The organism is Streptomyces sp. NPDC050145 (genome assembly GCF_044460245.1).
In the GTDB taxonomy this organism is placed as follows: domain Bacteria; phylum Actinomycetota; class Actinomycetes; order Streptomycetales; family Streptomycetaceae; genus Streptomyces.
Genome location: NZ_JBITJS010000006.1, coordinates 282,946 through 340,616, shown reverse-complemented (window position 1 = coordinate 340,616; position 57,671 = coordinate 282,946). Strand labels below are relative to the sequence as shown.

At 72.0% G+C, this 57,671-nt stretch carries 40 protein-coding genes and 1 tRNA gene (2 of these 41 only partly in view); 12 read left to right on the top strand and 29 right to left on the bottom strand.

What is annotated here, in order from left to right; all coding sequences use genetic code 11:
* A protein-coding gene (locus ACIBTU_RS14965) for an ABC transporter substrate-binding protein (protein ID WP_399126507.1) crosses the window boundary here: on the top strand, positions 1–1,309 show its 3' portion. The gene continues 227 nt to the left of window position 1, outside the view; only the last 1,309 of its 1,536 coding nucleotides appear in the window; its start codon lies beyond the left edge, outside the window; the stop codon is at positions 1,307–1,309.
* A 3-nt stretch (positions 1,310–1,312) separates the two neighbouring features.
* Here ACIBTU_RS14965 and ACIBTU_RS14960 read toward each other — a convergent pair whose 3' ends face one another.
* A complete protein-coding gene (locus ACIBTU_RS14960; RefSeq protein WP_399126506.1) occupies positions 1,313–2,050 on the bottom strand; it encodes a Mut7-C RNAse domain-containing protein in 738 nt (245 codons plus the stop codon).
* A gap of 129 nt (positions 2,051–2,179) precedes the next feature.
* Here ACIBTU_RS14960 and prcB point away from each other — a divergent pair, with 129 nt between their 5' ends.
* From prcB to ACIBTU_RS14945, 3 genes are all read left to right on the top strand, one after another.
* Entirely contained in the window at positions 2,180–3,007 is an 828-nt protein-coding gene (prcB, locus tag ACIBTU_RS14955) for a proteasome subunit beta (RefSeq protein ID WP_399126505.1), read from the top strand.
* A 347-nt stretch (positions 3,008–3,354) separates the two neighbouring features.
* Positions 3,355–4,185, top strand: a complete 831-nt coding sequence (locus ACIBTU_RS14950; RefSeq protein WP_399126504.1) for an SIS domain-containing protein — start codon at positions 3,355–3,357, stop codon at positions 4,183–4,185.
* Positions 4,182–5,921, top strand: coding sequence for a hypothetical protein (locus ACIBTU_RS14945; protein ID WP_399126503.1), 1,740 nt, complete (start codon positions 4,182–4,184; stop codon positions 5,919–5,921). Before ACIBTU_RS14950 ends, ACIBTU_RS14945 begins: the two co-directional genes overlap by 4 nt.
* Here the strand turns inward: ACIBTU_RS14945 and ACIBTU_RS14940 are convergent.
* From ACIBTU_RS14940 to ACIBTU_RS14910, 7 genes are all read right to left on the bottom strand, one after another.
* Positions 5,908–8,010, bottom strand: a complete 2,103-nt coding sequence (locus ACIBTU_RS14940; protein WP_399126502.1) for a tetratricopeptide repeat protein — start codon at positions 8,008–8,010, stop codon at positions 5,908–5,910. The two genes, ACIBTU_RS14945 and ACIBTU_RS14940, sit on opposite strands and share 14 nt — an antisense overlap.
* A gap of 94 nt (positions 8,011–8,104) precedes the next feature.
* Positions 8,105–9,166: a PucR family transcriptional regulator gene (locus ACIBTU_RS14935; RefSeq protein ID WP_399126501.1), complete on the bottom strand. Its 1,062-nt coding sequence runs from the start codon at positions 9,164–9,166 to the stop codon at positions 8,105–8,107.
* Between the two features lie 80 nt (positions 9,167–9,246).
* Entirely contained in the window at positions 9,247–14,067 is a 4,821-nt protein-coding gene (locus ACIBTU_RS14930; RefSeq protein ID WP_399126500.1) for a DNA repair ATPase, read from the bottom strand.
* Positions 14,068–14,155: 88 nt separating this feature from the next.
* Positions 14,156–16,201 carry a flotillin family protein gene (locus ACIBTU_RS14925; protein ID WP_399126499.1) on the bottom strand — a complete coding sequence of 682 codons (2,046 nt, stop codon included), beginning with the start codon at positions 16,199–16,201 and terminating at the stop codon, positions 14,156–14,158.
* Positions 16,202–16,765: 564 nt separating this feature from the next.
* Positions 16,766–17,380, bottom strand: a complete 615-nt coding sequence (locus ACIBTU_RS14920) for a hypothetical protein (protein ID WP_399126498.1) — start codon at positions 17,378–17,380, stop codon at positions 16,766–16,768.
* Positions 17,381–17,471: 91 nt separating this feature from the next.
* Complete coding sequence (locus tag ACIBTU_RS14915) at positions 17,472–19,406, bottom strand: serine/threonine protein kinase (protein ID WP_399126497.1); 1,935 nt, start codon at positions 19,404–19,406, stop codon at positions 17,472–17,474.
* Positions 19,407–19,583: 177 nt separating this feature from the next.
* Positions 19,584–19,671: transfer RNA gene (locus ACIBTU_RS14910), tRNA-Leu, on the bottom strand.
* A gap of 122 nt (positions 19,672–19,793) precedes the next feature.
* Between ACIBTU_RS14910 and ACIBTU_RS14905 the strand changes: the two genes are divergently transcribed.
* Complete coding sequence (locus ACIBTU_RS14905; protein WP_399126496.1) at positions 19,794–21,173, top strand: DUF2254 domain-containing protein; 1,380 nt, start codon at positions 19,794–19,796, stop codon at positions 21,171–21,173.
* A gap of 168 nt (positions 21,174–21,341) precedes the next feature.
* Here ACIBTU_RS14905 and ACIBTU_RS14900 read toward each other — a convergent pair whose 3' ends face one another.
* The 3 genes from ACIBTU_RS14900 to sucC form a co-directional block, all read right to left on the bottom strand.
* Positions 21,342–22,907: an aldehyde dehydrogenase family protein gene (locus tag ACIBTU_RS14900; protein ID WP_399126495.1), complete on the bottom strand. Its 1,566-nt coding sequence runs from the start codon at positions 22,905–22,907 to the stop codon at positions 21,342–21,344.
* 153 nt (positions 22,908–23,060) lie between these two features.
* Complete coding sequence (gene sucD / locus ACIBTU_RS14895; protein WP_399126494.1) at positions 23,061–23,945, bottom strand: succinate--CoA ligase subunit alpha; 885 nt, start codon at positions 23,943–23,945, stop codon at positions 23,061–23,063.
* Positions 23,946–23,956: 11 nt separating this feature from the next.
* Positions 23,957–25,090: an ADP-forming succinate--CoA ligase subunit beta gene (sucC, locus tag ACIBTU_RS14890; RefSeq protein WP_399126493.1), complete on the bottom strand. Its 1,134-nt coding sequence runs from the start codon at positions 25,088–25,090 to the stop codon at positions 23,957–23,959.
* Between the two features lie 189 nt (positions 25,091–25,279).
* On the opposite strand from sucC, the gene ACIBTU_RS14885 reads away from it, so the two are divergent.
* From ACIBTU_RS14885 to ACIBTU_RS14865, 5 genes are all read left to right on the top strand, one after another.
* Positions 25,280–26,974, top strand: coding sequence for a thiamine pyrophosphate-binding protein (locus tag ACIBTU_RS14885; protein ID WP_399126492.1), 1,695 nt, complete (start codon positions 25,280–25,282; stop codon positions 26,972–26,974).
* A gap of 15 nt (positions 26,975–26,989) precedes the next feature.
* Positions 26,990–28,228 (top strand): formyl-CoA transferase, encoded by a 1,239-nt coding sequence (gene frc, locus ACIBTU_RS14880; protein WP_399126491.1) that lies wholly within the window; start codon positions 26,990–26,992, stop codon positions 28,226–28,228.
* A 3-nt stretch (positions 28,229–28,231) separates the two neighbouring features.
* Positions 28,232–30,385 (top strand): acetate--CoA ligase family protein, encoded by a 2,154-nt coding sequence (locus ACIBTU_RS14875; protein ID WP_399126490.1) that lies wholly within the window; start codon positions 28,232–28,234, stop codon positions 30,383–30,385.
* Between the two features lie 122 nt (positions 30,386–30,507).
* The gene (locus ACIBTU_RS14870) at positions 30,508–31,893 is read left to right on the top strand and encodes an OFA family MFS transporter (RefSeq protein WP_399126489.1); all 1,386 of its coding nucleotides are present in this window, start codon (positions 30,508–30,510) and stop codon (positions 31,891–31,893) included.
* 1 nt (position 31,894) lies between these two features.
* Positions 31,895–33,262, top strand: coding sequence for an OFA family MFS transporter (locus ACIBTU_RS14865; protein ID WP_399126488.1), 1,368 nt, complete (start codon positions 31,895–31,897; stop codon positions 33,260–33,262).
* A 71-nt stretch (positions 33,263–33,333) separates the two neighbouring features.
* Here ACIBTU_RS14865 and ACIBTU_RS14860 read toward each other — a convergent pair whose 3' ends face one another.
* The 16 genes from ACIBTU_RS14860 to ACIBTU_RS14785 form a co-directional block, all read right to left on the bottom strand.
* Entirely contained in the window at positions 33,334–34,503 is a 1,170-nt protein-coding gene (locus tag ACIBTU_RS14860) for a sugar phosphate isomerase/epimerase family protein (protein ID WP_399126487.1), read from the bottom strand.
* A 143-nt stretch (positions 34,504–34,646) separates the two neighbouring features.
* Positions 34,647–36,044 carry a nucleotide pyrophosphatase/phosphodiesterase family protein gene (locus ACIBTU_RS14855; protein WP_399126486.1) on the bottom strand — a complete coding sequence of 466 codons (1,398 nt, stop codon included), beginning with the start codon at positions 36,042–36,044 and terminating at the stop codon, positions 34,647–34,649.
* On the bottom strand, positions 36,041–37,213 hold the full coding sequence (gene eboE / locus ACIBTU_RS14850; RefSeq protein WP_399126485.1) for a metabolite traffic protein EboE: 1,173 nt from the start codon (positions 37,211–37,213) through the stop codon (positions 36,041–36,043). Before eboE ends, ACIBTU_RS14855 begins: the two co-directional genes overlap by 4 nt.
* Before the next feature lie 3 nt (positions 37,214–37,216).
* Positions 37,217–38,068, bottom strand: a complete 852-nt coding sequence (locus ACIBTU_RS14845; RefSeq protein ID WP_399126484.1) for a TatD family hydrolase — start codon at positions 38,066–38,068, stop codon at positions 37,217–37,219.
* The gene (locus ACIBTU_RS14840) at positions 38,068–38,706 is read right to left on the bottom strand and encodes an EboA domain-containing protein (protein WP_399126483.1); all 639 of its coding nucleotides are present in this window, start codon (positions 38,704–38,706) and stop codon (positions 38,068–38,070) included. Before ACIBTU_RS14840 ends, ACIBTU_RS14845 begins: the two co-directional genes overlap by 1 nt.
* Complete coding sequence (locus tag ACIBTU_RS14835; RefSeq protein WP_399126482.1) at positions 38,703–39,554, bottom strand: sugar phosphate isomerase/epimerase family protein; 852 nt, start codon at positions 39,552–39,554, stop codon at positions 38,703–38,705. Before ACIBTU_RS14835 ends, ACIBTU_RS14840 begins: the two co-directional genes overlap by 4 nt.
* Positions 39,551–40,882, bottom strand: a complete 1,332-nt coding sequence (locus ACIBTU_RS14830; RefSeq protein ID WP_399126481.1) for an SCO3242 family prenyltransferase — start codon at positions 40,880–40,882, stop codon at positions 39,551–39,553. Before ACIBTU_RS14830 ends, ACIBTU_RS14835 begins: the two co-directional genes overlap by 4 nt.
* A complete protein-coding gene (locus tag ACIBTU_RS14825; protein WP_399126480.1) occupies positions 40,879–42,030 on the bottom strand; it encodes an inositol-3-phosphate synthase in 1,152 nt (383 codons plus the stop codon). The genes ACIBTU_RS14830 and ACIBTU_RS14825 overlap by 4 nt, the downstream gene beginning before the upstream one ends.
* Before the next feature lie 144 nt (positions 42,031–42,174).
* Positions 42,175–42,393 (bottom strand): hypothetical protein, encoded by a 219-nt coding sequence (locus ACIBTU_RS14820; RefSeq protein WP_399126479.1) that lies wholly within the window; start codon positions 42,391–42,393, stop codon positions 42,175–42,177.
* A gap of 76 nt (positions 42,394–42,469) precedes the next feature.
* Positions 42,470–46,234, bottom strand: coding sequence for a ThuA domain-containing protein (locus tag ACIBTU_RS14815; protein ID WP_399126478.1), 3,765 nt, complete (start codon positions 46,232–46,234; stop codon positions 42,470–42,472).
* Positions 46,235–46,528: 294 nt separating this feature from the next.
* On the bottom strand, positions 46,529–47,527 hold the full coding sequence (locus ACIBTU_RS14810) for a sugar phosphate isomerase/epimerase family protein (protein WP_399126477.1): 999 nt from the start codon (positions 47,525–47,527) through the stop codon (positions 46,529–46,531).
* A 15-nt stretch (positions 47,528–47,542) separates the two neighbouring features.
* On the bottom strand, positions 47,543–48,691 hold the full coding sequence (locus ACIBTU_RS14805) for a Gfo/Idh/MocA family protein (RefSeq protein ID WP_399126582.1): 1,149 nt from the start codon (positions 48,689–48,691) through the stop codon (positions 47,543–47,545).
* 160 nt (positions 48,692–48,851) lie between these two features.
* Entirely contained in the window at positions 48,852–49,904 is a 1,053-nt protein-coding gene (locus ACIBTU_RS14800; protein ID WP_399126476.1) for a substrate-binding domain-containing protein, read from the bottom strand.
* A gap of 42 nt (positions 49,905–49,946) precedes the next feature.
* A complete protein-coding gene (locus tag ACIBTU_RS14795) occupies positions 49,947–50,966 on the bottom strand; it encodes an ABC transporter permease (protein WP_399126475.1) in 1,020 nt (339 codons plus the stop codon).
* Between the two features lie 208 nt (positions 50,967–51,174).
* Positions 51,175–52,662 (bottom strand): sugar ABC transporter ATP-binding protein, encoded by a 1,488-nt coding sequence (locus ACIBTU_RS14790; protein ID WP_399126581.1) that lies wholly within the window; start codon positions 52,660–52,662, stop codon positions 51,175–51,177.
* 299 nt (positions 52,663–52,961) lie between these two features.
* Positions 52,962–54,143 carry an ROK family protein gene (locus ACIBTU_RS14785; RefSeq protein WP_399126473.1) on the bottom strand — a complete coding sequence of 394 codons (1,182 nt, stop codon included), beginning with the start codon at positions 54,141–54,143 and terminating at the stop codon, positions 52,962–52,964.
* 602 nt (positions 54,144–54,745) lie between these two features.
* On the opposite strand from ACIBTU_RS14785, the gene ACIBTU_RS14780 reads away from it, so the two are divergent.
* Positions 54,746–55,579, top strand: coding sequence for a PucR family transcriptional regulator (locus ACIBTU_RS14780; RefSeq protein ID WP_399126472.1), 834 nt, complete (start codon positions 54,746–54,748; stop codon positions 55,577–55,579).
* Positions 55,580–55,719: 140 nt separating this feature from the next.
* Positions 55,720–56,283 (top strand): hypothetical protein, encoded by a 564-nt coding sequence (locus ACIBTU_RS14775; RefSeq protein WP_399126471.1) that lies wholly within the window; start codon positions 55,720–55,722, stop codon positions 56,281–56,283.
* A gap of 37 nt (positions 56,284–56,320) precedes the next feature.
* Here the strand turns inward: ACIBTU_RS14775 and ACIBTU_RS14770 are convergent, their stop codons facing one another.
* Both ACIBTU_RS14770 and ACIBTU_RS14765 read right to left on the bottom strand, forming a co-directional pair.
* Entirely contained in the window at positions 56,321–56,998 is a 678-nt protein-coding gene (locus ACIBTU_RS14770) for a GntR family transcriptional regulator (RefSeq protein ID WP_399126470.1), read from the bottom strand.
* Positions 56,999–57,151: 153 nt separating this feature from the next.
* Positions 57,152–57,671, bottom strand: partial view of a beta-ketoacyl-ACP synthase III gene (locus tag ACIBTU_RS14765; RefSeq protein ID WP_399126469.1) — the 3' portion only. It continues 428 nt past the right edge of the window; the window shows 520 of its 948 coding nt (coding positions 429–948); the start codon falls outside the window, past its right edge — the gene reads right to left on this strand; its stop codon occupies positions 57,152–57,154.

Sequence of the window (57,671 nt, the reverse complement as noted above, 5' to 3'; positions counted from 1 at the left end):
GAAGGACGTGATGGGGAAGATCGAGAAGGAGAACGCGCGGGTCGAGGAGTCCGGCAAGAAGTACGTGTCGGTGGTCTACGTGGAACCGCTGACGACCGCGCCGGGCGAGGAGGAGACCAAGTACGGGCTGCGGGCCGAGCTGCTCGGCGCGTATCTCGCGCAGCGCCGGCTCAACGACCCGGACCTGGGCGGCGGCCGCGGCGACCTGCCGCAGATCCGGCTGCTCGTGGGCAATCTGGGGCTGCGTTCGGAGCAGTGGAAGCCGCTCACCGAGGACGTGATCGCGCGGTCGAAGGGCGCGGACCACGTGGTCGCGGTGGCCGGGTTCGGACAGAGCCGCGGCGGCACCGGGAAGGCGGTCTCGGAGCTGCGCAGGAAGGGCATCCCAATGATGGGTGCGACGGTGACCGCGGACGGTCTCGCGGACACGGCGGACCCGGGCTTCTTCCGGGTCTCGGCGCCCAACCGGGACCAGGCCTCGGGCGCGGTCAACTATCTGCGCGAGCAGCAGAAGAAGCACCGTGGCTACAAGGTGGCGGTCATCCGGGACCGGAACACGGACGACATCTACAACACGTCGCTGTACCGCTCGTTCCAGACGGCCGCGCAGACCCGCGGGCTGAAGCTGGAAGGGGTGCCGCTGGAGTTCCTGTCCAGCACGGACGGGGTGTCGAACGCGTTCTCGTCGGTCGCCGACAAGGTGTGCGCGCTCAAGCCCGACGCGGTGTTCTTCGCGGGCCGGGGCCTGAACACCCGCAACTTCATCAACTCGATGTCGGCGCCGGACCGCCGCTGCACGGTCACGCTGCTGACCGGGGACGACGCGCTGGGCGCGTACTACGGCGCGAAGGAGAGCGAGGCGCGGCGCGCCCGGTTCCGTACGGAGTGGCAGGACAGCCGGGTGACCGTGCTGTACACGGCGCTCGGTCACCCGGCGCTCGCGGGCGAGCTGTACGCGAAGGAGAACGATCCGCTGCCGGACTTCGTGGAGCTGTACCGCGCCGAGTTCGGCGGCAGCGCGCAGGCCGTGAACAAGGCGCTGGAGGACGGCCAGTCGGTGCTCGGGCACGACGCGGTGTGGTCGCTCGGCATCGCCGTGCGGGCCGCGGCCGGCCCCGACGGCAAGGGCCAGGTGAACCCGGGCGCCACCCTGCAGATGCTGCTCCAGCTCGGCGGCAGCGAGGCGGTGTCGGGCCTGAGCGGCCCGCTCTCCTTCGGCTCGGACGGCAACCCGGACGGCAAGCCGATGGCCCTGGTCCGGATGGAGCCGAGCGGGACGTACACCTTCCGTCAGGTGCTCAGGCCGTAGCTCCTACGTACGGGCGGGGCCGAACTCGGCGAGGGCGTCGGCCACCATCGTCTCCAGGCGGGCGTGGTGGGCGCCGCGCCAGTACACGCGGCGGCACTCGGTGCAGGCGGCGAACACGTCGTAGGTCGCGCGGGTGCCGCCCTCCAGGCGGTCGGCCACGTCCTCCTTGCTCGCCTCGGTGAGCGGCCCGTTGCACGCGGTGCAGCGGGTCCAGGGGCGCAGTTCGGGGGCGAACCGGCCGAGGACGTCGCGCAGTTGCTCGTCCGGCTGGTCGCTGTAGACGTAGGCGCCCGCGAACAGTTCGCGGCGGCGCAGCAGTCCGCGGTCACGGCTGAGCAGGACGCGCCGCTCCTCGGCGGAGCGGGTGGCGAGGGCGGGGTCGCCGATGTCGACGGCCTCGTACGCGGCGTCGACGCCGAGCAGCCGCAGCCGGCGGGCCAGGGTGCCCAGGTGCACGTCGAGCAGGAAGCGCAGGGGTGCGCCGGGCACCTCCTGGGGGCGGTGGACGGGGAGCACCTCGACGCGTTCGCCGGCCGACGGGACGTGGGCGGTGGGCACGTCGTGGCCGTCGACGCGGAGCGTGCCGGCCTCCGTGAGGGGAACTCCGAGCGACTCGACGACGTGGCCGAGCGTGGACACGCCGTCCGTGACGAGCGGGGCGGGCTCACCGGAGCGCCACTGCGCGGGTACGAAAAGCCCCAGTTCGGGGGCGACTTGGAGGAGGATCTCCGGACCGTTCATCGGGACAGAATGCCATGCCGGGGCCGCGGCGCGCCGGGGATGTCCCGGGCGGCCGGGCAGGTTCGCCGGGCGGCGCGCCGGGGAAGGTCCCCCGGAGGCCTTGGGGACGAAGCGGAGGGCGAGAAACGGATGACCGATCACACGCAGGGGCTTCCGGCCGTGTTCCTGGACGCCGACACGTCCTCGTTCACGCGGTTCGCGGAACGGGTCGCACCGCACTCGCTGCCGTGGAGCGGGGTGACCGGCCCGGTGCGGGACGTGCCGCACGGCACGACGGTGCTGGCGCTCACCTTCGACGGCGGCGTCCTGATGGCGGGCGACCGGCGCGCGACCATGGGGAACGTGATCGCCCAGCGGGACCTGGAGAAGGTCAACGCGGCGGACGAGTACACGGCGGTCGCGTTCGCCGGAACGGTCGGACTGGCGAAGGAGCTGGTGCGCCTGTTCCAACTGGAGCTCGCGCACTACGAGAAGCTGGAGCGCCGCCCACTCAGCCTCAACGGCAAGGCGCAGCGGCTCGCCACGATGATCCGCGAGCATCTGCCGCAGGCCATGCAGGGGCTCGCCGTGATCCCGCTGCTCGCGGGGTACGACGAGGCGCGCGGCGTGGGCCGGATCTTCAACTACGACGTGGGCGGCGGCCTGTTCGAGGCGACCGCCTTCCACGCGGACGGGTCGGGGTCGCCGTACGCGCGGGGCGCCCTGAAGAAGCTGTACCGCCCGGGACTCTCGGCGGCCGACGCGACGACGCTTGCCGTGCAGGCGCTCTACGACGCGGCGGACGACGACTCGGCGACGGGCGGTCCCGATCTGAACCGCGGCATTTACCCGTCGGTGGCCCTCGTCACGGAGACGGGCTACCGACAGGTGCCGGAGGACGAGGTGCGGGCGGTCGCGGAGACGGTGGTGGGAGCGCGCGCGTCTTCTCCCGAGGGGCCCCGGGCGCCGCTCATGTGAAGCGTGGCGTCTGCCGGGGGCGCATTCATCGGCGGCCGCGGCCCGGTGGGGGCTGGTCGCGCAGTTCCCCGCGCCCCTGGAAGGCATGCGGCTTCGCCGCGCCTTCCCCAGATGAAAGGCACCCTGCACCTTGATCGGGGAAATGCGGCGCGCAGCGCCTGCATTTCAGGGGCGCGGGGCTGTGTCTATTAGCGGCTCCGCCGCGGGGCGCGAGAAGCCCCACCGGAGCCGCACCCGGCCACGAAACGTGAAGGCCTACGAACGGGCGCCGCTGGACGTCGAGTAACGTCCAGGGGAACATCCGAGATCAGCCCGGGGGGGCTCATATGGGGACGCGGAGCACACCCGTGCCGCAAGACGTCGCAAGCCAGCCGGATTGCTGGACCCGCGCCGCAGAACTGGCCGACCAGCACCGCGAAGCGCTCCCGCACCGCGGAGAACGCGTCGCGGTCATAGGCTCGGGCCCCGCCTACGCGATGGCCCAGTCCTACGCCGCGCTCCGCGAGAGCCGCGGCCACGGCGAGACGGACGCGTTCAGCGCGTCCGCGTTCCTGTACGGGCGCGAGTACGACCGGATCGTCGCCCTCACCCGCACCGGCACCGCACCCGTGATGCTGCGCCTGCTGGGCCGGGTGCACGGCAGCGTGCCCAGCGTCGTGATCACGGCGGCTCCGGACGCCCCGGACGTCGCCGACCACACGGTGCGGCTCGACTTCACCGACCAGCCGGCGACCGAGGTCGCGACCCGGTTCCCGACCACCGCTCTGGCCCTGCTGCGCGCGCAGCTCGGCGAGAAGCTGGACGACGCGACGGACGACGCGCACGAGGCGATCGAGGAAGCGCTGCCCCATGTACTGCTGGCGGCACGGGAGTTCACGTTCCTGGGCTCCGGCTGGACGTACGGGATAGCGGAGGCGGCCGCGCAGTTGATGCGGGACAACGCGGGCGCCTGGGCGCAGGCCTACCACGAGCCGGAGTACCGGCCGAGTCCGGCGGCGGCGCAGCAGGTGACGTGGGTGTTCGGCGAGGTGCCGGAGCGGCTCGCGCGGGCGGTCGCGGACACGGGCGGCACGCTCGTCACGTCGGCGCGCGATCCGCTGGCGGACCTGGTCCGGGTGCAGCGGCTCGCGCTCGGGTCCGCGGCGCACCGGGCGGCCGGGGCGGTCGGGGCGGCATGACGGACGCGGTGCCGGATCACTGGATCCGGGTCCCGGTGGGTGCGGACGCGGCCCGCTGGGCGACCCGGAGCCGTACCCGCACCGTGCTGTTCGTCCTGCACAACGTCACGTCGGCGACCCGGCTCCTCGACGTCCTGCCGCTCTTCGACGACGACCTGCGCGTGCAGCTGCTCGCCACGTGCACGGAGTCCTCGGCGTTCGGCGCGGGCGTGCGGGAGCTGCTCGCGGAGACGGGCGTGCCCGTGCTCCCGTGGGATCAGGCCCTGGCCACTCCGGTCGACCTCGCCGTCTCGGCGAGCTTCGGCGGTCAACTCCCGGCGATTAAAGGCCAGTTGGCCGTCCTGTCACACGGCGTTGGATACACTAAAAGGCTGGGGGTGCCGGGTGCCGGGTGCCGGGTGCCGGGAGCCGGGAGCCGGGAGCGGAGGGGTGGCGCGCCCGTTTTCGGGTTGTCGCCGCAGTGGCTGCTCGGCCCCGACGGGACGCCGGTCGCCGACGCGCTCGTCCTCTCCCATCCCGAGCAGGAGGAGCGGTTGCGTGCCGTCTGCCCCGAGGCGGCCCACACCGGGGTGCTCGCCGGGGACCCTTGCTGGGACCGGATCCTGGCCGCCCGCGCCCATCGCGACCGTTACCGCCGCGCGCTCGGCGTCCGCACCGGGCAGCGGCTCGTGCTGCTCAGTTCGACCTGGGGGCCCGACGCCCTGTTCGGCGACGGCGGTGACGACACCCTCCCCGCGCTGCTGCCCCGGCTGACCTCCGAACTCCCGGCGGACACCCACCGCCTGGCCGCCGTCCTCCACCCCAATCTCTGGCACGGCCACGGCCCCGGCCAGATCAGGTCCTGGCTGGACCGGGCCCGCCGCGCCGGGCTCACCCTGATCGACCCGTTGCACGGCTGGCGACAGGCGCTGCTCGCGGCGGACGCCGTGATCGGCGACCACGGCGCGGTGACGTACTACGGGGCGGCGCTCGGCACCCCCGTCCTGCTGGGCGCGGCCCCGCTGTCCGCGCTCGCGCCGGACGCCCCGGTCCACGCGTTCGTCCGCTCGGCGCCCCGGCTGGACCCCGGGGCCCCGCTGCGCCCCCAGCTCGACGCGCTGCTCGCCCGGCACCGGCCGCTGCCCGAAGCGGCGGAATTCGTCAGCGCGGTGCCGCACGAGGCGGCGCCCCGCCTGCGCCGCCTGTTCTACAGACTCCTGGGCCTCCCCGAACCGTCCTGGCCGGCCCGGCTCGCCCCGCTCCCCCTGCCCCCGTACGAACCGGCGGCGCCGTCCGTCCCGTTGCAGGTCCGCACGCGGATCACGGGCCCGGGCGAGGTGCGCGTGGAGCGGTACGCGGGCCCGCACCCGGCCCCGTACGACCACGCCGCCGACGCGACGCACCTCGCGCTCCACGAGGACACCCGCGAGCAGGACCTGCTCGGCCTGGCCGACGTCGTGTTCCGCGACGGGGCCACAGAGGACCCGCGCCTCGGCCCGCCCGCACAGTGGTGCGCCGAGGTTCTGGACCGGTACCCGCAGTGTGCCCTCGCGGCGTATGTCACGGGGCCCGGGGAGTGCGTGGTCCGTGTGCGGTCGGGGCAGGTCGTCACCCTGCGCGCGGAGGGCCTGGACCCAGCCGTGTGCGCCAGCGCACTGCACGCGTGGCTGGCTGCGGGCAAGACCCTGGGGGAGATCAAGGATTCGGCACTGCTGTTGGACACCGGCGGTCACCGGGTCCGGGTCACGCTCCGCTGACGCAGTGCTCGCGCAGGGCTCGCAGCGGCTCGATGTGCTGGGTGGCCCCCTCGGCCACGAGGATCGCGAGGGCCTCGTCGATCAGTGGCAGCACTGCGGTGCGCTCGCCGTCGTCGTAGCGAGCCCAGGCCAGGTCGGTCAGCACCCGTGCCGTGTTGTAGCCCTCCCCCACGGTGCGGAAGAAGTCCAGGGCGTGGCCGAGGTGGACGGTCGCCTCGGCGCGGCGCTGGTCGCCGCTCAGCGCCCGGCCCCGGTGCCGCTCCAGCAGGGCGCGAGCCCGGGGCAGGTCGGCATACCCCTCCGTGCCGGCTTCGACTCCGTCGAGAATGTCTCCCGCCTCGTCGAAGCACGCCAGGGCGTCGGGGTAGTTCCATTGCCTCAGGCGGAGCAGGCCCAGGAACTCGACGGCGGAGGCCCAGCCGCGCAGGTGTCCCGCGGCCTCCTCGTCGCGGGATGCGGCCCGCGCCTCCGTCTCCGCCTCGGTCTCGCGGCCCGTCTCCATGAGGGAATGGGCCAGTTGGGCGTGGAGCGCACCCGACATCCGTGTGCCCGGCGAGTGCGTGTCGGCGAGCGAGGCGGCGGCCCGCAGCGCGGGCAGCACGGTCTCGTGGTGTCCGGCCTTCAGCTGCAGTGGCCACAGCGCGCGGCCGATCCGCAGCGCGGTCTCCTCGGAGCCCGACTCGCGGGCGGCGACGACGGCCTCCACCAGGTTGCCCACCTCGTCGGCGAGGACGGCGAGGGCCGCGCCCCGGTCCGCGTCCGGCTCGGGCACGTGGTCCGTGAGGGCGGGAGGAACGCGCCAGCTCTCGGGCAGGGCGGCCCTGGCCGCCTGAACGGCCACCCGTTCGTAGTGGGCGAGGGTGCGGGTGAGCGCGGCGGAGCAGGCCGCGATGCCGTCGGACGCGACCGCGGTCCGCTCGGCATGGGCGCGTACGCCGGGGCGGAACCGATGGCGCCCCTCGCCCGTGAGGTCGAGCAGCATCGCCCCGGACAGCTCCGCCAGCCCGTCGGCCGCCACGTCCGGCCTTGTGCCGGTGATCGCGGCGGCTGCCGCGCCGTCGAGGGCCGGCCAGTCGCGCAGTCCGGCGAGGCGGTAGAGCCGGGCGGCCTCGGGGCTCAAATGCCGGTAGGCGTCCTCGGCGGCGGCACCGACCGGATCATGCGCTGCGCTCACCGTGGCCTCCCGAGGTTCGTACGGAGCGGCCGCCAGCCGTTGGGCCGCGGCGTGCAGAGCGTAGGGGTGGCCGCCGCAGCGGTCGAGGAGGGCGGGCAGGCTCGCCTTGGCCGCCGCGGTCGCGGTCCGGCCCGCGACCGCGGACACCAGGCGTTTCGCGTCCCGGGCCGGGAGCGGGCCGAGCGGCAGGCTCGCCGCGGCGGGGCCGTCGAGCCGGTCACGGGATATGACAAGGGTGCACACGCCGGGCTCGGTGAGGATCAGGGGCCGCACCTGGGCGACGAAGCGCACGTGGTCCAGCACGATCAGCAGACGGCTTCCGGCGAGCAGCCTGCGCAGTGCCTCGCAGCGCCGGGCCGCGGTGTGCGCGATCTGCGGGGCGGGCACACCGAGTGCCCGCAGCAGAGCGGCCGAGGCTTCGTCGGGGCCGCAGTGGCGCAGGTCGACGTACACCTGCCCGTCAGGAAACCGGTCGGACCGGCGCCAGCCCCAGTGCACGGCCAGCGCGGTGGTGCCGATGCCCTCGGGACCGTACAACCGGGCGATGCGCGGGCGGCCGTCGAAGGGGCGCGTGGCCACCTCGTCCAGGCTGCGCATGAGGGTCGCGCGGTCGGTGAACACTTCCGGTGCGGCGGGAAGCCGGGGCCTTGCGCCCAGGACCGGCTGCTGCGGGGCGGCCAGCGCGCCAGTCAACTCGATGAATCGCGTGAGGAGTTCGGGCCGGTCCGCGCAGGCTTCCACGATCAGCCGTGCGACCTGCTCGACCTGGTCCGGGGTGGTGGGTGCGGGAACGTCACGTCCGGTGATCCGGCGTACGAGGTTGCCGGTGAACTCCCAGGCCCGCTTGCCCGCTTCCCCGGCCATCCCGCTGCCGACGGCCCCCAGTACGACCACCACCGCCGAAACCGGATCCACCGCGCCTCCACTCCCCCCGCGAACCGACCGACGATCAAGACTACGGCGTCGACGGCGAGGCCGACAGGCGAACGGCCCACCGGTGAGCGGGACTTCAGAACTGCCGGTTCGGCCAGTCCAGGAGCCGTGCGCCGATCACCGCCGTCTGGAGCGTGTACCGGTGCACGGGGTCGGCGGGGTCCGCGCCGGTCAGCTGGTGGATGCGGGCCAGCCGGTAGGTGAACGCGCGGACGCTGAGGGAGAGGCGGCGGGCGGCCTCGGCCGCGACGCAGCCGGTGTCGAAGTACGTCGCGAGCGTGTCGATGAGCGGCTGGGCGCCGCCGCGCGCCTGCTGGAGCGGGCCGAGGGCGTTCTGCACGAGGTCGGCCATGGCCTGCCGGTCGCGGGTGAGCACCGGGTAGACGAGGAGGTCGGCGGCGCGCAGCACCGGGTCCTCCAGTTCGAGCCGGTCGGCGAGGTCGAGGGCGTTGAGGGCTTCCTCGTAGGACTGGACGACGCCGCCGGGGCCGGACTGGGGGCGCCCGATGGCGACGCGGCCGCCGTCGGTCGCGGCGTGGGCCTGCTTGGCGAAGTGGACGAGGACCTCGTCCTGGTCGCCGGGCGCGATGCAGACGAGGCGGCCGTCCTTGGTGGTGAGCAGGACGTTGCGGTCGCCGAAGCGGGTGCTGAGGGCGCGCTCGACGTCGCGCGGGGCGCGGTCGCCCTCGTCGTAGGCGTACGCGCCCTGGGCGACGGCGACGGCGTGCGCGTAGGACAGGCGCAGCCCGAAGCGTTCGGCGCGCTCGGCGATCCGGCCGAGGTCGCTGCGGCCGTGCAGGAGGTCGTCGATGAACTCGCGGCGGGCCGCCTCCTCGCGGCGTACGGCGACGCGCTGGGCGCGCTCGTAGCCTTCGGCGAACGCGTCGACGCCCTGGGCGACGGCGGCGAGCACGGCGTCGAGGCCGGCGGCGGAGTCGTAGGGGTGGGCGCGGGCCTGGTGCAGGTGGACGCCGACGAGCTCCCGCAGTCCGTGTCCGGCTTCGGCGGCGCGCTCGCCGAGGGCGCGCCGCGAGTCGAGCTCGGCGCGGGTGAGGCGGCGGCCGGTGGCGGAGGCCTCGGCGACGATCCGGACGAACCCGTCCAGGAACTCGTCCGGTATGCCCCGCTCCGTCGACATGTGTGCCCCCGCCTCGCTGAACTCCCGCCGTGGCCTTTGTAGCGCAGGACCGGGCAGGGGCCACAGGCGGGGGCGCCCGGTCACGCCGGGGGCGGGGTGGTGGCGCGGGTGATGGCGGACTCGACGGCGGCGACCCGGTCGGCGAGCAGTCCGAGCGCGGCCACGGCCCGCACGAGCGGATCCGTCTCGGGGCCGCCGAGGGTGCGGGCGCGTACGTGACCGGCCTTGATCTCGGCCCAGCGGGCGAGCCGCTCGCCGCCGAGCGTGCCGCGCAGTTCGGCGAGTTTGAGGAGATTGGCCTCGGCGCCGGTGGTCAGGGTCTGGGCCTCGCTCGCGTAGTGGTCGGAGACGACGGCGGCGAGCTCGTCGTCGTTCATCGCGGGGTCGATGCGGGCGGCGATCCTGTTCATGTCGCGGTACGAGCCCTGGAGCCGGAAGGGCGGTTCGGTGCGGGTCGCCGGGTCCTGGGCGGCGGACGCGATGTAGGCGGCGTTGACGGCGAGGACGGTGGCGCGGGCGGCGAGCAGGTGGCGCAGGACAGTGACGACGCGCTCGCGCTCGGCGGGCGGGTAGGGGTGGACGAGCCGGTCGGGGCGTGCGGTGGGATCGCCGGCGGCGAGGCGGACGAGGAGGTCGAGGTCGGCGCGGTCGCGGCCGGCGAGCGGGGCGAGGTGCGGGTTGGCGGTGAGCGCGTTCTCGACGAAGGAGAGGGCGAAGGCCTCCTCCTTGCCGGTGAGGACGTCGCCGAGGTTCCACACGTCGGCGCGGTTGGCGAGCATGTCGGGGATGCGGAAGCGGGCGCCGGACTCGGTGTACGGGTTGCCGGCCATGCACACGGCGAAGCGCTTGCCGCGCAGGTCGTAGGTGCGGGACCGGCCGTTCCAGACGCCTTCCATGCGGCGCTGGGCGTCGCACAGGGAGATGAACTTCTGGAGGAGTTCGGGCGAGGTGTGCTGGATGTCGTCGAGGTGGAGCAGGACGTTGTTCCCGGCCTCCAGGGCGAAGTTGACCTTGTCGATCTCCTGGCGGGCGGCCGCGTTCGGGGCCTCGTCGGGGTCGAGCGAGGTGACGCCGTGTCCGAGGGCGGGGCCGTTGACCTTGACGAGGATCATGCCGAGCCGGTCGGCGACGTACTCCATGAGGGTCGTCTTGCCGTAGCCCGGCGGTGAGATCAGCAGCAACAGGCCGCCGGCGCTGCCGAGTTGGGCGGCGAGGTTGTCGCCGATGAGCGGCAGGTACACCTCGTCGATCAGCCGGCCGCGCACGAAGGTCGGCAGGACGTGCGGGCGGTGCTCGTCCAGGCGCAGCCGGTCGCGTTCGGCGGCGGCGAGGCGAGTGCGGAGCTTCTGGTAGGCGCGGTGTCCGGGGACGGTCTCGGTCCTGAACCGGCGGGTGCGGGCGAGGAGTTCGTCGAGTCGCACGGTGAGGGTGCGGGAGCTGATGCGCGGGTGGGTGCCGAGCAGTCCGGTGACGGTGGCGGTGAGGTCGGCGGCGCCCTCGTAGCGCTCCAGGTCCGGGCAGAGTTCGACGGCGACGGCCTCGGGCAGGTCGGGGGCGCTCTCCCCCGCCGGGTCGGCCGAGGCCGCGTACGCCTGGAGCCAGGCCTCGACGATCTGGCGCCGGGAGCCGGGATCGGGCAGTCCGCGCAGGTCCTCCTCGTAGGCGGGGCCGTCCACGGTGCGGCGGAACTTGTCGAGGAAGGTGCGCACCCGGGTGGAGGTCACGAAGCCGTGGGGTGCGGTGCTCAGCTCGTCGAAGAGGTACGCGGCGGCGTCCGCGTCGCCGTCCATGCGGGCTGCGAGTTCCCGGCGGAAGTCGTCGATGGCGGGGGCGAGGCCGAAGGTGTCGCGGGCGCGGGCGAGGGAGCGGGCCCGGCGGGCGAGCGGCTCGCGCTCGGCCTCCGGCAGCCCGTGCGCCCAGAACAGCTGGGCCGCGGCGCGGGCGGCCGGGGTGTGCCGCAGGAGTCCCGCGCCGGCGTGCAGGCGCAGGACGGCGGTGAGGATCTCGGTGGCGTCGTGGTCGTGCACCCCGCGTTCGTGGCCCTCGTCGTACGCGTCCTCGGCGGCGCGGCGGACGAGTGCGGGCAGGTCCTCGGCGGCGGCGAGGGCGTCGGCGCCGTGCTCGTCGAGGAGGCGGGCGGCGAGGTGTTCGGCCCGGTAGACCTCGGGGGTCTCGGAGGTGAGGTGCTGTTCCCAGTAGGGGCGGGTCGCGGCGAAGGCGGGGTCGGTGACGGGTGCGCGGTAGTCGGTGCCGGTGACGGCGAAGGCCATGGCGTCGCCGTGCGGGACGAGAGTGAGCTCCAGGGGCTGGCTGTTGACGGCGAAGCGGTGGCGGCCGAGCCGGATGGTGTCGCCGCCGTCGGTGTAGAGGTCGGCGCGGTCGCGCAGGGCGCGGACGGCTTCCTGGCGGGCGGCGGTGAGGCGGCCCGCGAGTTCGTCGGCGCGCACCTGGTCGCCGAGGGTGCGCAGCTCCTCGATGGTGCGGCCGACCTTGGCGACGAGCGGGTCGGAGGCGAAGTAGGTGTGGACGGCGTCGGCGGAGTCGAGGGCGGCGGAGCGGCGGGCGACGGTCTCCAGGACGCGTCCGGCGGAGCCGACGAGGCGTTCGGCGCGGCGGGCGCGCTCGTCGGTGAGGCTCTGTTTGCGGGCGGCGAAGACCTCGTGGATCTCGGTCCGCCTGGTCTCCAGGTCGTCGAGGAACTCCTCCGACTCGGCGAACCGGCCGTGCAGGTCCTCCAGTTGGAGGACGAGCCGCGAGAGGTGCTCGTCGCAGGCCTGTGGGGTGTCGGCGGTGGCGAGCGCCCCGGTGACGGCCTGGCCGAGCAGCGCGAACTCGGCGGCGAACTCGGCGCGCCCTTCGCGGGCGGTGAGCTCGCGGCGGCGGACGTCCAGCGTGGCGCGGGTGCGGTTGACGCCGGCGAGGGCCTCGGCGATGCGCTCCAGGACCGTCGCGCGGACGGTCGCGTCGGCGACGTCGAGGCCGGTGACGACCTCGGCGACCGTCTGCAACTGCTCCCCGACCTCGCGGAGTTCGTCGTGCAGGGTGCCGGACTCGACGACGGTCGTGAGTTCTTCGGCGCGGCGTGCGAGCGCGTCGACCTTCTCGTGGTGCGCGGCGAAGGCGTCGGGGCGGGCGAGGAAGGTGACGGCGCGCTGTCCGGCGGCGGTGATGTCGTCGGCCAGTTCGGCGGCGAGCGTGTCGATGCGTGCGGTGTCGGCGTACCGCATCTCCTTGACGGCGAGCAACTGCCCCTGTGCCCGCCGGAGTTCGGTGATCCGCTCCACCCATTCGGGTGCGGAGCGCGGAGCCTCGCCGCGGATCCGGCGGACCAGGCCGGTGATGCGGGCGGCGCACTCCGTGAGCCGGTCGGCGGCCTGCCGGGTGAGGCCGCGCACGGTCTCGTACTCGGTCACGACCTGCTCGGCGGTGGCCTTCAGCGCGTTCAAGGGCTCGCCGAGCGCGTCGAGTTCGGGGTCGCCGAGCCAGTGGTACTGGCCGCCGGCGCGGGCGCAGGCGGCGACGAGGGCCTCGTAGGCGGCGGTGGTGGGCGTGTCGGCGGTGCCGCCGACAGTGCGGGCGACGGCGAGCGCGTCGGAGATACCGCGCACCAGATCGGCGTTGCCGACGCGGGCCAGCGGTCCCTCGCGGGCCGGGCGGGCGGCGGCGTGCGCGTCGGACACGTACGGGGAGCGCCACCGCTGGACCGGGTGGACGCGGCCCGGCTCGGCGTCGGCGGCGGTGCGCAGGACGAGGAGGGTGCCGTCGTCGAAGAGGGCGTGGCCGCGGCAGGCGATCGGGGTGGCGAACTCCTTGCGGATGACGTTGTACGAGAGCAGCAGCGCGCGGTCGCCGCCGCGCGCCTGGAAGACGTAGAGGACGTCCTCGCCGTTGGGTGAGCGGACGGTGCGCTCGTACTCCAGGCCGGTGGTGTCGAGGGCGTCGAAGCTGCGGTGCTCGCCGGTGGCGAGGACGTGGCCGCCGGGGAAGACGACGCCCTGCTCGTCGGGGAGGACGCGGCCGGTGCGTCCGAGGCCGTCGAGGCGGACGGTGCGCCGGGTGAGCGTGTCGTGGACGAGGTAGCGGTCGGCGTTCTCCTTGTAGGGGCGCACGCGCAGCAGGACGAGCGGGCCGACGCGGGCGTGGGCGACGGCGGCGTCGGCGAGCGACTGGAGGGGTTCGTCGACGGGCTCGTTGTAGATGCCCTCGCCGGTCTCGGTGTCGTCGTCGGCCTTGAGGGTGAGAGTGCCGTCGAGGGTGTCGACGTACAGTCCGGCGCCCGGGATCGCGATGTGCGGGTGCCGTCCGGGCACGTGGTCGTCGCGGGTGGCGGGGGTCCAGCGCAGGTCGTGGGCGGGCGGCATGACGTGGTCGCGGTCGCCGCGCGCGTCGAGGAAGGCCGCGCGGCCGTCCACGGTGAGCGTCCAGCGCAGCACGCGGATGTCGTCGGTCTTGTCGCCGGTGCAGAAGACGGCGAGGAGCTTGCCGTCGAGGGGGCGCAGCCGGATCAGCCGGGCCGCGCGGTAGTAGCGGTGCAGGGCGCCGAACTCGCGGACGAAGTCGGGGTCGTCGAGCAGTCCGGGCACGGCGCCCGTGTCCAGCCGCTCGAGGCTGTGGCGGTCGTGGAGGGTGAACACGTCGGCGACGGCGGGCTCGCCGGACCCGCTGTCCGGCGGGGTGGTCCGGCCGAAGAGGAGCAGGTCGCCGACGGCGACGACGTCGCGGGCCAGGGCCGGGTGGCCGGTGCCGAGGTGTTCGGTGCCGTCGAGTGCGAGGCCGGTGGAGCCGAAGGTCTCCAGGCGGCGCTCGTTGAGCCGGCCGGCCCGCTCGGCGAGCTGCCGGGCCTGCCCGGCGAGCCGGTCGCGCAGGACGTCGTACGTGCCCGCGTCCAGACCCGTTTCCATGTGCGGGTTCCCTCTCGTTCGTCCCGGTGGTGCGGTGCCCGGCCGGGGCCGCCCACCCCCGTGGGGCGGCCCCGGCCGGGGTCGCGGGTCAGGTGCGCGCGGTGCCGTTCAGCTCGGCGATCGGCAGATCGGCCAGCCCCAACTGGCCTGCCTTGTCGAGCAGTTCGCGCACCTGACCGGCCTGTTCGCCGCCGCTCTGCATGAGCTTCATGAGCAGCGCGGAGACGGTGAGGTTCTGCACGTCGGCCGTGGAGACCGACCCGAGGATCTTCGTCAGGTCCGCGGTGAAGTCCGCCGAGCCGTCCAGCCACGGTCCGGCGAGGGTCCGGGCGGTGTCGGAGTGACGGACGAAGGAGTCGACACCCTTGCCGAGCGCGATCGAGTTGACGATCTTGTCGAAGAAGGCGGACTCGCCGCCGACGATGCTGATGTCCGCGCCCTCCAGGCCGGTGGCCAGCACCGTGGCCTGCGCCTCGGCGACGTGCCGCTGCGCGTCGAGCCCGGCGAGCCGGATCTCCTTCTCGGCCTGCAGCCGCAGTCGGTACTCCTCGTGCCCGCGGGAGGCCTCGTCGAGCGCCGCCATCGCGACGGCCTTCTGGTTGATGCCCTCGGCCTCCGCCTTCAGCTTCTCGGAGATCCCGGTGGCCTCGGCGAGAGCCTTGGCGCGGGCACCCTCGGCCTCGGCGCGCATACGGGCCTCGGTGGCCTCGGCCTCGGCGCGGCCGGCCTTCTCGATGACCTCGGCCTCCTTGTCGCGCACCTGCACCTCGGCTAGCCCGCCGGCCGCCGCCTCCGCCTGGAGACCCGCGGCGAGCTTCAGCTTGGCCTGCGACGTGAGCTCGGCGGACTTCAACTCGGCTTCGGCGAGCGTGAGCCGTTCTGCGGCGCGGTGCGTGGCGGCCTGCTCGGCGGCCTCCGCGGCCTTGATGTCCTTGACGAGCTTCTCCTGCGCCTCGGCCTCCGCCGCGATGATGACGGCCTGCCGCCCGCGCTCGGCCTCCTCGACCGCGCGCAGCTTCTTGATGGACTCCTCCTGCTCGGCGACCGTGCGGTCGACGGCGACGCGCTCGCGGACGACCTCGGCGATCTCCCGCTTCTCCGCCTCGACCTCCTTGTCGGCGGCGATCTTCGACAGCTGGGTCTCGCGCTCGCGGGCGATGACCTCCAGGAGCCGGTCCTTCTCGATGCGCTCGTTCTCGACGGCGATGACGCGCTCGCGGTTCTTCTGCGCGACGGCGACCTCGCGGGCCTGGTTCTCGCGCTGCACCCCGAGCTTCTCCTCGGTGACGAGGAACGCGCCCTGCGCCCGCAGCCGTTCCTCCTCCATGACCCGCGCGGTCTCGGCCTCCTCGCGGGCCCGCACCGTGTCGATCTCGCGCTTCTGCTTGATCTCGGCGTCGGCCTGCCGGCGCTCCAGCTCCAGGATGGTCTCGCGGGCGTCGACGTTCTGCCGCGTGATCTCCTTCTCCTCGGTGCGCTGGAACTCGTTGGTCTTCACGTGCTCCACGGTGGTCAGCTCGGTGATCTTCCGGATGCCCTGCGCGTCGAGGACGTTGTCCGGGTCGAGCTGGCTGAGCGGCGTCTGCTCCAGGTAGTCGATCGCCGCGTCCTCGAGGTGGTAGCCGTTCAGGTCGACGCCGATGACCTCGATGATCCGGTACCGCAGCTCCTCGCGCTTGGTGTAGAGGTCGGTGAAGTCGAGCTGCTTGCCGACCGTCTTGAGCGCCTCGGAGAACTTCGCGTGGAACAGCTCCTGGAGCGTCTTCTGGTCACTGGCCCGCGCGGTGCCGACGTTCTGCGCGACGCGGATGACGTCGTCGACGGTCTTGTTCACCTTCACGAAGAACGAGATCCGGATGTCGGCCCGGATGTTGTCCTGGCAGATCAGGCCGTCGCGGCCGGTACGGGTGATGTCGATGGTCTTCACCGAGATGTCCATGATCTCGGCCTTGTGCAGCACCGGCAGCACGACCTGCCCGGTGAAGGTCACGTCGACCCTGCGCATCCTGGAGACGATGAGCGCCTTGCCCTGCTCGACCTTGCGGAACAGACGCGTGAAGGCGAACAGCAGCGCGGCGACGACGAGCAGGGCGACGACGACGGACACGCCGATGCCCACGGTGGTGGCATCCATGAAGAAGTCCTTCGGATCCAGGGCCGGTCGGCCCTCGGTGACGGTGAAGACGCGGTGCGGCCGCCACGGGGACGACCGGCACAGGGATGACGTCAGTCACGGACGCGGTGCGCACCGGTTCGGTTGCGGACCGTGGCGGCCTGTCGGTGTGCCGTGACGTCGTACTCCGGCTCTGCGCACATGAGTTGGCGGATCGGCGCCGCTGTCAGGCGACCGCGCCGGGTGCGCGGAGGGGAGCTGTGCGGGCGACGGGAAGGGCGGGGCCTGTTCCCCCGTGAGCGACCGCGATCCCCCATGGCGCGTACGCCTCGTCCATGCCCCGCCCCCTCGTGCCGTGACTCCCCCGACGGCACTCCGATGCCGGGCTCCGTTTCCGGAACCCGGCATCGGAGTCGGCCCCCCGTTCCTGCCACGACCATCCTGCCCCGCGGCCGAGCCCCGGCACATTGCCGCAACCCGGCAATCTTTACGCGCCCTTGATGCCGAGGAGCAACGGATCCGCGGTACGCCCCTCGGTCACCTGGCCACCCTGTTCACCGTCCGAAGAACGGTGTTCCGTGTCGGCTACCAGCCTGGGTGCAACGGCCGGCCGGCACCGACGCCTCGACGCTCGGCGAGCAGCCGCTTGCGATGGCCGCTGCGGCGGAAGGCGGTGACGAGAGTGATGGCGGCGCCGACGGCGACGCCGAGCACCGGCAGCAGGACGGCCGGCACCAGCCCGATCCCGAACGCGAGATAGCCCCCGGAGTCGCCGATGGCATACCGGTCCGGGTCCGGGGACGAACAGGTGACCTCGTAGTCGCCCGTCCGCGACACCTCGATCGTGTAGCGCGGGTTCCAGACCTCGTGACGGGTGTGGAACACGTCGATGCCCGGGCCGGTGAGCCGCGGCTCGCCCGGCCCGGTGATGTGGCACTTCTGATCGGGCGTCGGGCCCGGGGGGTCCCTGACCCAGATCGCCCTGTCGCTGTCCGGCCCGAGGCGCAGGGAGACGGTGTCCCCCTTGCCGAACTGGTGCCCGGTGTCCACCGCGTCGACCACCCGACTGAACCGGTACACAGCGATGACCGCGCCCAGCACGATCAGCGCGAAGGCGACGGCGGCCGCCACGCCGTACCAACGGCGCCCGGGTCTCAGTTCGTTCGCCGATATCCGCGGCGGCGGGGAGCTGATCTGCATCGACACACCTTAGAGGCGAGGCGCCGGCCCCCCGAACGGGCCGGCACCCCGAACGCGCGGGTACCCCCGCGGCGCCTCGCCGTGCCGCGACTCAGTCCTCCTGAACCGGCTCTTCCGCGTTGCGCCACGTCGTGACGTCGAGCGTGATGTACGTACTCGGGTCGTTGGTCCCGGACTTGCCGCGGAAGGTGATGAGGCCGATGTGACCGGCGTTGCTGCGGACGCAGATCTGCGAACCGGCGCCCAGCTGGTCCATCGTGATGTCTTCCGTGAAGCGCGTCTCGTTGCGGCAGGTCTCCAGCGAGCCCTTCTGCGAGTTGTTGAGCAGGACCAGCTTCCCGTTGTCGGTGCCGACCTTCGCGTCGCTGAAGCCCATCGAGTCCGCGTAGAAGAAGAAGTCACCGCCGGAGTACGAGGCCCCCGTGCCGCCGCCGTCGAGCGGCTTGACCGGGTTGTCCCCGAGCTGGAGGTAGTAGTTCTCCGTCAGGTTGATGTTCTTGTACGTGGCCGGCTTGGGGTCGGGGCGCTTCCCGTTGTCGGTGCCCTTCGCGGACCCGCCCGATCCGCCGGAGCTGCTCGAACCGCCCGAGGACGAGGACGACTCGTCGCCCTTGCCGTTGTCGACCACGGCGCCGATGACGCCGAGGACGACGAAAGTCGCGACGATCGAACCGGCGATGATGAGCCCGGTGCGCTTCTTCGGGGGCGGCGGGGCGGCGGCCCACGGACGGCCGACACCCGGGTGCGGCGCGCCCATCGGAACGTGGCCTCCGGTCGGCGGCATCGGCCCCCGGTAGCCGGGACCGGGCGGAGGCGTCTGGTAGCCGTGACCCGGCGGAGGGGTCTGGTACCCGGGCTGCGCGACGGGCGGCGGGGTCTGGCTGAACGCGGTGGGCGCGTACGGCGAAGGACCGGTCGGCGGCGGGACGGCGGCCGTCGGCGGATGCGGCGTCGAACCGGCCACGGGCGGCGGCGTGCTGGCCGCCTGGGTCGGCGCGTGCGAGGCGTGACCTGCGACCGGCGGCGGCGTGGCGGACGCCTGGGTCGGCGGGTACGGCGGCTGACCCGCGACGGGCGCCGGTGTGGCGGCCCCCGAGGTGGGCGGCGGGGTCTGCGCCGGGGCCGGCATCTGCGAGCGGTCGACGAGCGCGGTCGCGAACGACTGGGGCAGCCAGTCCTCGCCCTGACGCAGCGGCGTCGGCGACACCTCGTGGCACAGCGCGATGACCTCGTCGAGGGACGGCCGGTCGGCGGGATCGCGGCTCAGGCAGCGGGTGACCAGCGGGCGCAGATCGTCGGGCAGGCGGCTGAGGTCGGGGTCCTCGTGCACGATCCGGTAGAGCACCGCGTGCGAGGCGCCCTCCCCGTAGGCGGGCGCGCCGATCGCGGCGAACGCGGCGATCTGGCCCAGCGCGAAGACGTCCGTCGCGGGGCTCACGGTGCCGGACATCGCCTGCTCGGGCGCCATGAACGCGGGGGTGCCGACCGTGACGCCGCTGCTGGTGAGCGAGGTGGCGTCGGCGGCACGGGCGATGCCGAAGTCGATGACGCGGGGGCCGTCGCCGGCGAGCAGGACGTTGCCGGGCTTCAGGTCACGGTGGACGATGCCCGCACCGTGGATGACCTGGAGCGCCTCGGCGACACCGACGGTGAGCAGCAGGGTGCTGCGCACGGGGAGGGCGCCGTGCTGGGCGACGGCTCCGGCGAGGGAGGGGCCGGGCACGTAGGCGGTGGCGAGCCAGGGCGGGTTGCCCTGGGTGTCGCAGTCGATGACCGGCGCGGTGTAGAGGCCCTGGACGCGCTGGGCGGAGTGCACCTCCTGCTCGAAGCGCCGCCGGAAGTCGGCGTCCTCGCTGAACTCGGGCCGGATGACCTTGACGGCGAGGGGGCGGCCGCCCGGCGTGTACGAGAGGTACACCTTGCCCATGCCGCCGGCGCCGAGGACGGCCACCACGCGGTAGCCGCCGACCACGGCAGGATCGTCGGCCTGAAGTGGCTGGAACGGACTCTGCGACGGTGTCGTCATCGCGACACATCCCCCTTTGTTGCGGCCGGCACCGGCTGCCCGGTGCCCGTAAGACCTGGGGAGCGTACCGAATGGCACGGCCGGTTCGAGTCACTGCGGGGGTTTGTCCCGGCGTGGCACCCCGGCGCTCGGGACAACGAAAAGTGCCGGTCGAGAAGGATCTCGACCGGCACTCCGTGGTGTCCGAGGGGGGACTTGAACCCCCACGCCCGATAAAGGGCACTAGCACCTCAAGCTAGCGCGTCTGCCATTCCGCCACCCGGACAAGGTGTCTGCCGCCTGTTTGCGGGGTGTTCCCCGCGGCGACATGGACAACAATACCAAGGTTTCGGAGTGCCCTTCACCTGCATATCCGCGCGGCCGGGCGGCACCGCCTAGAGTCTCACCATGAGTGACACGACAATCACGCAACGTCGAGGAAAGGTGCGCCGACCTCGGATGTTGTCCCCGCTGCGGGAGCATCTGCGGGACACCTTCTGGTTCGCCCCGACCGCGGCGATGGTGCTGGTGTGGCTGGTGTGGATGCTCGCCGCCGCACTCGACGGCGTCATCGTGGAGTCGCTCCAGGACAGCGGCGACTACGACGCGCTCAAGGACCTGATGAGCATCGCGGACGACGCGAAGACGGTCGTGACGACGATCAGCTCCGCGATGATGACCTTCATCGGTGTCGTGTTCAGCATCTCGCTGGTGGCCGTGCAGATGGCGGCGGGGCAGCAGTCGCCCCGCGTGGTGCGGCTCTTCGTGCGGAGCCGGATCACGAAGGCGACCTTCGCCGTGTTCCTGGCCACCTTCCTGCTGTCCCTCCTGGTCCTCACCTCGTTCGAGAGCGAGCAGGACCCGCTCCTCGTGACGACCGTGCCGTTCCTCGAGTCGCTGCTGACCCTCGCCCTGGTGGGCCTGAGCCTGCTGCTCTTCGTGATGTACGTGAACTCGACGCTGCGGATGCTGCGCGTCGGGCACGTCATCGACCGGGTCACGGCGGAGGCGTTCCGCGTCGTGGCCCGCATGCCGTACGTGGAGGGAGGCGCCCCGGCGCTCGGCCCCGGCGACGGGCATCCGGGCCCCGGTGACGGGCATCCGGAGGAGGGGCTCGGGCCGGAGACCGGCCGGGTGGCCTACCGCGGCCGGGCCGGGGTGCTGAGGGACGTGAACATCGCACGGCTCGTGCACGCCGCCCGCCGGCAGGGAGTCGTGCTCAGGGTGCTGCCGAGGATCGGCGACTTCGTCGTGCCGGGCACGCCGCTGCTCGCCGTGCACGGTGGAGCCGCACCGTCGCCGCGGGCTCTGGGGCGGTGCGTGTCGGTGGGCGTCGAGCGCACCTTCCACCAGGACCTGGGATTCGGCCTGCGGGTCCTCGCGGACATCGCACTGCGCGCCCTGTCGCCGGCGGTGAACGATCCGACGACCGCCGTGCAGGCCCTCGACCGCATCGTGCAGTTCCTCGCGGCGCTGGGCCGGCGGCCGCTGGTGGAGCTCCGGTACACCGACCGCGGCGGCGCCGTCCGGCTCGCCCAGCCGGTGCCGCACTGGGACCAGCTGGTCGACCTCGCGTTCACCGAGATCCGCACCTGCGCCACCGGGAGCCCGCAGGTCGTCCGGCGAATGTTCGCCGCCTTCGACGATCTCCTCACTCTGGTGCCCGAGGAGCGCCGCGCCCCGCTGCTGCGCCACCGTGAACTCCTGCTCCAGAGCGTGGAGCACACGGTGCCCACCGCCGCCGACCGGACCTTCGCCCAGCAACCCGACCGCCAGGGCATCGGCTGACGCCCGGGCAGGCGCGGGCCCACGGGAGTGGTGAGGCATGAGGGCACTGAGGCATGGGGGCCCGGGAGCGCGGGCCCCCCGCCTCCGGCCGGTGCGGCGCGGACACGCGGCCCGCGCCGCGCCCGCACCGCTCCGACTCGGCACCGGTCAGAGCATCATCGGCACCGGTCAGGGCATCAGGTGGTACTCCGGGAAGTTCCCGGGCAGGCGTTCGCCGGCCGGGCCCTCGGTGACGGCCCGGACGAGCAGCTCGCCGCCGACGAACGCGCCGCGCCACGACGCCCCGAACCCGCCGAACAGCTCGTCCCGGTCACCGCGTGAGCGCGCCTTCCCATGACCGACCTTGAACGCCCGGATCTGCGGGGCGAGCCGCGCGAAAGTCGCCGGGTCGTCCGTGGAGAGCGTCGCCACGAGGGCCCCGTTCGACGCGTTCATGGCCGCGAGCAGCTCCGCCTCGGTGTCGACCAGGACGATGGTGTCGACCGGGCCGAAGGGTTCGGCATGGTGCAGCGGTGAGGACGGCGGCGGCCCGAGCAGCGTCACCGGGTGGACGTAGGCGCTGGTGTCCTGGCCGGGCAGGAACCGGCCGGGGTCCGCGCTCGCCCGGTGCAGCGGCGCGGCTCCGCGGTCGACGGCCTCGCCGACCTGGTCGGTGAGCTCCTTGGCCTTCGCGGCGTTGATGAGCGGCCCGAAGTCGAGGTCCGGGTACGGGTCGGAGGGGTCCGCGACCGCGAGGGGGTGGCCGACGCGCAGGGTGCGCACGGCGGGCAGGTACGCGTCGAGGAACGCGTCGAACGCCTCGCGCTGGACGACGAACCGGGGGTAGGCGGTGCAGCGCTGCTTCCCGTAGTCGAACAGCTTGGGGATCGCGGCCGTCAGGCCGGCCCAGTCCGTGTGGTTCCAGATGCCCCAGGTGTTGAGTCCTTCCTGTTCGAGGATGTGCCGCTTGCCGAGGTCGGCGACGGCCGTCGCGACGGCAGCGCCGGTGTCGCGTCCGCCGACGAAGGAGACGCAGCCGATCTCCGGCGCCCTCACGAGCGCCTCGGACAGCTGGCCGCCGCTCCCGCTGACGAGCGTGACGGGGATGCCCTCGCGGGCGGCGAGGGCGCAGGCCAGAGTGAGACAGGCGACGCCGCCGTCGGTCGGGGTCTTGGCGATCACCGCATTGCCCGCGAGGGCCTGTACCAGCAATGCCTGAACGAGCACGCTCATCGGATAGTTCCAGCTCGCGATGTTGGACACCGGGCCGGGCAGTGGGGTCCGGCCGTCGAGCATCTGGTCGATGCCGTCCACGTACCAGCGGACGCCGTCGACGGCCCGGTCGACGTCGGCCAGGGCGAGGCGCCAGGGCTTGCCGATCTCCCAGACCAGCAACAGCGCGAGCAGTTCGCGGTGTTCGGCGAGGGCGTCGAGCGTGGCGGCGACGCGGGCCCGGCGCTCGGGCAGCGGGATGTGCCGCCAGGCGCGGTGCTGGTCGAGCGAGGCGCGTACGGCACGGTGGGCGGCCTCCGCGTCCAGGCGCGGCGGGCCCGCGATGGGGCGACCGTCGACCGGGCTGGTGGCGGGCAGGGGCAGGCCGTCGGGCTGCCAGCCGCCCTGCCAGAGGTTGAGGACGCGGTCGTCGCGGAAGGCCTCGGGGGCGGCGGCGAGGCAGCGCCGCCAGGCGTCGTCCCAGGAGGTTCCGGCTTTGAGGGTGGTCGGGGCGGCGGGTGTGGTGAGGGTGGTGGTGGGCATGCTTCGGTCTCCGCTCACGGTGCACAGTCGGGGCGGGGGACGTCTCGTGGCGTGCGGTCGAGACATCTCTGGATGTGTGTACGTGCGGGGGTGAGCCGGGAGGTGCCCGCTCGACACCTCCCGGGGTGCGCAGGCGTTCGGGAGGTGCCGGGGTCAGCTCTCGGCTTCGAGCCGGTCGAGTACCAGGCGGGCGGTCTCGGTCGGTGTCGCGCCGACGCGGACGCCGACCGCCTCCAGGGCCTCCTTCTTGGCCCGGGCGGTGCCGGAGGAGCCGGAGACGATCGCGCCGGCGTGACCCATGGTCTTGCCCTCGGGCGCGGTGAACCCGGCGATGTAGGCGACGACGGGCTTGGTGACGTGGTCGCGTACGTATGCCGCGGCCCGTTCCTCCGCGTCGCCGCCGATCTCGCCGATGAGCACGACGAGTTCGGTCTCCGGATCGTTCTCGAAGGCTTCCAGGCAGTCGATGTGGGTGGTGCCGATGACGGGGTCGCCGCCGATGCCGACACAGGTCGTGAAGCCGATGTCGCGCAGCTCGTACATGAGTTGGTAGGTGAGCGTGCCCGACTTGGACACGAGGCCGATGCGGCCGGGTTTGGTGATGTCGGCGGGGATGATGCCGGCGTTGGACTGTCCGGGGCTGATGAGACCCGGGCAGTTGGGGCCGATGACGCGGGTGCCCTTGCGGCGCGCGCGGGCGTGGAAGGCGACGGCGTCGTGGACGGGGATGCCCTCGGTGATGACGACGGCTAGCGGGATGCCCGCGTCGGCCGCTTCGATGACGGCGGCCTTGGCGAAGGCGGGCGGTACGAAGACGACGCTGACGTCGGCGCCGGTGGCGCGCATGCCCTCGGCGACGCTTCCGAACACGGGGACGGCGCGGTCGTCGAAGTCGACGGTGCGGCCGGCCTTGCGGGGGTTGACCCCGCCGACCACGTCGGTGCCCGCAGCCAACATGCGCCGGGTGTGCTTCATGCCCTCGGCCCCGGTCATGCCCTGGACGAGGACCTTGCTCTCTTTGGTCAGATAGATGGCCATGTCCGGGCTCCTTAGCGGGAAGAGAGGGCCAGGTCCGCGGCGCGCTGTGCGGCGCCGTCCATGGTGGTGGCCTGCTGGACGAGGGGGTGGGCGCGTTCGTCGAGGATGGCGCGGCCGCGGGCGGCGTTGTTGCCGTCGAGGCGGACGACGAGCGGTTTGCCGAGGCGGACGCTGTCGAGGGCCTTGACGATGCCGTCGGCGACGGCGTCGCAGGCGGTGATGCCGCCGAAGACGTTGACGAAGACGGACTTGACGGCCGGGTCGGACAGGATGACGTTCAGGCCGTCGGCCATGGTCCGGGCGGAGGCTCCGCCGCCGATGTCGAGGAAGTTGGCGGGGCGTGCGCCGCAGCCGGCGACGACGTCGAGGGTGGACATGACGAGTCCGGCGCCGTTGCCGATGATGCCGACCTCGCCGTCGAGTTTCACGTAGTTGAGGCCCTTGGACGCCGCCTCGGCTTCGAGGGGGTCGTCGTGGGTGACCTCGTTCGCGCCCCAGCGTTCGCGCCGGAAGCGGGCGTTGTCGTCGAGGGTGACCTTGCCGTCGAGCGCGAGGATCTGCCCCTGGGCGGTGCGCACGAGGGGGTTCACCTCGACGAGTACGGCGTCCTCGCGGGTGAGGACGCCCCACAGTCGTACGAGGACGTCGGCGGTCTGCGCCGGCAGTCCGGCCGCCGCGGCGATCTCGGCGGCTTTGGCGCCGGTCACGCCCTCCGCGGGGTCGACGGGGATCCGCGCGACGGCCTCGGGCCGGGTGGCGGCCACCTCCTCGATGTCCATGCCGCCCTCGGCTGAGGCGATGGCGAGGAAGGTGCCGGCCGCGCGGTCGAGCACGTAGGAGACATAGAACTCTGTCTCTATGTCGACGGGTTGGGCCAGCATGACGCTGCGCACGGTGTGGCCCTTGATGTCCATACCGAGGATCTGACGTGCCGTGAGTTCGGCGGCGGCCGGGTCGGCGGCGAGCTTGACTCCGCCCGCCTTGCCGCGGCCGCCGGTCTTCACCTGCGCCTTGACGACGACGCGGCCGCCGAGCCTACGGGCGATCTCCCGGGCCTCCTTGGCGGACGAGGCGACTTCGGCCCGGGGCACCAAGATGCCGTGTTCCTCGAAGAGTTCCCTTGCCTGGTGTTCGTACAGGTCCATTCCGGCTCCTGACTCGAAAGTGCCGCACGCCCCCTGGACACCACCCACCGGATGCGGGATAACAAGGTTCATACAGTATTCGTCGACTGTATGCAATGTACGAGCGACGCACGAGAACCCGTGCCTCAGTCGTGCTCGGCGCGGCTCGCGGTGTCGCTCCAATCCCCTAGGAAGGGACGGGACTTCGCCATGCCCCAGTCCAATGCGGACAACGGCCAGGAGCAGATCTCAGGTGGGCACCTGGTCGCCAAGGCACTCAAGGCAGAGGGTGTGGAGGTCATCTACACCCTCTGCGGCGGCCACATCATCGACATCTACGACGGCTGCGTCGACGAGGGCATCGAAGTCGTCGACGTACGTCACGAGCAGGTCGCCGCGCACGCCGCCGACGGATACGCGCGGCTGACCGGCAAGCCCGGATGCGCCGTCGTAACGGCGGGACCCGGCACCACGGACGCCGTCACCGGCGTCGCCAACGCCTTCCGGGCCGAGTCACCGATGCTGCTCATCGGCGGCCAGGGCGCCCACACGCAGCACAAGATGGGGTCCCTGCAGGACCTGCCGCACGTCGACATGATGACGCCCATCACCAAGTTCGCCGCGACCGTGCCGGACACCGCCCGGGCCGCCGACATGGTGTCCATGGCGTTCCGCGAGTGCTACCACGGGGCTCCCGGGCCGTCCTTCCTGGAGATCCCGCGCGACGTCCTGGACGCCAAGGTGCCCGTCGACAAGGCGCGCGTGCCCGAGGCCGGCCGGTATCGCGCCTCCACGCGCTCGGCCGGCGACCCCGAGGCGATCGAGAAGCTCGCCGACCTGCTGGTCCACTCGGAGAAGCCGGCGATCCTGCTCGGCGGCCAGGTGTGGACGACCCGCGCCACGGAGTCGGCGATCCAGCTGGTGCGCACCCTCAACGTGCCCGCCTACATGAACGGCGCCGGACGCGGCACCCTGCCGCCCGGCGACCCGCACCACTTCCAGCTGTCGCGCCGCTACGCGTTCTCCAACGCGGACCTCATCATCATCGTCGGCACGCCCTTCGACTTCCGCATGGGCTACGGAAAGCGGCTCTCCCCCGACGCGACCGTCGTGCAGATCGACCTCGACTACCGCACGGTCGGCAAGAACCGCGACATCGACCTCGGCATCGTCGGCGACGCGGGCCTCGTGCTCAAGCAGGTCACCGAGGCCGCCTCCGGGCGCATCAACGGAGGCGCGGCCAAGCGCAAGGAGTGGCTCGACGAGCTGCGCGCCGCCGAGCAGACGGCACTGGAGAAGCGGCTGCCGAGCCTGCGCTCCGACGCCTCCCCCATCCACCCGTACCGGCTCGTCAGCGAGATCAACGACTTCCTCACCGAGGACTCGATCTACATCGGCGACGGCGGCGACATCGTCACCTTCTCCGGCCAGGTCGTGCAGCCCAAGTCGCCCGGCCACTGGATGGACCCGGGGCCGCTCGGCACGCTCGGTGTCGGCATTCCCTTCGTGCTGGCCGCCAAGCAGGCACGGCCCGACAAGGAGGTCGTGGCGCTCTTCGGCGACGGCGCGTTCTCCCTGACCGGCTGGGACTTCGAGACGCTCGTGCGCTACGACCTCCCCTTCGTCGGCATCGTCGGCAACAACTCCTCGATGAACCAGATCCGGTACGGCCAGAAGGCCAAGTACGGCGAGGAGCGCGAGCGCGTCGGCAACACCCTCGGGGACGTCCACTACGACAAGTTCGCCCAGATGCTGGGCGGTTACGGCGAAGAGGTCCGCGACCCCGCCGACATCGGCCCGGCCCTGCGCCGCGCCCGCGAGTCCGGCAAGCCGTCCCTCATCAACGTGTGGGTCGATCCGGACTCGTACGCCCCCGGAACCATGAACCAGACCATGTACAAGTAGTGAGGTGCCCGGGAAATGACATCTGCGACCAAGGCTCTCGACGGCATCCGCGTCCTCGACATGACCCACGTCCAGTCGGGCCCCTCCGCCACCCAGATCCTCGCGTGGCTCGGCGCCGACGTGGTCAAGCTGGAGGCGCCGTCCGGCGACATCACGCGCAAGCAGTTGCGTGATCTCCCGGACGTCGACTCCCTCTACTTCACGATGCTCAACTGCAACAAGCGGAGCATCACCCTCAACACCAAGTCGGAGCGCGGCAAGGAGCTCCTCACCGAGCTGATCCGCCGCTCCGACGTGATGGTGGAGAACTTCGGCCCCGGCGCCGTCGACCGCATGGGATTCACCTGGGAACGCATCCAGGAGATCAACCCGCGCATCGTCTACGCCTCCATCAAGGGCTTCGGCGAGGGCCCGTACACCAACTTCAAGGCGTACGAGGTCGTCGCCCAGGCCATGGGCGGCTCCATGGCGACCACCGGCTTCGAGGACGGTCCGCCGCTCGCGACCGGGGCCCAGATCGGTGACTCCGGCACCGGCATCCACGCCGTCGCCGGCATCCTGGCCGCGCTCTTCCAGCGAGAGAGCACGGGGCGCGGACAGCGGGTCAACGTGGCCATGCAGCACGCCGTCCTGAACCTGTGCCGCGTCAAGCTGCGCGACCAGCAGCGGCTCACGCACGGCCCGCTGGCCGAGTACCCGAACGAGGACTTCGGCGACGAGGTGCCGCGCTCGGGCAACGCCTCCGGCGGCGGCCAGCCCGGCTGGGCCGTCAAGTGCGCACCGGGCGGCCCGAACGACTACGTGTACGTCATCGTGCAGCCCGTGGGCTGGCAGCCGCTGAGCACCCTCATAGGACGCCCGGAGCTCGCCGACGACCCCGAGTGGGCGACGCCGGAGTCCCGGCTGCCGAAGCTCAACAAGATGTTCCAGCTCATCGAGGAGTGGTCCTCGACGCTCCCCAAGTGGGAGGTCCTGGAGAAGCTCAACGCGCACAACATCCCGTGCGGCCCGATCCTCTCCACCAAGGAGATCATCGAGGACGCCTCCCTCGTGGCGAACGACATGGTCGTCGAGGTCCCGCACCCGCAGCGCGGCTCCTTCACGACCGTCGGCTCCCCGCTCAAGCTCTCCGACTCCCCCGTGGACATCACCAGTTCGCCCCTTCTCGGTGAGCACAACGAGGAGGTCTTCGTCGGCGAACTCGGCCTCGGGGACGAGGAACTGCGTCTGCTCAAGTCGAACGGAGTGATCTGATTGATGGCCGAGGACCGGACGCTGACGGTGCGGGCGCTGCTCGACACCGTGCGGGCCGAGGGGCGCACGGCGCTCACCGCTCCGGAGGGGAAGGTGATCGCCGACGCGTACGGGATCGCCGTCCCCGGTGAGGAGCTGGCCAGGGACGTGGACGCGGCCGTCGCCGCGGCGGCGCGCTTCGGCAAGCCCGTGGTGCTGAAGATCGTCTCCCCCGACATCCTGCACAAGACCGACGCCGGCGGTGTCGTGGTCGGTGTGGAGGGAGCGGCCGCGGTACGGGAGGCCTTCTGCCGGATCGTGAAGAACGCGCGGGCCTACGCGCCGGACGCCCGCGTCGAGGGTGTCCAGGTGCAGGAACTGCTGCCCACGGGCGCCGACTCGCAGGAGGTCATCGTCGGGGCCGTCACCGACCCCACCTTCGGCAAGGTCGTCGCCTTCGGGCTGGGCGGCGTACTGGTGGAGGTGCTCAAGGACATCACCTTCCGGCTCGCTCCCGTGAACGCGGACGAGGCGGTCGGGATGCTCGACTCCATCGGCGCGGCGGAGGTGCTGCGCGGGGTGCGGGGCGCCCGGGGCGTCGACCGGTGGGCGCTCGCCGAGCAGATCCGGCGGGTCTCCCAACTGGTCACGGATTTCCCGGAGATCGCGGAGGTGGACCTCAACCCGGTGATCGCGACGCCGGAGGGGGCCGTCGCCGCGGACATCCGGGTGATCCTCGCCGAGGGCGCGCCCAAGCAGCGCCGCACGTACACGCGCGAGCAGATCCTGGCGTCCATGAAGCGGCTCATGCAGCCTCGCTCGGTCGCCGTGATCGGCGCGTCCAACGAGCAGGGCAAGATCGGCAACTCGGTGATGCGCAACCTCATCGACGGCGGTTTCTCCGGCGAGATCCATCCGGTGAACCCCAAGGCCGATGACATTCTGGGCCGCAAGGCGTACAAGAGTGTCACGGACGTGCCCGGTGAGGTGGATGTGGCGGTCTTCGCGATCCCCGCCAAGTTCGTGGCAGCGGCCTTGGAGGAGGTGGGGCGCAAGGGCATACCGAACGCGGTGCTGATCCCGTCCGGCTTCGCCGAGACCGGCGAGCACGAACTCCAGGCGGAGATCGTGGCCATCGCCGAACACCACGGGGTGCGTCTGCTGGGCCCGAACATCTACGGCTACTACTCGACGTGGCAGGACCTGTGCGCCACGTTCTGCACGCCGTACGACGTGAAGGGCGGGGTGGCGCTGACCTCGCAGTCGGGCGGCATCGGGATGGCGATCCTGGGCTTCGCGCGGACGACGAAGACGGGCGTGTCGGCGATCGTCGGGCTCGGCAACAAGTCGGACCTGGACGAGGACGACCTGCTCACCTGGTTCGGCGAGGACCCCAACACGCAGTGCATCGCCATGCACCTGGAGGACCTCAAGGACGGGCGCGCCTTCGTGGAGGCCGCGCGCGCCACCGTGCCCAAGAAGCCCGTCGTCGTGCTGAAGGCCGGACGTACCGCCGCCGGCGCGAAGGCCGCGGGCTCGCACACCGGCGCGCTCGCGGGCGACGACGCCGTGTACGACGACATCCTGCGGCAGGCCGGCGTCATCCGGGCCCCGGGCCTGAACGACATGCTGGAGTACGCGCGGGCGCTGCCCGTGCTGCCGACGCCGCAGGGCGACAACATCGTGATCATCACGGGGGCGGGCGGCTCGGGCGTGCTGCTCTCCGACGCCGTCACCGACAACGGGCTGCGGCTGATGGAGATCCCGGACGATCTCGACGCTGCCTTCCGGCAGTTCATCCCGCCGTTCGGGGCCGCGGGCAACCCCGTCGACATCACGGGCGGCGAGCCGCCGTCGACGTACGAGGCGACGATCCGCCTCGGGCTCGAGGACCCGCGCATCCACGCACTCGTGCTGGGCTACTGGCACACCATCGTCACCCCTCCCATGGTCTTCGCGGAGGTAACGGCCCGCGTCGTCGAGGAGTTCCGCGAGCGCGGCATCGAGAAGCCGGTCGTCGCGTCGCTGGCCGGGGACGTCGAGGTCGAGGAGGCGTGCCAGTACCTCTTCGACCACGGGGTCGTCGCGTACCCGTACACGACCGAGAAGCCGGTCGCGGTGCTCGGGGCCAAGTACCGGTGGGCCCGTGCGGCCGGGCTGTTGGGGGGCGGTCGATGAGGTGAGCGATGACGGATCCGGCCGGCGGTGCGCGCCGGCCGGACCCAGGACCCGTGCGCACACGAAAGCATTTTGGACAGGGGGCGCTGGCCAGATCTTTCGACGCAAGGGATGCGACCGTCATGACCGCAACCGAACTGTCAAGATCCGTCCCTTACAGGGAGGTGACGGACGCCAACGGCCGGGTCTACCGGGTTGGCGAGCGCGACATCGACATCATGGGGCGCAAGCGCAAGTGGATGGTGATCCTGCCCTGGGTGGGCATGATGGGGATCTCCTCCGCCGAGTACGCGTTCGCGTCCGCCGAGGACACTCTGCACACCGCGCACAGTTGGAACAGCCAGCACATCTTCTGGATGATGACGGTCTGGGTCTTCTTCCAGGCCGCGGTCGCCTTCCCGGCGGGAAGGCTGCGTGAGAGCGGCAAGCTGCCGGCCCGCTGGGCCATGATGCTCGGCGCGCTGGGCACGCTGCTCGGCTATCTGTCGCTCGCCTACGCGCCGCACGTCGTGTTCGCCTACATAGGCTTCAGCGTCTTCAGCGGCATGGGCGCCGGCATGGTGTACGCCACGTGCGTCAACATGGTCGGCAAGTGGTATCCGGAGCGCAGGGGCGGCAAGACGGGCTTCGTGAACGGCGGCTTCGCCTACGGTTCCGTGCCGTTCGTGTTCCTGTTCACCGGCTTCATGGACCTGACCAACTTCCGCTGGGTGCTGGTCTGCGTGGGTCTGCTCCTGGCCGCGATGGTCGCGACCGCCGGCTTCTTCTTCCGGGACCCGCCGAAGAACTGGTGGCCCGCCGAGATCGACCCGCTGCATCCTCCGGAGGACCCGCGGGCCCGGCGTTCCCTGGAGAAGAACCCGCCGGCGGTGAAGCAGTACACCCCCATGGAGGCGTGGCGGACGGGCCGGGTCGCCTTGATGTGGTTCTGCCTGGCGTGCACGTCCGGTGTGAACATCTTCGGTATCGCCTTCCAGGTGGACATCGGGAAGGAAGCCGGTTTCGCGGGCGGGATCGTGGCGACCGCGATGTCGCTCAAGGCAGTCGTCAACGGCACGGGGCGCGGGGTCATCGGCTGGCTCTCCGACCGGTACGGCCGCAAGCAGTGTCTGCTCGCCGTCTGCGTCATTCTGGGCGCCGCCCAGTTCGGCATTCTCTGGTCGGCGGAAGCGAAGCACCTGGCGTTCTTCCTGATCTTCTCGGCGATCTCCGGATTCGGCGGCGGCGCCATCTTCCCGATGTTCGCGGCACTCACCGCCGACTATTTCGGCGAGAACAACAACGCGACGAACTACGGGATGGTCTACAGCTCCAAGCTCGTCTCCGGTCTGGGCGCGGGCATGGGCTCTCTCGTCGTCGGGGCGTGGGGGCATTCGGGCGCCTTCATCCTGGCCGGCTGCATCTCGTTCTTCGCGGGAATCGTCGCGATCTTCCTGTCGCCGCCCGGGCGGCCCAAGTCCCGCAACGTCCGCCCGAATCCGCAACCGCTCGGTGAGGAGATGGCCTGATATGACGGCGGAGCCCATCGCCGCAGGAGCACACGCGTCGGAGTACGGCGCGGGGTACGAAGAGGTCACCGACGAGAACGGCCGCGTCTATCGCGTCGGCGAGACGGACCGCGACATCCTCGGTCATTCCCGTAAGTTCATGGTGTATCTGCCGTGGATCGCGATGATGGCCATCAGCGTCTCCGAGTACGCGTACGGCTCGGCGGAGGACACGCTGTCCAGCGCCCACGGCTGGACGCAGTCCAACACCTTCTGGATCCTCAGCGTCTGGGTGTTCTTCCAGGCGGGAATCGCCTTCCCGGCTGGATGGCTGCGCGAGAAGGGCATCATGACGGCGCGGCGGGCCATGTCCGTCGGCTCGTTCCTGTGCCTGCTCGGCTTTCTCGCACTGTCCCATCTGAGCAATGTGTGGCTGGCCATCATCGGATTCGGCGTCATCGGGGGCCTGGGGTCCGGCCTCGTCTACTCGACGTGCATCAACATGGTCGGGAAGTGGTATCCGGAACGAAAGGGCGGCCGCACGGGATTCGTCAACGGTGGTTTCGCGTACGGGTCGTTGCCGTTCATCTTCATCTTCAACTACGGCTTCGACACCTCGAACTACCACCGGGTTCTCGACATGATCGGTGCCTACGTTCTCGTCGTGGTGCTCGTCTGCGCCTTCTTCTTCAAGGACCCGCCGAAGAACTGGTGGCCTTCGGACATCGACCCGTTGGTCACGTCGGGTTCCGGGAAGAGTGCGCGGTCACTCGCGAAGAACCCGCCCGCGGTGCGGCAGTTCACGCCGAAGGAAGCCATCAGGACGGGAATGCTGCCGCTGATGTGGCTCAGTCTGGTGCTGACGGCCGGGGTGTCGATCTTCGGCATCTCCTTCCAGGTCGACTTCGCCAAGGAGGTCGGATTCGGTCCGCTGGTGGCGGCGTCCTCCATGGGCGTGATGGCCGTCATCAACGGAGTGGGGCGTGCGGTCGTCGGCTGGATGTCGGACATCATGGGCCGCAAGCCGAGCCTGGTGTTCGTCATCCTCGTCCTGGGGCTCGCCCAGTTCGGCGTCATCTGGGCGGGCGACATCCGCAGCGAAGGGCTGTTCCTGGTCTTCGCGTTCCTCTCCGGATTCGGCGGCGGCGCCTTCTATCCGATGTTCGCCGCACTGACGCCGGACTATTTCGGTGAGAACTACAACGCCACGAACTACGGGCTCGTCTACAGCGGAAAACTCGTCAGCGGCCTGTTCGGCGGCGGTCTCGGCTCAATGGTGGTCGCCGCGTGGGGTTACAACGGGGCGTACGCGCTGGCCGGCGGGATCTCCATGGTGGCCGCCGCGGTGGCGCTGCTCCTGAAGCAGCCGGGGCGGGCCGGAACGACCTAGTTCGCGCTCGTCTCCGTCACACATGAGTGGGGCCCGGCCAGATCGGCCGGGCCCCACTCATGTGCCGCGCGTCAGTGCCGCGCGCGCAGTGCCGCCATGTTGTCGTAGCCGATCCTCGCGTACTTCAACGACTGCCCGAGGTCGGTGCCGCTGGGCGCGTTGTCCTGCTCGACCATCGGGTTGTGGTAGTTCTTCCGCCCGACTCGGCTGAAGAACGTGGTGTAGTCGATGACGCCCTCGCCGAAGGGAACCATGTCGTAGCCCATGCCGTTGGTCTCGTTGCGGGTGCCGTCCTTGGCATGGAACAGCGGGTAGCGCTTGTTGTGGGCGCGGACCAGGGCCGCCGGGTCGAAGACGTTCTCCTGCGGGGAGCCGTCGTGCGCGGTGTAGGTGTGGAACTTGTACTGGGCGACGTGCGCCCAGAAGATGTCCATCTCGAGCCACACCGTGCGCGGGTCGCTGACCTGGAGGAAGTACTCCAGCTTGCGGATGCCGGAGCTGCGCGTCGGCCGGCCCTGCGCGTCGAGCGGGCCGCCGTCGAGCAGGAAGCCGTACGCGGCGTCGTGGTTGTGGGTGTACAGCTTGAGGCCGGCCCGGTGGGCGATCTCGCCCAGCGCGTTCCACTTGTCGGCGGCGACGTCCCAGTCCGCCTTGTACGAGCTGCCGGTGGGGTCACCGCCGGTGCCCATGTGGTCCATGCCGAGGATGTTGGCGATCTCGAGGTGCTTCTTGAACGTGTCGATGTCGGACGCGCTCAGCGGCCAGGACGACGGGATGAAGCCGTGGTTACCCTGGGCCCGCAGCCCGTACTCGTCGAGCCAGCCGCGCAGCAGCTTGGCACCGGCGACGGATTCCAGGTTCGCGCCGCCGGGCGCGTTGGCGTGCTGGCCGTACCCGGCGAACTCGACCTGCTTGTATCCGTAGCGGGCCAGCTCCTTGAACACGTCGCGGAAGCCGCTGGGCAGGTTGCTGGAGAGCGGGTCGCGGCCGGTCGCGTCACGGACGGTGTAGAGGATGATGCCGCGCTTGTGGGCGGGCACCAGATCCTGTCCCCTGCCGTCTCCCGCGCTCTCGTCCGGGACCTCGTTCCCGGTTTGGGCGAAGGAGGGTGCGGCGCCGAGGACGGGGGCGGCTATCGCGCCCGCGGCGACGGCGGTGCAGGTGCTGAGGAAGCGGCGGCGATCGATGCCGAGGCGGGCTCTGAGGGCGTCGTCGGCGGGGGTCTCGCGGAAGTCGGTCACGGGGGTGCCTCTCTTCGATGTGCGGATCCTCGGAGCGGGGAACCTCGAGGTGCGGACTTCGAGGTGCGGACTTCGAGGTGCGGGTCGAATGCCACTGGCGCGTCGTCAGTGACGTGTGCTTCACTCTCTGTAACTGCTCCTGGTCAGGAGGGCGTCAGGCCCGCCAGGTCCAGCAGCAGGGCTTTCACATCGGTGGCCGCGACACGGCCGGGGAACGCATGGGGGGTGGAGCTGATGATGAGCGGACCGTCGTCGTCGCTCGAGGGGAGGCGGCCGTGGCTGCCGCGAAGAGGTGAGGGGTCCAGAGGCACGACCGCCATCCGGTAGCGCATGCCGAGCTTCTTGCGGGCGAGCGCGCCGGCGGCCTTGACCTTGACGTAGGGGTCGAGGGGGTCCATGAACAGTTCGACCGGGTCGTAGCCGGGTTTGCGGTGGATCTCGACGAGCTGCGCGAAGTCGGGGGCGCGGTCGTCGTCGAGCCAGTAGTAGTACGTGAACCAGGCGTCCGGCTCGGCGACGGCGACGAGTTCGCCGGAGCGCGGGTGGTCGAGGTGGTGGGCCTTCTTGCCCTCGTCGTCGAGGAGCAGGTCGATGCCGGGCAGTCCAGCCAGGGCTGCCCGGGTCGCGTCGAGGTCCTCGGGGCGACGGACGTAGACGTGGGCGATCTGGTGGTCGGCGACCGCGAAGGCGCGGGAGGCCATCGGGTCGAGGTACTCCATGCCGTCCTGCGTGTGCACCTCGAGCAGGCCGGCGCGGCGCAGGGCCCGGTTGATGTCGACGGGGCGCTCGACGCGGGTGATGCCGTACTCGGACAGGGCGACGACGGTGCGGCCGGTGGCTCGGGCGTCGGCGAGGAGCGGGGCGAGGGCCGTGTCGATTTCGGCGGCGGCCCGGTGGGAGCGCGGGTCGTCGGGGCCGTAGCGCTGAAGGTCGTAGTCGAGGTGAGGGAGGTAGCACAGGGTCAGATCGGGGTCGCGGGTGTCGATGACGTGCCGGGTGGCGTCGATGATCCACTGGCTGGAGACGATGTCGGCGCCGGGGCCCCAGAAGTGGAAGAGGGGGAACGTGCCGAGTTTCTCGGTGAGTTCGTCGTGCAGGGCCGGGGGCCGGGTGTAGCAGTCGGGTTCTTTGCGGCCGTCGGCGTAGTAGACGGGGCGGGGGGTGATGGTGATGTCGGTGTCGGCGCCCATGGCGTACCACCAGCAGATGTTGGCGACGGTGTAGCCCGGGTGCGCGCGGCGGGCCGCGTCCCAGAGTTTGTCGCCGGACACGAGGCCGTTGTGCTGGCGCCACAGGAGGACGTCTCCGAGTTCGCGGAAGTACCAGCCGTTGCCGACGATGCCGTGCTCGGAGGGCATGGTGCCGGTGAGGAAGGTGGACTGGGCGGCGCAGGTGACGGCCGGCAGCACGGTGCTGAGGGGGGCCTTGGTCCCGGATCCGGCCAGTGCCTTGAGGTTCGGCATGTGGTCGAGGAGGCGGGGGGTGAGGCCGACGACGTCCAGGACGAGCAGCGGGGTCGGCCGGGGGTGTGCGTCCGTCACGGCAGCTCCTTCAGGCCGAGGTGGGTCAGCAGGTCGCGGGCGAGGGTGAGTTCGGCGGCGATGCCGTCGGCGAGCTGGGAGCGGGCGCGTGGGCGCAGCTCGGGCGGGAGGGCCTGCCAGGTGTAGGTCTCGACCTCCAGGTGGTGGGTGCGGGGGTGCTCGCCGCCGACGAGCCGGGTCAGCGTGTCCTGGAGGACGGGGAGTGTGGAGGTGAGGGGCGCGGCGGGGGCCGCGTGCAGGGGGACGTGGAAGTGGGCGCGCCAGGGTGTCGCGTCCGGGAGTCCGGCGCCGTCGAGGGCGGGGCCGAGGTCGTCGGTGCCGTGCAGGGTGCCGGCGGCGACGGTGCGGGTCTGGTGCAGGAAGCGGGGTTCGTCGAAGGCGGCGAGTGCCTCGCGGACTTCGGGGAGGTGGGGGTGTTCGGCGTGCAGGGCGGCGGAGAGCTGGGTTTTGACGACGGGTACGCGGGCGGCGGCGAGGGCGTCGAGCGCGGAGGCGGGGTCTTCGAAGGAGGTGGCGAGGTGACAGGTGTCGAGGCACAGGCCGATGCGGTCGGGCCGTCCGATCCGGGTGAGCGGTTCGATGGCGTCGGCGGTGGTCTCGACGACGCAGCCGGGCTCGGGTTCCAGGCCGACGCGGACGGACCGGCCGGTGAGGTCCTGGAGTGCGTCGAGGCGTTCGGCGAGGGTGACGAGGGCGGCTGTGGCGGTGTCGGCGCGCCGGGGGTCGTGGGCGGTGCGCCAGGCGAGCGGCAGCGTGGAGACGGTGCCCTCGGTGACGTCGGCGGGAAGGAGGGCGGCGAGCAGCCGGGCGAGGTCGGCGGTGTGGGCGAGGCGTTCGGGGTCGGCCCAGTCCGGCTTGTAGACGCGGTACTTGACCTCCTCGGCGCCGAACCCTTCGTAGGGGAAGCCGTTGAGGGTGACGACCTCGAGGCCGCGCCGGTCGAGTTCGGTGCGCAGGCCGCGCAGGGCCACCGGGTCGCTGATCAGGGCGCGGGCGGCGTCCTTGGCGAGCCAGAGTCCGATGCCGAGGCGGTCGCGGCCCAGGCGCCTGCGCACCGGTTCGCAGTGGTCGCGGAGCTGGGCGAGGACGCCGTCGAGGGTCTCGGCCGGGTGCACGTTGGTGCAGTACGCGAGGTGGACGGTCGAGCCGTCGGGGTGGCGGAAGCGCATCGGTCACGCTCCGCCGCGGAGGATGGAGTTGCCCTCGTGGGTCGTCTCGGGCGGTGCGGGCGCGTCGAGTTGGAGGCGGCCGCTGAGCCCGTAGAAGGCGACGGGGTTGCGCCACAGGACCAGGTCGACGTCGTCGTCGGTGAAGCCGGCGGCGAGCATCGCGTCGGCAACCTTGCGGGTCTTGAGCGGGTCGCTCTTTCCCCAGTCGGCCGCGGAGTTGACGAGGACCTTCTCGGGTCCGTAGGTCCGCAGGATGTCGACCATGCGGTCCTCGTCCATCTTGGTGTCGGGATAGACGGAGAAGCCGAGCCAGCTGCCGGCTTCCTTGGCCTCCTTGACGGTGGTCTCGTTGAGGTGGTCGACGAGGACCCGGTCGACGGGCAGCGCGGACTCGCGGACGACGTCGAGCGTGCGGCGCAGGCCGGAGAGCTTGTCGCGGTGCGGGGTGTGCACGAGGGCGGGCAAGTCATGGTCGGCGGCGAGTTGGAGCTGGGTGGCCAGGGCGGTGTCCTCGGCAGGGGTCATCGAGTCGTAGCCGATCTCTCCGACGGCGACGACGTTGTCCTTGACGAGGTAGCGCGGCAGGGCGTCGAGAACGGGGGTGCAGCGCGGGTCGTTGGCCTCTTTGGGGTTGAGGGCGATCGTGCAGTGGTGGGCGATGCCGTACTGGGCCGCGCGGAAGGGTTCCCAGCCGAGGAGCGCGTCGAAGTAGTCGAAGAACGAGGCGGGCGAGGTGCGCGGCTGGCCGAGCCAGAAGGCGGGTTCGACGAGGGCGCGGACGCCTGCGGCGTACATGGCCTCGTAGTCGTCGGTGGTGCGCGAGGTCATGTGGATGTGCGGGTCGAAGATGCGCATCAGGACTCCTTCGCCTCGGTGCCCGGTTCGTGGGGTGCGGGCTCGGTCAGGGCCAGGACGCGGTGCAGGTCCTCGGGGACGGTCCGGCCGGCGGCGGTGCGTTCGGCGGCGAAGTCGCCGAGCATGCGGGCGAGTTCGGTGTCGCCGTGGGCACGTCGGGGCAGTTCGGCGACGGCGTCGACGGGCACGCCGGTGAACAGGCACTTCAGGACGGCGTGCCGCCAGTGGTGGGCGGGCAGGTGCGTGGCGGCGTACGGGCCGACGGCGGCGGCGACGAGCCGGGTGTCGTTGGTGCGCAGCGCGTCCTCGACGAGGAGCAGTCCCTCGGGGCCCGGCACGAGGTGGGGCAGGGCGTGCAGGACGGCGCGGCGTTCGGCGGCGGTGCCCTCGCCGTACAGCCGGTGGAGCGTGGTGCTGTCGGCGTGGGCGGCGTGCAGCAGGAGGATGCGGGCGGCGTCGGCGTGGTCCTGGCCGGTGCGGCGGCCGGCCTCGGCGAACCGGGTCTCCCAGACGGGTGGTGTCGTGTCGGCGGCGGTGCGGGCGGCGGCCAGTGCGTGGTCGAGCCATTCACGCGCGGTGTCGGTGAGCTCCGCATCGAGATGGGCGCGGAGCGCGGTGACGGTGGCGGCCTTGGTCATGAGCTGCCTCCTCGTGCTGCGGCGTGGAGGAACGGGAGGGAGCGGGTGGCCTGTTCGGGCCCCGCGTGGGAGTGGCGCGGGAGTTCGACGACGACAAGGCCCTGGTAGCCGGCGCCGTCCAGGGCGTCGAGCACCGGCGGGAAGTCGATCTCTCCGTCGCCGAACGGAAGGTGCTCGTGGACGCCTCGCCGCATGTCCTCGATCTGGACGTGGCGCAGCCAGGGCGCCGCCGCGCGGACGCAGTCGGCGGGTGAGGCGGGTTCCAGGCACTGGCAGTGGCCGATGTCCAGGGTGAGTCCGAGGGCGTCGGGGCTGCCGAGCAGCCCGCGCAGGTGATGGAAGTCGTCGAGGGTGGCGAGGAGATGGCCGGGCTCGGGTTCGACGGCGAGGGGGACGCCGGCACTGGTGGCGGCTTCGAGGAGCGGTGCGAGTTCGTCGGTGAGGCGCTTCCAGGCGGTGTCCCGGTCGGTGCCGGCCGGGGTGACCCCGCTGAAGCAGTGCACGGCGTGGGCGCCCAGGTCGGCGGCGACCTGGACGGAGCGTACGAGGAGCCGCCCGCGGGCCGCACGGGCGTCGGGATCGGGGTCGAGGAGGGAGGGGCCGTGTTTGCGGCGCGGATCGAGGACGTAGCGGGCGCCGGTCTCGACGGTGGCTGTCATCCCGTACCGGTCCAGGCCCCGGGCGACCTGACGGGTGCGGGCTGCCAGGTCCGGGAGCAGGGGGTCGAGGTGCATGTGGTCGAGGGTGAGGCCGACGCCGTCGTAGCCGAGGTCGGCGAGGAGGGCGAGGGCGTCGTCGAGGCGGAGGTCGGTGAGTCCGTTGGTGCCGTAGCCCCAGCGCAGGGTCATGTGACGCTCACCTTCCTGGAGAAGCGGCGGGCGAGAGGGGCGAGGGCGGCGGTGAGCAGAGCGGTTCCGGGTGCGCCCGCGCGGGCGGCCAGGGCGGCCTGGAGCGGGATCATCGCGCGGATCCCGGCGCCGACGGCGCGCTGGGTCAGGGGTGGTGACGGGTTGAGTGCGGCGTGGAGAAGGGGGCGGGTCGTCGTGACCGCGTACGCGGTGGGACCCGGCAGGCCGAGGGGGGCTGCGGCGCCTCGGCCTGCCGGGGGTCTGGTGAGGTGTGCCGCGATGGCCGCGGTGGCGGCCAGGGCCGCGGCGGGTACCTGGGGGCATCCGCCGGTGGTCTCGTTGCGGGAGACCGTGGTGACGGCGACGGTGTGGCCGGCGAGGGTCAGGGCCGAAGGGAGGGCAGCGCTGAGGGGGGCCCGCGGGGTGGAACCGGCACCGCTACCGCTGCGGCGCGGGGTGGGCCGGGCAGCGGTGGTGGCCTCCGCCACTCGGTGGGCCGTATGGGCCGGTTGCGAGTGGCCTCCGGGGGCGGCGGGGCGGAGGGTGGTGCGTGGCCGGAGGTCGGCGTGCCGAGGTGCTTCGTTACCGGTGGTTGCCCGGCGGTCCGGTTGTGCGCCCGGCTCGGGGGCGGCCGAGGGTGCGGCCGACTGTCGTGGGGCGGCGCCGGTGGCCGAGGCGCCCAGGAGGAGGTCGAGGCCGCGGGCCGCGCCCATGGCCAGGGGACCGGCGGGTGTGCGCTTCAGACCCAGGTCGTACGCCCAGACCGTCGCGGCCAGGGCTCCGGCGAGGGCACCGGGGGCGCGTCCGGCGCGGAAGGCCAGGCCGACGCCCGCTGCTGTGAAGGCGCCCGCCGCCGCCAGTGCCGCGGTGGGACGGATACGGCCCGAGGGGATCGGGCGGTGGGGGCGGTCGACGGCGTCCTCGGCGCGGTCCGCCCAGTCGTTGAGGGCCATGCCCGCCTCGTACAGGCACAGGGAGGAGGCGACGGCCAGGAGGGTACGGCGGTTCGGGCGGGCTCCGACGGCTGCGGCGCCGGCGAGGGCGTCGCCGGGAACGGTGAACAGGGCGGGCAGGCGCAGGAGTTCGGCCCAGGCGCGGGCGCGGGAGCCGCTGCCGGTGCCTGTGCCAGTGCGGACATCGGCCCCGGCTCCGATGGCGGAGGCGTGCGCGGTGGGCAGCGGGGTACCGGCGGAGGTCGCGGCTCGCGGGTCCGACGCAGCGCCCCTGTCCCCCGCGTCGGCTCCGACGGCTCCGTCGAGCCTGCCGGGGCCGGCGAGTCTGCCGGTTGCGTCGCGTGGGCCGGTGGTCTCGGGCTCGGTCGCGCTCATGACCGGCCTCGCAGGCGCTCCGCGAAGTCGACCAGGGTGGCGTACTGCTCGCCGAGGGAGGAGGACGCGCCCTGGTCGGGGTCCTTGAAGTAGAAGCCGAGTTCGGGGCGCGGGCCGGTCAGGCCTACGGTGTGGGCGCGCAGGAGGAGGCGGGCCAGGTCGAGGACGAGGGGTGCGGCGAGAGCGGAGTCGCAGCCCTGCCAGGTGGTCTGCAGCACCATGCGGGCGCCGAGGAAGCCGTCGAAGGCGATGTGGTCCCAGGCGGTCTTCCAGTCGCCGAGGGCGGGCACGTCGTCGATGTGGACCTCGCCCTGGGGGACGGTGCCGAGGGTGTCGGCGAGGACGCGTTCCTTGCCCGCGTTCTTGGCTGCCGCCGCGGCCGGGTCGGCGAGGGCGGCGCCGTCGCCTCCGCCGAGGAGGTTGGTGCCGGACCAGGCGCGTACGTCGAGGGCGCGCTGCAGGAACATCGGGCCGAGGACGGAGCGCAGCAGGGTCTGCCCGGTCTTGCCGTCGCGGCCGGCGTGGGGCACGGAGGCGGTCGCGGCGTGTTCGGCGAGGGCGGGGTGGTGGAGGCCGGTCGAGGGGGTGAAGTTGACGTAGGGACAGCCGGCGCGGAGTGCGGCCGCGGCGTAGAGGGAACTCGGGGGGAGGTGTCCGTCGGAGGGCGCCGGTTCGGTGGAGGCAACGTTGACGACGACGGCGCCGGCGAGGTTCTCGCGGCGGACGAAGTCGGTGATGTCGGCGGCGAAGGTGTCGATGAGGGCGTCGGTCGTGCGGTCGTCGTCCCGGCCGGGCAGGGGGCCGCCGGGGCGGATCGCAAGATCGGCGGCGGTGAGTTCGGCGTGCACGGCGGACGGCAGGCCGTGGGGCAGGACGCCACCGGCGGCGAGGTGTTCGGCGCGCTTGGGCAGCGGGCAGTCGACGGTGTCGTGGCCACCGAAGACGAGTGAGGTCAGGGGCGGGAGCCCGGAGTCGGTGAAGGGGGTGGTCTCGGTGACCATGCCGGTCGGGGGATGGAGCCCGGCGGCGACGGCGGCGCAGCCGGCGACGGCGGTGGTGGCGACGGAGCCGCGGGCGCCGATGAGCCAGACGCCGAAGCGCGGGGCGGTGTCGGGAGTGGGGGTGGGGGTGGACGGTTCGGTGGACATGGGCAGCCTCCTTGTCGAACGCGAACCGGGGGTGGTGGCCGGAGGGGTGGTGGCCGGGCGGGACGGCGGGCGGAGGTCCGGCGTCCTCCGCCCGCCGCCGTTCGGGGTGCCCGGGGTCCCGCCGCGGGGGCGGGTCTCCGGGCTCTACGGCCCGGGCCCGAGGGCCCGGGGGCCGGGCCGCTGGTGCGGGGTGTTGTTCCGGGTGCCCTGGGAGTCCTGGGAGTCCTGGGTGTCCTGGGTGTCCTGGGTGATCGGGGTGATCGGGGTGATCGGGGTGATCGGGGTGTTGCTGATGACCCAGGTGTTCCGCGCCGGCCCGGGGTTCCAAGTGGCCCGGGAACCCCGGAGCGTTCCGGGGCTCACCCGGCGGCACTCGCCGGAGCGCCGCCGGACGGGGCAGCCGGGTCGCGCAGGGGGCGGCCCGGGGTGCCGGGGCGGGCTAGTCGCTCAGTTCCTTGAGTTGGATGTCGCGGAAGGAGACATGGTCGGCGTCACCGTGGTTCTGGATGCCGATGTAGCCGTTCTTGAGGCTGCGCTCGGGGTCCGCGTTGGTGAAGTCGTTGATCTTGACTCCGTTGAGGAAGACCTGGAGGCGTTCGCCCTGGACCCTGATCTCGTAGGAGTTCCACTCGCCGGGCGGCTTCAGGGCCGCGTCGCGGGCCTCGAGGTCCGCCGCCTTGAACGTGTAGACGGACCCGGTGGTGCGGTCGGGCGCGTCCGTGGCGTCGATCTGGACCTCGTAGCCCTTGTTCACGGCGGACCAGGGGTCGTCGGAGGCGGGGAAGCCCACGAAGACTCCGGAGTTGTCGTCGCCCTGCATCTTCCAGTCGAGCTTGAGGGAGTACGACGAGAGCTCGTGGGCCTGGTACCAGAGAAGGCCCATGCCGCCGTTGGACGCGAGCGTGCCGTCCTTGATGTCGAACCCGCCGGGGCCGGCCTGCTTCCAGCCGTCCAGGGTCTGACCGTTGAAGATCGGCCGGTAGCCCTTGTCCGGCTTGCAGTCCGCCGCGGTCTGGCCCGTGGCGTACTTCAGGCCGCCGAGGAGGTGCTTACGGTAGGCGTCGTCGGCGTAGGACTCCTTGGTGTGGCCGAGGCCGGTGTAGAAGGAGCGGCCCCCGCCGTAGTTCTGGCACCAGGCGATCGGGTGATCGCCCTTCATCGTGCCGCCCTGGTAGGTCGTCTCGTCGAGCGAGGCGAGGACGTGTACCTTGCCGCGCGGGTTCGTGCGGTAGTTGTACAGCTCGTCGGTGCGCTCCCAGGTGGCGTCGAGGTGCTTGGTGGCCGGGTTGTCCCGGTCCTCGACGCGGACGGTGGCCTTCTGGATGGCCGGGTGGGAGTCGAACCAGGCGCCGACGAGGTTGCCGTAGTAGGGCCAGTCGTACTCGGTGTCGGCTGCGGCGTGGATGCCCATGTAGCCGCCGCCGTCGGCGATGTAGCCCTCGAAGGCCCTCTGCTGGGTGTCATTGAGGACGTCGCCGGTGGTGGAGAGGAAGACGACGGCGTCGTAGCGGGCCAGGTTGTCGGGGGTGAACTGGGCGGCGTTCTCGGTGGTGTCGACGGTCATGTCGCTGCCCGCGCCGAGTTCCTTGAGGGCGGCGATGCCGTCCGGGATGGCGTCGTGGCGGAAGCCGGCGGTCTTGGAGAAGACCAGGACCCGCTTGGCGTCCTTCGCGGGTGCCTGGGTGGAGAGCTCGAAGGAGTCCAGGTCGTAGAGGGCGCCGGCGCCGCCCTTGAAGACGAGGTAGAGGTCGGTGGTCTTCGTCGGGACCTTCGTCAGGGCGACGTCGACGTTCTGGAAGTTGGCCCAGCCGCCGGTGACGGGGACGGTGGTGGAGCCCAGGAGGGGTCCGGTCGCGGAGCCGGTGCGCACCTCGAGGACGCCGCCGGCGCCGCCGGAGGAGACGCGGGCGGTGAGCTTCTTGACGCCGGTGAGGTTGTAGGGCGTGAAGGAGACCCAGTCGCCGTTGTTGATGTCGCCGACGGTCTTGCCGCCTTCGGCCTCCGTCTTGCTCTGCTGGGCCGTGCCCTGCTGCTTGCTGTAGTGCTCGGCCTGGCGGTGCGGCGGCTGGACAACGGCGCGGGCGGTGCCGGTCAGCGCCTCCTGGCCGTTCGCCCCCTTGTCCGTGTAGCTGGCCCCGACGACGCCGTAGATGTTGGCGTTGGGGTCGTGTCCGCCGTCACCGGCGGGCGGCTTCAGGGTGCCCTCGCAGCCCATCTCACTGGTGAGCTCGTGGGCGTGGGAGTCGTGACCGAGGCTGTAGGCGACCTTGACCTTGGAGCAGTCGACCGTCTCCTCGGGGTCGGTGACGGTCACCTTGAAGGGGACGGGGTCGCCGAGCTTGGCGAGGGTGCCGTTGGCCGGGAGGTCGATCTTCACCTTGGGTTCCGTGTTGCCGACGACGACCCGGGTGCTGGCGTTGCCGGTGTTGCCCTCGGGGTCCTTGGCCGTGAAGGTCGCGGTGTAGGTGCCGACCTTCTTGTACTGGTGGGTCGGGGTGAGACCCTCGCCCTTGGTGCCGTCGCCGAAGTCCCAGCCGTAGGTCAGGTTCGGCGAGTCGGCGTCCTTCGCGCTGCCGGTGAAGTCAACCTTCATCCCGGCCGCGCCGGAGGTCCTGTCGGCCTTGACCTCGGCGATCGGGGAGAAGCCGTCGGCGGCGTTCTCGATGCGGTACAGGGCGGAGTTGTCGTCGCCCTGGAACCAGGAGACGCCGTAGTCGAGGACGTAGAGCGCGCCGTCGGGGCCGAACTCCATGTCCATGATCTGGGTGCCGGTCCACGGGAAGTCGTTGATCTTCGCGACCGTGCCGTCCTCGTTCTGCTCGATCCGCTTGATCCAGCGGCGGCCGAACTCGCCGGCGAAGAAGTCCCCGTCGTAGGCCTCGGGGAACTTCACCTTGGAGTCGAGGTTCGGGTCGTAGCGGTAGACCGGGCCGCCCATCGGGGACTCGGAGCCGGAGCCGAACTCGGGCACGGAGCCGCCGTCGTAGGGGATCCAGGCGGCCTGCGCGGGCGGCAGGTCGACGAGGCCCGTGTTGTGCCGCGAGGTGTTCTTGGGTGCGGCACAGTCGAAGGTCGCGCCGGACTCCTTCGTGGCGAAGTCGTAGTCGACGTACGGGTCGTTGTCGCCGGTGCAGAACGGCCAGCCGAAGTTGGCGGCCTTGGTGACCTTGGCGAACTCGACCTGGCCGCCCGGCCCGCGCTTCGGGTCCGCGGCGCCCGCGTCGGGGCCGTAGTCGCCGACGTAGACGGTGCCGGTCTTGTCGTCGACGCTCATCCGGAACGGGTTGCGGAAGCCCATCGCGTAGATCTCGGGGCGGGTCTTCTCGGTGCCGGGGGCGAAGAGGTTGCCGTCGGGGACCGTGTACGAGCCGTCCTCGGCGACCTTGATGCGCAGGATCTTGCCGCGCAGGTCGTTGGTGTTGCCGGCGGAGCGGCGGGCGTCGAACGCGGGGTTGCGGTCCGGGCGTTCGTCGATCGGGGTGAAGCCGTCGGAGGCGAAGGGGTTGGAGTCGTCGCCGGTCGAGAGGTACAGGTTGCCCTGCGCGTCGAAGTCGATGTCGCCGCCGACGTGGCAGCAGATGCCGCGGGACGCGGCGACGTCGATGACCTTCTTCTCGCTGGCCATGTCGAGGGTGCCGTTGCCGTTGAGGACGAAGCGGGAGAGGCGGTTGACGCCGTCGAACTTCTTGAAGTCCTCGGCGGTCCCCGTCTCGGGGGCGTCCCCGGCGGGGGTGTCGAGCGGCGGGGCGTAGTAGAGGTAGACGGCCCGGTTGTTCTTGAAGTCGGGGTCGATGCCGACGCCCTGCAGGCCTTCCTCGTCGTGGTTGTAGACAGGGATCTTGCCGGCGACCTTGGTGACTCCGCCCTGGTCGGTGAGGCGGAGTGTGCCGTCGCGGGCGGTGTGCAGGACGCTGCGGTCGGGGAGCACGGCGAGCGACATCGGCTCGCCCATCTCGGGCTCGCCCTTGGCCAGGGGGACCTGCTGGAACTGGCCCTCGGCGGCCGCGTCGGACGAGGTGGCGCCGGCGGACGAGCTGGCCTCGGCGGACGTCGCGGCCGGGGCGGTGTTGTCCGCGGGCTCGGCCGCGACGGCCGTCAGCGTCGGGGTGCCCACGGCGAGCAGGGTGCCGGTGAGCAGGGCGAGGGCGGTGCGGAGTCGGGGGCGACGCAAGGCTCCGCTGCTTCTGGATCGGGTTCTGTGCACGAAGTCCCTCCGGGAACGGGTGGGCCGTACGGAACGGGTGCTCGGACGTGCGGTGCGGGCGCCGGGGTGCGCCGTCACCCCGGAGGTGCGGGTGTCCCGGAGTGCTCGGGGCGACTGCGGGGACACGTCTGGGACCGTAGCGGCGTTTGTCCGGGGCGAACACCCCTTGCGCCACTGTTGGTTGAGCTTTCTCCCATCGCAGGACAAAGCTGGTTCGGGGCAGCCCGGATCAGGGACCGGCGTGCGGTGCCGGTCCCTCCCCCCGTGCGGATGTCTCGCCGGGTGCCGGGTCGGTCAGCTGTTGAAGGCGGCGTCGAAGGACGCGGTGGGCGGTTCGAAGTCGAACGCCTTCAGGCTGCGCAGGGCCTCGGGCGCCCCTTGCAGGCGGTCCATGCCGGCGTCCTCCCACTCCACGGAGATCGGCCCCGTGTAGTCGATGGAGCGCAGCATCCGGAAGACGTCCTCCCAGGGCACGTCCCCGTGTCCGGCCGAGACGAAGTCCCAGCCGCGGCGCGGGTCGCCCCAGGGGAGGTGGGAGCCGAGACGTCCGTTGCGGCCGTCGAGGCGGCGCCGGGCCTCCTTGCAGTCGACGTGGTAGACGCGGTCCCGGAAGTCCCACAGGAAGCCGACCGGGTCGAGGTCCTGCCACACGAAGTGCGAGGGGTCGAAGTTGAGGCCGAAGGCGGGCCGGTGGTCGACCGCGGCGAGCGCCTTGTGCGTGGTCCAGTAGTCGTAGGCGATCTCGCTGGGGTGGACCTCGTGCGCGAAGCGGACGCCCTCCGCGTCGAAGACGTCGAGGATCGGGTTCCAGCGCTCCGCGAAGTCCTCGTAGCCGCGCTCGATCATCGACTCGGGTGCCGGGGGGAACATGGCGACGAGATGCCAGATCGAGGATCCGGTGAACCCGATGACGGTGTCGACGCCGAAGGCCGCGGCGGCGCGCGCCGTGTCCTTGATCTCGACGGCGGCGCGCCGGCGCACTCCCTCGGCGTCTCCGTCGCCCCAGATGCGGGCCGGCAGGATGCCCTGGTGCCGTTCGTCGATGATGGCGTCACAGACGGCCTGGCCGACCAGATGGTTGGAGATCGCCCAGCACTTGAGCCCGTACTTGTCGAGCAGGGCGTGGCGGGAGTCCAGGTAGGACGGGTCGGCGAGGGCCTTGTCGACCTCGAAGTGATCGCCCCAGCAGGCGAGTTCGAGCCCGTCGTAGCCGAAGTCGCGGGCCAGGCGGCAGACTTCCTCGAGCGGCAGGTCCGCCCATTGTCCGGTGAAGAGCGTGAACTGGCGTGGCACGGTGTGCGGACCTCCTCAGGCCGGTACGGGGGTGTAGACGGAGTTCTTCGCCGCGCTCTCCTCCACGGCGGCGAGGACGCGCTGCACCTGGAGCCCGTCGGCGAACGACGGGGCGGGCGCGGTGCGGGCGGCGATCGCGTGGACCAGGTCGCGGGCCTGGTGCGCGAAGGTGTGCTCGTAGCCGAGACCGTGGCCCGGCGGCCACCAGCCCTCCAGGTAGGGGTGCTCGGGTTCGGTGACGAGGATGCGGCGGAAGCCGGCGCTGACGCCGGGTTCGGTGTGGTCGTGGAAGTGCAGTTCGTTGAGCCGCTCCAGGTCGAAGGCCAGGGAGCCGCGCTCACCGTTGAGTTCCACCTTCAGGGCGTTCTTGCGGCCGGACGCGAAGCGGGTCGCCTCGAAGGAGGCGAGCGCCCCGGAGGCGAAGCGGCCGGTGAACACGGCGGCGTCGTCCACGGTGACCTGCCCGACGCCGCCGGCTCCGGTCGCCGACAGGCCCGAGCCGGCGCCGGCCGGCAGCGGGCGTTCCTTGACGAAGGTCTCGGTGAGCGCGGAGACCCCGGCGACGGGCTCCCCCGCGAGGAACTGGGCGAGGTCGACGGCGTGCGCCCCGAGGTCGCCGAGCGCGCCCGAGCCGGCGTACGGCTTCTGGAGGCGCCAGGTGAGCGGGAAGGCGGGGTCGACGAGCCAGTCCTGGAGGTAGCTGACGCGGACGTGGCGCAGGGTGCCGAGGCGGCCCTCGGCGATCATCCGGCGGGCCAGGGCGATGGCCGGGACCCGCCGGTAGTTGAAGCCGGTCATGGCCAGCTGGCCGCGTGCGGCCGCGGCGCGCGCGGCCTCGGTCATCGCCTCGGCCTCCTCGACGGTGTTGGCGAGCGGCTTCTCGCACAGCACGTGCTTGCCGGCTTCCAGGGCGGCGACGGCGATCTCGGCGTGGCTGTCGCCGGGGGTGCAGATGTCGACGAGGTCGACGTCGTCCCGGGCGATCAGCGCGCGCCAGTCGGTCTCGGCCGCGGCCCAGCCGAGCCGGTCGGCCGCGGCGCGCACGGCCTGTCCGTCACGCCCGCAGACCGCGGCGAGCCGGGGCCTGAGCGGGAGGTCGAAGGCGTGTCGGACCGTGCGCCACCCCTGGGAGTGGGCGGCGCCCATGAACGCGTAGCCGACCATGCCGACGCCGAGCACGGGCTTGTGCCCGGGCGCGCCGCTCCCCTCTCCGCCGCCGTCCCCCGTCGCTTCCCGGACCGTCGTCGGGCCCGTGCTGCTGCCTGCCATGCGGAAGTCCTCCTCGTCCACGCCGTGATCGTCAGGTGCCTCGTGCCGGCACCCGTCACCTGAAGCCGGTCGGCATGTACTGGCCGACGTTCTTCTTGTCGACGACGGCCGAGTACAGGGTCACGTGCGCGGGGATCTCGAACTCGGCCATGCCGCCGATCCCCTTGCCCTGGCCGAGAGCGCGGGCGAGGTCGATCGCGGACGCCGCCATCGTCGGCGGGTACAGGACGGTCGCCTTCAGCACGCTGTCGTCGGACTCGATGGCCTGCATGGCGGAGAGCGCGCCCGCACCGCCGACCATCAGGAAGTCGTCGCGGCCTGCCTGCTTGATGGCGCGCAGGGCACCCACGCCCTGGTCGTCGTCGTGGTTCCACAGGGCGTCGAAGTTCTTCTGCGCCTGCAGCAGTTGGGACATCTTGGCCTGCCCCGACTCGACGGTGAAATCGGCGGCCTGGCGGGCCACCTTCTTGATGTTCGGGAAGTTCTTGAGGGCGTCGTCGAAGCCCTGGCTGCGCTGCTTGGTCAGCTCCAGGTTGTCGAGCCCGGCGAGTTCGACGACCGTCGCGTTCTTCTTGTCCTTGAGCTGCTCGCCGATGTAGTTGCCGGCGCTCAGGCCCATGCCGTAGTTGTCGCCGCCGATCCAGCAGCGGTAGGCCTGCGGGGTGTTGAAGATACGGTCCAGGTTCACGACGGGGATGCCGGCGCGCATGGCCTTGAGGCCGACCCGGGTGAGGGCCTTGCCGTCGGCGGGCAGGATGACGAGGACGTCGACCTTCTTGTTGATGAGGGTCTCGACCTGGCCGATCTGCGCGGCGGTGTCGTTGGAGCCCTCCGTTGCCTCCAGGGTGACGTCGGAGTACTTCTTGGCCCGTTCCTTGGCGTTGTCGTTGATCGCGTTGAGCCAGCCGTGGTCGGCCTGCGGGCCGGCGAAGCCGATGGTGACCTGCTTGCCGGGCTTGTCGTCGGCGACCGGCTGGTCGGCGGCCTTGCCGCCCGAACCGCCCTTGTCGCTGGGCTCGTTGCTGGTGCAGGCGGTGAGCAGGCCGCCCGTGGTGACGGCTGCGGCCGCGCCGAACAGGATGTTTCTGCGGCTCGTCATGTCTGGCATGGCGTCGTCCCTTCCCGGGGCACGAGAGGTGGTGGGCTGGGGTCAGGTGGTGGACTGGGCGTCACGTCGCTGGACCAGGACCGCGGCGACGATGATCGCGCCCTTGGCGATCTGCTGGACGTCGCTCTGGAGGTTGTTCAGCGCGAAGATGTTGGTGATCGTGGTGAAGATGAGGACACCGAGCACGGAGCCGACGATGGTGCCGCGGCCCCCGGTGAGGAGGGTGCCGCCGATGATCGCGGCGGCGATGGCGTCGAGCTCGTAGAGGTTGCCGTTGGTGTTCTGGCCGGAGCCGGAGAGCACGATCAGCAGGAACGCGGCGATGCCGCAGCACAGGCCGGACAGCAGGTACAGGTAGAGCCGCTGGCGGCGTACGTCGATGCCGGCGAGGCGGGCGGCCTCCGCGTTGCCGCCGACGGCGACGGAGCGGCGGCCGAACGTGGTGCGGTTGAGGACGAGCCAGCCGATGACGGTGACCGCGGCGAAGACCAGGACGAGGGGCGGGATGCCGAGGATGTAGGAGTCCCGTTCGCCGAGGCTCAGCACGCCGTCGACCGTGACGACCTGCGTCTTTCCGTCGGTGATCTGGAGGGCGAGGCCGCGGCCCGAGGCGAGCATCGCGAGGGTGGCGATGAACGGGACCATGCCGCCGTACGCGATGAGGAGGCCGTTGACCAGCCCGCAGCCGACGCCCACGACGATCGCGGTGAACAGGATGCCGACGAAGCCGTACTCCTGTGTCGCGACGGTGGTGGCCCAGACACTGGCGAGGGCGACGATCGCGCCAACGGAGAGGTCGATGCCGCCGGAGATGATCACGAAGGTCATGCCTACGGTGACGACGCCGATGACGCTGGCCTGGGTGAGGATCAGCTGGACATTGTCCGTGTCCAGGAAGCTGTCGGGCTGGGTGATGCCGCCGATGACGATGAGAGCGGCAAGGACGCCCAGGAGGGAGAGGGTGCGGAGGTCTGCCCTCAGGAGGGTCTTGGGCGGTGACTTGTGCGGGGACGTGGCGCGTTTCGGCTCCGCCGGGCGGGCGGGGGTGGCGGGGTGCGTCATGGCGCCGGGGTCCTTTCTGGGCGGGAGCTGCTTCCGTGCGGGTTCGTTCTGGTGCGGGTCTGCCACTCGCCGTGGCACGTCCTGTCTTCGGCGGGTGCCGGTAGGTCGTGGCTGGTCGCGCCCCGCGGCGGAGCCGTCGGTCGATGGGGCCCCGCGTCCCGCGGCGGAGCCGCCGAGCGGTACGGACCCGCGCCGACAACCTGGCCGGTCATGCCGGAGCCCCTTCCATCACCAGGTCCAGGACCTCGTGTTCCGTCAGGGAACGGGCCCGGGACTCGTGGACGACGTTGCCCTCCCTCAGGACCAGGACCCGGTCCGCGAGGCCGAGGACCTCGGGGACCTCGCTGGAGACGAGGAGGACGGCCAGGCCCTCGTCGGCGAGGCGGCGGATGACGGCGTAGAGCTCGGCGCGGGCGCCGACGTCGACGCCGCGCGTCGGCTCGTCGAGGAGCAGGACCTTGCAGCCGCGCAGCAGCCAGCGGGCCAGGACCGCCTTCTGCTGGTTGCCGCCGGAGAGGGTCCGTACGGGGACGGAGGGGTCGTCGGGGCGCAGGGAGAGGTCGCGGGTCGCGCGGTGCGCCGCGTCCTGTTCCGCCGCCCGGTTCAACCAGCCGCCGCGCGCGAAGCGGGACATGGAGGAGACGGAGACGTTCCGGGTCACGGATTCGAGCATCAGGAGGGCCTGCGCCTTGCGTTCCTCGGGGGCGAGCCCGAGGCCGGCGCGGACCGCCGAGCGGACGCTGCCCGGGCGCAGAGCCGTACCGGCGACGGTGACCGTCCCGCTCGTCGGCCGCCGGGCCCCGTAGATCGTCTCGAGGATCTCGGAGCGGCCGGAGCCGACCAGTCCGGCGAGTCCGACGATCTCGCCGGGGCGGACCTCCAGGTCGAGCGGGGCGAACTCGCCGCGCCGGGAGAGGTCACGGACCGTCAGGACGGGTTCGGCCGTGGGCTCTTCGGTGGGCCGGTCGGGGAAGACGTACTCGACGTTGCGGCCGGTCATCAGGGAGACGACGTCGCGCGTCGGGGTGTCCTTCGCGGGGAGGCCGACGGCCACGGCGCGGCCGTCCTTGAGGACGGTGACGCGGTCGCCGATGCGGCGGATCTCCTCCAGGCGGTGCGAGATGTAGACGACGGCGACGCCGTCGGCGGTGAGGTCGCCGACGATGCGGAAGAGGTTGTCGGTCTCGTCGGGGTCGAGTGCCGCGGAGGGCTCGTCCATCACGATGAGGCGCACGTCGTGGGAGAGGGCGCGGGCCATGGAGACGATCTGCCGGTGCGCGGCGGAGAGCCGGCCGACGAGCGTGCCGGGGTCGATCTCGCCGTGCCCGAGCCGCTGGAGCAGGGCGGCCGTCGACGCCTTGGCCTCGCGTCCTCGTACGACGAAGCCGGCGGAGGTGGGTTCATGGCCCAGGTGGACGTTCTCGGCGACGGACAGGCCCTCCACCAGGTCGAGTTCCTGGTAGATCGTGGCGATGCCGAGGCGCATGGCGGCGATCGGGGAGCGCAGGGTGACGGTCTCGCCGGCCCAGGTGATGGCACCGTCGTCGGGCTGGTGGGCGCCGGCGAGCACTTTGATGAGTGTGGACTTGCCCGCGCCGTTCTGTCCGAGCAGGCAGTGCACCTCGCCGGCCCGGACCTCCAGGTCCACTCCGTCGAGGGCGCGGACGCCGGGGAACGATTTGGTGATGCCGGACATGGTGAGCAGCGGTGACGCGGATGCCGAGGGTGCCATGGCAGTTCCCTTATGAACGGGTGCGGGCCGGTTTCAGGGCAGGGCGGAGCGGAGCTCTGTGCTTCGTGGGAGAACGGAAGCCTCGATGGGCCTGCGGAACGTACGTATGGAACGGGCGTATGGAGCGGGCGTGCGGCGGCTCTTGGTGACACGTGTGCACGCGACGGGAACGCGAGGGTTCGTTCCACGGGTGCGGGTGGCGCTGTTCCGGAGCCGGGCGGCGGCGTGCGCCCGGGCGTGGCGTGAGAAGCCCCGGGGAGGGGCTACGCGGGTGAGAACAGGTGGTCGCTGATCAGGCGGGCGCCGCCGATGACTCCGGCGGTGGGGCCGAGCTCCCCCAGGACGATGGGCAGGTTGCCGGTCGCCAGGGGCAGCGACTGACGGTAGACCTGGGTGCGCAGGGCGGCGAGAAGTGTGTGGCCGAGGCCGGTGACTCCGCCGCCGATGACGACGAGGCCGGGGTTGAAGAAGCTGACGAGGGACGCGATGACCTGGCCGGTGCGGTTGCCGCCCTCGCGGATCAGGTCGAGGGCGGTGGCGTCGCCGGCCGCGGCGGCCACCGCGACGTCCGCCGCGCTGAGCTTCCCGGCCGACTCCAGTCGTCCGGCGAGCTCGGGCGAGCGCCCGTCCCGTGCGGCGTCCTCGGCGTCGCGGGCGAGCGCCGCGCCGCTGAAGTACGCCTCCAGGCAGCCCTTGTTGCCGCAGGCGCAGGGCCTGCCGTCGGGCTCGACCTGGATGTGCCCGATGTCGCCGGCCGAACCGGTCGTCCCGCGGTACACCTCACCGCCGACGACGATCCCGCAGCCGATACCGGTGCCGATCTTGACGCAGAGGAAGTCGCGCGCCTGGCGGGCCACGCCCGCGTGCTGCTCCCCCATCGCCATGAGGTTCACGTCGTTGTCGACCATGACGGGGCAGCCCAGTTCCTGGCTGAGCGCCTCGCGGACCGGGAAGCCGTCCCAGCCGGGCATGATCGGCGGCGCGACGGGCACGCCCTCGGGGAAGCGGACGGGACCGGGCACACCGATGCCCGCTCCGTCGAACCCCTCGGCGAGCCCGGACGCCTTCAACTTGGCGGCCATGGCGAGGACTTGCTCGAAGACCGCGACCGGCCCCTCCCGCACGTCCATGGGCTGGGTGATGTGCCCGAGGACCTCCAGCTCGGCGTTGGTGACGGCGACGTCGACCGAGGTCGCGCCGATGTCGACGCCGAGGAAGCGGAGTTCGGGAGCGAGCCGGATGTTGTGGGAGCGGCGGCCGCCGCGCGAGGCGGCGAGTCCGTCGGCCACCACGAGTCCGGTCTCCAGGAGCCGGTCCACCTCGACGGCCAGCTTCGACCGGGAGAGGTCGACCTGATCACCGAGCTGGGCCCGCGAGTTGGGCCCTCCGTCGCGCAGCAGTCGCAGCAGGCGCGCCTGATGCGCGTTCGCGGGTCGAGCCGTCATGCGTCTCACGTGCCCCTCCCCGCCTCTTCGGGCTCCAGTGGCCTTGCTTCGGCAGTGCCTCGCGCTCGGCAACGGCCTTACGTTCGACAGTGGCCTTGCGTTCAGCAGTGGCCTTGCTTTCGACGGTGAACGTAGCAGCGCCTGCCGGGTGTGGGAAGAAGTTGCGCAGGAATCACCCACGACTTTCTCCCGTCACAGGACAAAGCCCGGTACGGCGGCCCCGGTTCACCGGCCGCCGACGATCTCTGTTCCGCACTACCACTGCCTCACTACGCTGCGGGGATGGAGCGGGAGCAGCTGCGGATGGGCGGGCTCGGGTCGGGTCCCGACGCGATGATGCGGATCGTCGCGTTTTCGACGGGCTCGGGGAATCGGCGGCCGACGCGGACACCGTCGTACGACGGACGGCCGCGCTCGCGCAGTGCGGCGTCGGTTGCCGGCTGCCCTCGGGAGCCGTCGTCCGCCGCGGCCCGCAGGGCGACCGGCTCGACGGACCGCCTGGGGGAACTCCCGCCGGGGACCCCGAGGTCTGGCTCGAGCGCACGGGCCCCGCGCACCCCCTGGACCCCGTTCTCCTGGACCGCCTGTCGCACACGCTGCGCATGCTGGACCTCCGCCCGCCGTCCCGCACCGATCTGCATCTGGGCGACCCGGCCCTGGTCGAGGTCCTGCTCTCCGACACCGAGCAGCGCACCGACCGGGTCCGCGCCGTCGAGCTGTCGGGCCTCGACCCGGGCCGCGACGTACGCGTCCTCGCGCTGTACGCGGACCGGGTCGGCCCGGTGCTCGAGCTGATCGAGCGGCTGTGCCCGGGGCGGCTCGTCCGCTCGGCGCCGATCGGCGGGCTGACCGCGGTGCTCACGCAGACGCCGGTCGAGGACCGCGCGCTGTGCGACGCCCTGCACACGGCGCTCGCGGACGCGGCCCCCGCGCCGCAGCGCCCCGGAAACGGACGCGGGCGCGGGCCCTGGGTCGGCGTCGGCGAGCGGATGAGCGTGTACGCGGCGCCGGCCTCGTGGGCGCAGGCGCGGCGCGCCCTGCGGTTCGCTTCGTCCACCGTGTACGGGCGGCGGGCGGTGGCGTTCGGTCGGCTCGGGCCGCTCGACCTGCTGGCGGACGTGCCGCCGGGCCGGCTGCTCGGGGCGCGCGGGATCGCGCACATCAACGCGCTGGCGGCGACGTCGACGGGCGCCCAGGACGTGGACACGCTGGAGGCGTTCTGCGTCTACGGCTCGCTGCGCAGGACCGCCGCCGAACTGTATGTGCACCACAGCACGGTGGCGAGCCGGCTGGCCCGGGTGGAGGCGGAGACGGACTGGGACCTGGGGAACTCGATCGACCGGTTCGTGGCGACGCTGGTGCTGATGATGCGGCGGGTGGCGCTGTCCTCGGCGGAGCTGGCGGCAGCGGAGGGAGCGGCGGACGACAGGGCGTAGACCGGCCGACCCGACGGGCACCCGACAGGAGTCGGCCGTCGCCCGCTCATCCGCCGACGGCCGTCTGCTGCCCGCGCCCGGGCGCGCTGAGCAGAATCGGGTCCACCCCCAGAGCCCTTCTGCAGAAGAGGAACCGTCCTATGGCCGTCATCGATTCGCAGCGCACCTGGGCCCCGCTCGAGGAGCGTCTCGCCGCCACGAAGGACGAGCGGCACCGTGTGGTGCTGAGTGCGGTGATCGAGCACATGAAGGCCGAGGCCGAGCCGGACCTCGACCGCCTGATGGCCACCCTGTCCCCCGCGCCGGACTACCACTTCTGGTCCAGCGGCAAGGACATCGGCCCGAAGACCACCGACGGCGTGCGCACGTACTACGCCGCGTTCGTCGCCTCGCGGAGCAATGTCCTCGAGTACGAGATCGAGCGCCTCGTCCTGGACGACCACTGCCTGGTCACCGAGGGGAACCTGAAGCAGGTCTACCCCGGCTCGTACGCGGCGCGGCTCGGTTTCCCGGTGGACGACGAGTCCGCCGACTACCTGATCGTGAACCGGCAGCTGCTGCTGTGGCCGGTGGACGAGAACGGCCTGATCCAGGGCGAGGACTCGTACAGCTCCGGTCCGATGAGCATCACGAAGCTGTCGTTCGGCGAACTGCCGCAGCAGTACGTCGACATGGTGCACGCCGACCGCGGCGCGCAGGCCTAGCAGGCCTGGCAGGCCTGGCAGGCCGCGAGGAAAGACCCTAGTCGCGGTCCCGGTGGTGGTAGGTCGTGCGGGTGTGCTCGGTGTGCGCCCGCATGACCTCCGTGGCCCGTGCCTCGTCGCGGGCGGAGATCGCCGCGATGAGGTCGCGGTGCTCGATCCAGGACTGGCGGCCGCGCTGACGGGCGACCGGCTGGTAGTACCAGCGCACGCGACGGTCGACCTGACCGGCCAGTTCGGCCAGGACCACGTTGCCCGCGAGCTCCATGACCTTGGCGTGGAAGGCCGCGTTCGTCGCGACGACCTGCTCCACGTCCCCGTCGGCGACCGCCTGCTCGCCCTGGGCGCACAGCTCCTCGAGGGCCGTGATGCCGGTCTTGCCCGCGTTGGCCGCGGCGAGGCGGGCGGCCTCCGCCTCCAACAGGGTGCGCACCGACAGGAGTTGGTCAGCCTCGGCTTCGGTCGGCTCGTGCACGAAGGCGCCCTGCGCGGGGCGCAGATCGACCCAGCCCTCCGTGTTCAGCCGCTGCAGCGCCTCGCGCACCGGCTGCCGGGACACCCCGAGGTGCCCGGCGAGTTCGCTCTCGACCAGGTGCTGGCCGGGCCGGAGCGCGCGCGTGGTGATGAGTTCGAGCAGGGCCTCGTAGACACGCTCACGCAGCGGTCCGGGGCGCTCGAGCTTGGGCACCGCACCCTGCGGCAGTCCTGTGGACAACATCGGGTCCCCCTCGCAGACGACACGGGATGGCTCGTCGGACTGGATTGTCTTTGGAATACAGTCTACCGAGCACAATCGCCAGCGCCATGGGGAGTTGACCTCGTCACACCGACGTCACACCGGCGGCACCCCGGCGCCGGCGGCGTCCCCGCCTCAGGGGCAGCGCACGACCTGACCGGCGTAGGAGAGGTTCCCGCCGAAGCCGAAGAGCAGGGCGGGCTGCCCGCTGACGAGTTCGCCGCGCTCCACCAGCTTGGACAGGGCCATCGGGATGCTGGCGGCCGAGGTGTTGCCGGAGTCGACGACGTCGCGGGCGACGACGGCGTTCACCGCGCCGATCTTCTCGGCGAGCGGCTCGATGATGCGCAGGTTGGCCTGGTGCAGGACGACGGCGCCGAGGTCGGCCGGGTCGAGCCCCGCCTTCGCGCAGGCCTCGCGGGCGAGCGGGGGCAGCTGCCGGGTGGCCCAGCGGTAGACGGACTGCCCCTCCTGGGCGAAGCGCGGGGGTTCGCCCTCGATACGGACCGCGTTGCCCATCTCGGGGACCGAGCCCCACAGGACGGGGCCGATGCCGGGCTCCTGGCCGTCGGCGCAGGTCTCGATCACGACGGCGCCCGCGCCGTCGCCGACGAGGACGCAGGTGGAGCGGTCGCTCCAGTCGACCACGGCGGAC

What these genes read in the sequence shown, in the direction of transcription:
- sucC (WP_399126493.1), bottom strand. Translation starts at nt 25,090, where the DNA reads ATGGACCTGTACGAACACCAGGCAAGGGAACTCTTCGAGGAACACGGC.
- prcB (WP_399126505.1), top strand. Translation starts at nt 2,180, where the DNA reads ATGACCGATCACACGCAGGGGCTTCCGGCCGTGTTCCTGGACGCCGAC.
- eboE (WP_399126485.1), bottom strand. Translation starts at nt 37,213, where the DNA reads ATGCGCTTCCGCCACCCCGACGGCTCGACCGTCCACCTCGCGTACTGC.
- ACIBTU_RS14935 (WP_399126501.1), bottom strand. Translation starts at nt 9,166, where the DNA reads ATGTCGACGGAGCGGGGCATACCGGACGAGTTCCTGGACGGGTTCGTC.
- ACIBTU_RS14775 (WP_399126471.1), top strand. Translation starts at nt 55,720, where the DNA reads ATGGCCGTCATCGATTCGCAGCGCACCTGGGCCCCGCTCGAGGAGCGT.
- ACIBTU_RS14920 (WP_399126498.1), bottom strand. Translation starts at nt 17,380, where the DNA reads ATGCAGATCAGCTCCCCGCCGCCGCGGATATCGGCGAACGAACTGAGA.
- ACIBTU_RS14795 (WP_399126475.1), bottom strand. Translation starts at nt 50,966, where the DNA reads ATGACGCACCCCGCCACCCCCGCCCGCCCGGCGGAGCCGAAACGCGCC.
- frc (WP_399126491.1), top strand. Translation starts at nt 26,990, where the DNA reads ATGACATCTGCGACCAAGGCTCTCGACGGCATCCGCGTCCTCGACATG.
- ACIBTU_RS14905 (WP_399126496.1), top strand. Translation starts at nt 19,794, where the DNA reads ATGAGTGACACGACAATCACGCAACGTCGAGGAAAGGTGCGCCGACCT.
- ACIBTU_RS14915 (WP_399126497.1), bottom strand. Translation starts at nt 19,406, where the DNA reads ATGACGACACCGTCGCAGAGTCCGTTCCAGCCACTTCAGGCCGACGAT.
- ACIBTU_RS14930 (WP_399126500.1), bottom strand. Translation starts at nt 14,067, where the DNA reads ATGGAAACGGGTCTGGACGCGGGCACGTACGACGTCCTGCGCGACCGG.
- ACIBTU_RS14925 (WP_399126499.1), bottom strand. Translation starts at nt 16,201, where the DNA reads ATGGATGCCACCACCGTGGGCATCGGCGTGTCCGTCGTCGTCGCCCTG.
- ACIBTU_RS14875 (WP_399126490.1), top strand. Translation starts at nt 28,232, where the DNA reads ATGGCCGAGGACCGGACGCTGACGGTGCGGGCGCTGCTCGACACCGTG.
- ACIBTU_RS14830 (WP_399126481.1), bottom strand. Translation starts at nt 40,882, where the DNA reads ATGAGCGCGACCGAGCCCGAGACCACCGGCCCACGCGACGCAACCGGC.
- ACIBTU_RS14900 (WP_399126495.1), bottom strand. Translation starts at nt 22,907, where the DNA reads ATGCCCACCACCACCCTCACCACACCCGCCGCCCCGACCACCCTCAAA.
- ACIBTU_RS14960 (WP_399126506.1), bottom strand. Translation starts at nt 2,050, where the DNA reads ATGAACGGTCCGGAGATCCTCCTCCAAGTCGCCCCCGAACTGGGGCTT.
- ACIBTU_RS14785 (WP_399126473.1), bottom strand. Translation starts at nt 54,143, where the DNA reads ATGACGGCTCGACCCGCGAACGCGCATCAGGCGCGCCTGCTGCGACTG.
- ACIBTU_RS14790 (WP_399126581.1), bottom strand. Translation starts at nt 52,662, where the DNA reads ATGTCCGGCATCACCAAATCGTTCCCCGGCGTCCGCGCCCTCGACGGA.
- ACIBTU_RS14865 (WP_399126488.1), top strand. Translation starts at nt 31,895, where the DNA reads ATGACGGCGGAGCCCATCGCCGCAGGAGCACACGCGTCGGAGTACGGC.
- ACIBTU_RS14885 (WP_399126492.1), top strand. Translation starts at nt 25,280, where the DNA reads ATGCCCCAGTCCAATGCGGACAACGGCCAGGAGCAGATCTCAGGTGGG.
- ACIBTU_RS14825 (WP_399126480.1), bottom strand. Translation starts at nt 42,030, where the DNA reads ATGTCCACCGAACCGTCCACCCCCACCCCCACTCCCGACACCGCCCCG.
- ACIBTU_RS14780 (WP_399126472.1), top strand. Translation starts at nt 54,746, where the DNA reads ATGCTGGACCTCCGCCCGCCGTCCCGCACCGATCTGCATCTGGGCGAC.
- ACIBTU_RS14770 (WP_399126470.1), bottom strand. Translation starts at nt 56,998, where the DNA reads ATGTTGTCCACAGGACTGCCGCAGGGTGCGGTGCCCAAGCTCGAGCGC.
- ACIBTU_RS14945 (WP_399126503.1), top strand. Translation starts at nt 4,182, where the DNA reads ATGACGGACGCGGTGCCGGATCACTGGATCCGGGTCCCGGTGGGTGCG.
- ACIBTU_RS14835 (WP_399126482.1), bottom strand. Translation starts at nt 39,554, where the DNA reads ATGACCCTGCGCTGGGGCTACGGCACCAACGGACTCACCGACCTCCGC.
- ACIBTU_RS14845 (WP_399126484.1), bottom strand. Translation starts at nt 38,068, where the DNA reads ATGCGCATCTTCGACCCGCACATCCACATGACCTCGCGCACCACCGAC.
- ACIBTU_RS14800 (WP_399126476.1), bottom strand. Translation starts at nt 49,904, where the DNA reads ATGCCAGACATGACGAGCCGCAGAAACATCCTGTTCGGCGCGGCCGCA.
- ACIBTU_RS14805 (WP_399126582.1), bottom strand. Translation starts at nt 48,691, where the DNA reads ATGGTCGGCTACGCGTTCATGGGCGCCGCCCACTCCCAGGGGTGGCGC.
- ACIBTU_RS14870 (WP_399126489.1), top strand. Translation starts at nt 30,508, where the DNA reads ATGACCGCAACCGAACTGTCAAGATCCGTCCCTTACAGGGAGGTGACG.
- sucD (WP_399126494.1), bottom strand. Translation starts at nt 23,945, where the DNA reads ATGGCCATCTATCTGACCAAAGAGAGCAAGGTCCTCGTCCAGGGCATG.
- ACIBTU_RS14840 (WP_399126483.1), bottom strand. Translation starts at nt 38,706, where the DNA reads ATGACCAAGGCCGCCACCGTCACCGCGCTCCGCGCCCATCTCGATGCG.